General features: G+C 67.4%; 46 protein-coding genes (2 of these 46 cut by a window edge). 26 read left to right on the top strand and 20 right to left on the bottom strand.

Going from position 1 to position 57,671, the window contains the following annotated elements; all coding sequences use genetic code 11:
* Nucleotides 1-775: the 3' portion of a type VII secretion protein EccB gene (eccB, locus tag LKD76_RS27415; RefSeq protein ID WP_227984290.1), read on the top strand. It extends 734 nt beyond the left edge of the window; the window shows 775 of its 1,509 coding nt (coding positions 735-1,509); the start codon falls outside the window, past its left edge; it ends in the stop codon at nt 773-775.
* 49 nt (nt 776-824) lie between these two features.
* On the opposite strand, the gene eccA is transcribed toward eccB (LKD76_RS27415), so the two are convergent.
* Nucleotides 825-2,642 carry a type VII secretion AAA-ATPase EccA gene (eccA, locus tag LKD76_RS27410; RefSeq protein WP_227984289.1) on the bottom strand — a complete coding sequence of 606 codons (1,818 nt, stop codon included), beginning with the start codon at nt 2,640-2,642 and terminating at the stop codon, nt 825-827.
* Nucleotides 2,643-2,771: 129 nt separating this feature from the next.
* On the opposite strand from eccA, the gene eccD (LKD76_RS27405) reads away from it, so the two are divergent.
* The 3 genes from eccD (LKD76_RS27405) to eccCa (LKD76_RS27395) all read left to right on the top strand — a co-directional run bounded on the left by eccD (LKD76_RS27405) (nt 2,772) and on the right by eccCa (LKD76_RS27395) (nt 9,862).
* Nucleotides 2,772-4,241, top strand: coding sequence for a type VII secretion integral membrane protein EccD (gene eccD / locus LKD76_RS27405; RefSeq protein ID WP_227984288.1), 1,470 nt, complete (start codon nt 2,772-2,774; stop codon nt 4,239-4,241).
* A gap of 106 nt (nt 4,242-4,347) precedes the next feature.
* Nucleotides 4,348-5,769, top strand: a complete 1,422-nt coding sequence (gene mycP, locus LKD76_RS27400) for a type VII secretion-associated serine protease mycosin (protein ID WP_227985422.1) — start codon at nt 4,348-4,350, stop codon at nt 5,767-5,769.
* Between the two features lie 4 nt (nt 5,770-5,773).
* On the top strand, nt 5,774-9,862 hold the full coding sequence (gene eccCa, locus LKD76_RS27395) for a type VII secretion protein EccCa (protein WP_227984287.1): 4,089 nt from the start codon (nt 5,774-5,776) through the stop codon (nt 9,860-9,862).
* On the opposite strand, the gene LKD76_RS27390 is transcribed toward eccCa (LKD76_RS27395), so the two are convergent.
* Entirely contained in the window at nt 9,844-10,413 is a 570-nt protein-coding gene (locus tag LKD76_RS27390) for a GNAT family N-acetyltransferase (protein ID WP_227984286.1), read from the bottom strand. The two genes, eccCa (LKD76_RS27395) and LKD76_RS27390, sit on opposite strands and share 19 nt — an antisense overlap.
* Nucleotides 10,410-11,249 (bottom strand): GntR family transcriptional regulator, encoded by an 840-nt coding sequence (locus LKD76_RS27385; protein ID WP_227984285.1) that lies wholly within the window; start codon nt 11,247-11,249, stop codon nt 10,410-10,412. Before LKD76_RS27385 ends, LKD76_RS27390 begins: the two co-directional genes overlap by 4 nt.
* 207 nt (nt 11,250-11,456) lie before the next feature.
* On the opposite strand from LKD76_RS27385, the gene LKD76_RS27380 reads away from it, so the two are divergent.
* Complete coding sequence (locus LKD76_RS27380) at nt 11,457-11,924, top strand: DUF4254 domain-containing protein (protein WP_227984284.1); 468 nt, start codon at nt 11,457-11,459, stop codon at nt 11,922-11,924.
* Nucleotides 11,925-11,931: 7 nt separating this feature from the next.
* Here LKD76_RS27380 and LKD76_RS27375 read toward each other — a convergent pair whose 3' ends face one another.
* Nucleotides 11,932-12,453 carry a hypothetical protein gene (locus LKD76_RS27375; protein ID WP_227984283.1) on the bottom strand — a complete coding sequence of 174 codons (522 nt, stop codon included), beginning with the start codon at nt 12,451-12,453 and terminating at the stop codon, nt 11,932-11,934.
* Nucleotides 12,454-12,466: 13 nt separating this feature from the next.
* The gene (locus LKD76_RS27370; protein WP_372465936.1) at nt 12,467-12,973 is read right to left on the bottom strand and encodes a VOC family protein; all 507 of its coding nucleotides are present in this window, start codon (nt 12,971-12,973) and stop codon (nt 12,467-12,469) included.
* Between LKD76_RS27370 and LKD76_RS27365 the strand changes: the two genes are divergently transcribed.
* A complete protein-coding gene (locus LKD76_RS27365) occupies nt 12,972-13,997 on the top strand; it encodes a helix-turn-helix domain-containing protein (RefSeq protein ID WP_227984282.1) in 1,026 nt (341 codons plus the stop codon). The two genes, LKD76_RS27370 and LKD76_RS27365, sit on opposite strands and share 2 nt — an antisense overlap.
* A gap of 4 nt (nt 13,998-14,001) precedes the next feature.
* Here the strand turns inward: LKD76_RS27365 and LKD76_RS32230 are convergent, their stop codons facing one another.
* Nucleotides 14,002-16,578 (bottom strand): MinD/ParA family ATP-binding protein, encoded by a 2,577-nt coding sequence (locus tag LKD76_RS32230; protein WP_227984281.1) that lies wholly within the window; start codon nt 16,576-16,578, stop codon nt 14,002-14,004.
* Nucleotides 16,579-16,840: 262 nt separating this feature from the next.
* Here LKD76_RS32230 and LKD76_RS27355 point away from each other — a divergent pair, with 262 nt between their 5' ends.
* The 10 genes from LKD76_RS27355 to LKD76_RS27310 all read left to right on the top strand — a co-directional run bounded on the left by LKD76_RS27355 (nt 16,841) and on the right by LKD76_RS27310 (nt 24,260).
* Nucleotides 16,841-18,121 carry an MFS transporter gene (locus LKD76_RS27355; RefSeq protein ID WP_227984280.1) on the top strand — a complete coding sequence of 427 codons (1,281 nt, stop codon included), beginning with the start codon at nt 16,841-16,843 and terminating at the stop codon, nt 18,119-18,121.
* Between the two features lie 288 nt (nt 18,122-18,409).
* Nucleotides 18,410-18,631, top strand: a complete 222-nt coding sequence (gene infA, locus LKD76_RS27350) for a translation initiation factor IF-1 (protein WP_003886926.1) — start codon at nt 18,410-18,412, stop codon at nt 18,629-18,631.
* A gap of 171 nt (nt 18,632-18,802) precedes the next feature.
* A complete protein-coding gene (rpmJ, locus tag LKD76_RS27345) occupies nt 18,803-18,916 on the top strand; it encodes a 50S ribosomal protein L36 (RefSeq protein ID WP_025347279.1) in 114 nt (37 codons plus the stop codon).
* Between the two features lie 226 nt (nt 18,917-19,142).
* On the top strand, nt 19,143-19,514 hold the full coding sequence (gene rpsM / locus LKD76_RS27340) for a 30S ribosomal protein S13 (RefSeq protein WP_025347280.1): 372 nt from the start codon (nt 19,143-19,145) through the stop codon (nt 19,512-19,514).
* A gap of 10 nt (nt 19,515-19,524) precedes the next feature.
* Nucleotides 19,525-19,938 carry a 30S ribosomal protein S11 gene (gene rpsK / locus LKD76_RS27335; protein WP_025347281.1) on the top strand — a complete coding sequence of 138 codons (414 nt, stop codon included), beginning with the start codon at nt 19,525-19,527 and terminating at the stop codon, nt 19,936-19,938.
* 21 nt (nt 19,939-19,959) lie between these two features.
* Nucleotides 19,960-20,565 (top strand): 30S ribosomal protein S4, encoded by a 606-nt coding sequence (gene rpsD / locus LKD76_RS27330; protein ID WP_227984279.1) that lies wholly within the window; start codon nt 19,960-19,962, stop codon nt 20,563-20,565.
* Between the two features lie 97 nt (nt 20,566-20,662).
* Nucleotides 20,663-21,721 carry a DNA-directed RNA polymerase subunit alpha gene (locus LKD76_RS27325; RefSeq protein WP_227984278.1) on the top strand — a complete coding sequence of 353 codons (1,059 nt, stop codon included), beginning with the start codon at nt 20,663-20,665 and terminating at the stop codon, nt 21,719-21,721.
* Between the two features lie 59 nt (nt 21,722-21,780).
* On the top strand, nt 21,781-22,323 hold the full coding sequence (gene rplQ, locus LKD76_RS27320) for a 50S ribosomal protein L17 (protein WP_227984277.1): 543 nt from the start codon (nt 21,781-21,783) through the stop codon (nt 22,321-22,323).
* A 111-nt stretch (nt 22,324-22,434) separates the two neighbouring features.
* Nucleotides 22,435-23,328 (top strand): tRNA pseudouridine(38-40) synthase TruA, encoded by an 894-nt coding sequence (gene truA / locus LKD76_RS27315; RefSeq protein ID WP_227984276.1) that lies wholly within the window; start codon nt 22,435-22,437, stop codon nt 23,326-23,328.
* Nucleotides 23,329-23,426: 98 nt separating this feature from the next.
* Nucleotides 23,427-24,260 carry an LLM class F420-dependent oxidoreductase gene (locus LKD76_RS27310; protein WP_227984275.1) on the top strand — a complete coding sequence of 278 codons (834 nt, stop codon included), beginning with the start codon at nt 23,427-23,429 and terminating at the stop codon, nt 24,258-24,260.
* A 61-nt stretch (nt 24,261-24,321) separates the two neighbouring features.
* On the opposite strand, the gene LKD76_RS27305 is transcribed toward LKD76_RS27310, so the two are convergent.
* Nucleotides 24,322-24,669 (bottom strand): metal-sensitive transcriptional regulator, encoded by a 348-nt coding sequence (locus LKD76_RS27305; protein WP_372465935.1) that lies wholly within the window; start codon nt 24,667-24,669, stop codon nt 24,322-24,324.
* 133 nt (nt 24,670-24,802) lie between these two features.
* Between LKD76_RS27305 and LKD76_RS27300 the strand changes: the two genes are divergently transcribed.
* Nucleotides 24,803-25,612: an S-methyl-5'-thioadenosine phosphorylase gene (locus LKD76_RS27300; RefSeq protein ID WP_227984274.1), complete on the top strand. Its 810-nt coding sequence runs from the start codon at nt 24,803-24,805 to the stop codon at nt 25,610-25,612.
* A gap of 4 nt (nt 25,613-25,616) precedes the next feature.
* Here LKD76_RS27300 and LKD76_RS27295 read toward each other — a convergent pair whose 3' ends face one another.
* Entirely contained in the window at nt 25,617-26,600 is a 984-nt protein-coding gene (locus tag LKD76_RS27295) for a GAF domain-containing protein (RefSeq protein ID WP_227984273.1), read from the bottom strand.
* Between the two features lie 131 nt (nt 26,601-26,731).
* On the opposite strand from LKD76_RS27295, the gene LKD76_RS27290 reads away from it, so the two are divergent.
* Complete coding sequence (locus LKD76_RS27290; RefSeq protein WP_227984272.1) at nt 26,732-27,292, top strand: NADPH-dependent FMN reductase; 561 nt, start codon at nt 26,732-26,734, stop codon at nt 27,290-27,292.
* Between the two features lie 16 nt (nt 27,293-27,308).
* On the opposite strand, the gene eccE is transcribed toward LKD76_RS27290, so the two are convergent.
* The gene (eccE, locus tag LKD76_RS27285; RefSeq protein WP_227984271.1) at nt 27,309-28,979 is read right to left on the bottom strand and encodes a type VII secretion protein EccE; all 1,671 of its coding nucleotides are present in this window, start codon (nt 28,977-28,979) and stop codon (nt 27,309-27,311) included.
* A gap of 113 nt (nt 28,980-29,092) precedes the next feature.
* On the opposite strand from eccE, the gene eccB (LKD76_RS27280) reads away from it, so the two are divergent.
* The gene (eccB, locus tag LKD76_RS27280; protein WP_227984270.1) at nt 29,093-30,601 is read left to right on the top strand and encodes a type VII secretion protein EccB; all 1,509 of its coding nucleotides are present in this window, start codon (nt 29,093-29,095) and stop codon (nt 30,599-30,601) included.
* Between the two features lie 9 nt (nt 30,602-30,610).
* Here the strand turns inward: eccB (LKD76_RS27280) and LKD76_RS27275 are convergent, their stop codons facing one another.
* Nucleotides 30,611-31,885 (bottom strand): MFS transporter, encoded by a 1,275-nt coding sequence (locus LKD76_RS27275; protein WP_227984269.1) that lies wholly within the window; start codon nt 31,883-31,885, stop codon nt 30,611-30,613.
* A gap of 210 nt (nt 31,886-32,095) precedes the next feature.
* Here LKD76_RS27275 and LKD76_RS27270 point away from each other — a divergent pair, with 210 nt between their 5' ends.
* On the top strand, nt 32,096-32,638 hold the full coding sequence (locus tag LKD76_RS27270; protein WP_227984268.1) for a pyridoxamine 5'-phosphate oxidase family protein: 543 nt from the start codon (nt 32,096-32,098) through the stop codon (nt 32,636-32,638).
* A gap of 10 nt (nt 32,639-32,648) precedes the next feature.
* Here LKD76_RS27270 and mycP (LKD76_RS27265) read toward each other — a convergent pair whose 3' ends face one another.
* Nucleotides 32,649-34,067 carry a type VII secretion-associated serine protease mycosin gene (gene mycP / locus LKD76_RS27265; protein ID WP_227984267.1) on the bottom strand — a complete coding sequence of 473 codons (1,419 nt, stop codon included), beginning with the start codon at nt 34,065-34,067 and terminating at the stop codon, nt 32,649-32,651.
* A 7-nt stretch (nt 34,068-34,074) separates the two neighbouring features.
* Nucleotides 34,075-35,541, bottom strand: coding sequence for a type VII secretion integral membrane protein EccD (gene eccD / locus LKD76_RS27260; protein WP_227984266.1), 1,467 nt, complete (start codon nt 35,539-35,541; stop codon nt 34,075-34,077).
* Nucleotides 35,542-35,700: 159 nt separating this feature from the next.
* Between eccD (LKD76_RS27260) and eccCa (LKD76_RS27255) the strand changes: the two genes are divergently transcribed.
* The 3 genes from eccCa (LKD76_RS27255) to LKD76_RS27245 all read left to right on the top strand — a co-directional run bounded on the left by eccCa (LKD76_RS27255) (nt 35,701) and on the right by LKD76_RS27245 (nt 40,862).
* Nucleotides 35,701-39,750 (top strand): type VII secretion protein EccCa, encoded by a 4,050-nt coding sequence (eccCa, locus tag LKD76_RS27255; protein ID WP_227984265.1) that lies wholly within the window; start codon nt 35,701-35,703, stop codon nt 39,748-39,750.
* Nucleotides 39,751-40,186: 436 nt separating this feature from the next.
* Nucleotides 40,187-40,501 (top strand): WXG100 family type VII secretion target, encoded by a 315-nt coding sequence (locus LKD76_RS27250; protein ID WP_227984264.1) that lies wholly within the window; start codon nt 40,187-40,189, stop codon nt 40,499-40,501.
* A gap of 55 nt (nt 40,502-40,556) precedes the next feature.
* The gene (locus LKD76_RS27245) at nt 40,557-40,862 is read left to right on the top strand and encodes a WXG100 family type VII secretion target (RefSeq protein ID WP_227984263.1); all 306 of its coding nucleotides are present in this window, start codon (nt 40,557-40,559) and stop codon (nt 40,860-40,862) included.
* A gap of 107 nt (nt 40,863-40,969) precedes the next feature.
* Here LKD76_RS27245 and LKD76_RS27240 read toward each other — a convergent pair whose 3' ends face one another.
* From LKD76_RS27240 to LKD76_RS27210, 7 genes are all read right to left on the bottom strand, one after another.
* On the bottom strand, nt 40,970-42,163 hold the full coding sequence (locus LKD76_RS27240) for a DUF7373 family lipoprotein (protein ID WP_227984262.1): 1,194 nt from the start codon (nt 42,161-42,163) through the stop codon (nt 40,970-40,972).
* 8 nt (nt 42,164-42,171) lie between these two features.
* Nucleotides 42,172-43,392, bottom strand: coding sequence for a DUF7373 family lipoprotein (locus LKD76_RS27235; protein WP_227984261.1), 1,221 nt, complete (start codon nt 43,390-43,392; stop codon nt 42,172-42,174).
* A gap of 80 nt (nt 43,393-43,472) precedes the next feature.
* Nucleotides 43,473-45,071: a serine/threonine-protein kinase gene (locus LKD76_RS27230; protein WP_227984260.1), complete on the bottom strand. Its 1,599-nt coding sequence runs from the start codon at nt 45,069-45,071 to the stop codon at nt 43,473-43,475.
* Nucleotides 45,072-45,147: 76 nt separating this feature from the next.
* On the bottom strand, nt 45,148-46,395 hold the full coding sequence (locus LKD76_RS27225; RefSeq protein WP_227984259.1) for a DUF7373 family lipoprotein: 1,248 nt from the start codon (nt 46,393-46,395) through the stop codon (nt 45,148-45,150).
* Nucleotides 46,392-47,600 carry a DUF7373 family lipoprotein gene (locus tag LKD76_RS27220; protein ID WP_227984258.1) on the bottom strand — a complete coding sequence of 403 codons (1,209 nt, stop codon included), beginning with the start codon at nt 47,598-47,600 and terminating at the stop codon, nt 46,392-46,394. The genes LKD76_RS27225 and LKD76_RS27220 overlap by 4 nt, the downstream gene beginning before the upstream one ends.
* A 138-nt stretch (nt 47,601-47,738) precedes the next feature.
* A complete protein-coding gene (locus LKD76_RS27215; protein ID WP_227984257.1) occupies nt 47,739-49,157 on the bottom strand; it encodes a type VII secretion-associated protein in 1,419 nt (472 codons plus the stop codon).
* A 110-nt stretch (nt 49,158-49,267) separates the two neighbouring features.
* Nucleotides 49,268-50,395 (bottom strand): DUF7373 family lipoprotein, encoded by a 1,128-nt coding sequence (locus LKD76_RS27210; RefSeq protein WP_227984256.1) that lies wholly within the window; start codon nt 50,393-50,395, stop codon nt 49,268-49,270.
* A 223-nt stretch (nt 50,396-50,618) separates the two neighbouring features.
* Here LKD76_RS27210 and LKD76_RS27205 point away from each other — a divergent pair, with 223 nt between their 5' ends.
* Entirely contained in the window at nt 50,619-51,929 is a 1,311-nt protein-coding gene (locus LKD76_RS27205) for an FHA domain-containing protein (protein WP_227984255.1), read from the top strand.
* A gap of 258 nt (nt 51,930-52,187) precedes the next feature.
* Here LKD76_RS27205 and LKD76_RS27200 read toward each other — a convergent pair whose 3' ends face one another.
* A complete protein-coding gene (locus LKD76_RS27200; protein ID WP_227984254.1) occupies nt 52,188-53,633 on the bottom strand; it encodes a neutral zinc metallopeptidase in 1,446 nt (481 codons plus the stop codon).
* A 110-nt stretch (nt 53,634-53,743) separates the two neighbouring features.
* Here LKD76_RS27200 and LKD76_RS27195 point away from each other — a divergent pair, with 110 nt between their 5' ends.
* Together LKD76_RS27195 and LKD76_RS27190 are read left to right on the top strand one after the other, a co-directional pair.
* Nucleotides 53,744-56,332 (top strand): FHA domain-containing protein, encoded by a 2,589-nt coding sequence (locus LKD76_RS27195; RefSeq protein ID WP_227984253.1) that lies wholly within the window; start codon nt 53,744-53,746, stop codon nt 56,330-56,332.
* A gap of 85 nt (nt 56,333-56,417) precedes the next feature.
* Nucleotides 56,418-57,671: the 5' portion of a hypothetical protein gene (locus LKD76_RS27190; protein WP_227984252.1), read on the top strand. Its footprint extends 336 nt past the window's final position; the window shows 1,254 of its 1,590 coding nt (coding positions 1-1,254); the start codon lies at nt 56,418-56,420; its stop codon lies off the right edge, out of view.

Genomic DNA, 57,671 nt, shown 5'->3' with positions numbered 1-57,671 from the left:
GCCGCTGACGGTTCCGGAGATAGACCGGCACGGCGCCCCCGGTCCCGGCAGGCTGGCCGATATCCCCGTCGGCGGTGTGATCCGCGTACACGGGGTGGATGCCGACGAGCTGTATGTCGTACTCGCCGACGGTGTGCAGCGGGTGACACCGTTCGCCGCCGGGCTCATCCGAGACGCCAATTCGCAAGGGATGAACGAGATCACGACCGTGCCGCCGGATCGCATCGCCGGTATGCCGGTGCTGCACCGGTTGCCGATCGACGATTTCCCGCAACAGGTCCCGGCCGTCCTGACCCCCGATGTCGATCCGGTGGTCTGCCTGTCGTGGACTCGCGCCCGCGACGACGCCCGCGCGACGGTGAGTGTGCTCGCCGGCCGCGCGCTCCCGCTGCCCTCGGATGCGGAGCCGGTCGTACCGGCGACCGCGGACGGTAACGGTGACCGGATCGACGGTGTCTATCTGCGCCCGGGGACCGGTGAATTCGTGCGGTCGGTCGGCGCCGAACCCGGTGCCGTGAGCAATGGCCCTCTGTTCTTCGTCAGCGACAACGGGATTCGATACGGCATCCCGGATACCGACACCGCCAAGGTACTGGGCCTGCCGAAGCTCGCGAAGCCGGCGCCGAAACCGATCGTGGAGGCGCTGTCGGCGGGACCGGCGCTGTCCCGGCAGGATGCGCTGATGAGCCACGACAGTCTGCCGCAGTGCCCGGACTCCGGTGCCGGAGCCACCGCCTGTGCCCGGCCGATCCCGCCGCCGGGGAAGAACAACTGAGCCGCGAACCGGCCGCCGCCGCGCGGCCGGTGCCGTGTCGTGGTGCGGTTCAGCGCAATCCGCCGAGCACACCCTCCAGCGCCTTGGCCATGTCGGCGCCCTCGATCCGCATCAGCACGCTCTCGTCGATCGCCGTCAGATCGATGGAATCATCTGTGGCCAGCCGGAATTCGCGTTCCTCCTCGGCGGCCTCGATGACGTTGCGGATGAAACGACCGTTTCCGGCCAGATCGACCCCACGCCGTTGCTCACCGCTCTGGTCCACCACGTCGCGCGCGTAGAGCTCACCGCAGGCGGCCTGCAGGAGGACCAGCGCGTCCTCGGCGACCTCCGAATCTCGTTTGCTCGCAATGAACTGGCCGATCCGGCCGAGCTCCTCGGGAGTGTAGGACTCGAACTTGACCCGCTTGGCGAAGCGGGATGCGAGACCGTCGTTGGAGGCCAGGAAGCGGTCGATCTCCCCGTCGTACCCGGCGATGATCACGATCAGCCGATCGCGGTCGTTCTCCATCCGCGCCAGCAGTGTGTCCACCGCCTCGCGCCCGAACGCGTCACCGCCGGACAGGCCGGTCTGGATGAGGGTGTACGCCTCGTCGACGAACAGCACGCCGTCCATCGCGGAATCGATCAATTTATTTGTTTTTATCGCGGTGCTTCCCAAATGTTCACCGACGAAATCCGAACGCTTTACCTCGACCAGCCGATCGGTTTTCAACAAACCCAACCCGCAGTAAATTTTTGCCACCACGCGGGCAATCGTCGTCTTACCGGTTCCTGGCGGGCCGGTGAACGCAAGGTGTTGTCCGCGCGGCGCGCTGGACATTCCTTTCTCGGCGCGGATTTTCGCCAATTGCGCGGTGGCCTGGAGTTTCGCGACCTGAGTTTTCACCGCGGCGAGGCCGATCTGCTCGTCCAGTTCCGCGCGCGCCACCTCGAGCAGGCGCTTGGCCCGATCGCCACGTTCCTCGTCCTCGACCTGCTCGGCGGTCGGTGCCGAGGACGGGTCCCAGCGGTCGGCGCGGGCGTCGATGAGCTCCTTGCCGGTGACCGTCAGACGGTACTTGCGATCCCGCATGGCCTGCGTATTCGCCTCGAAGGTGGGTGCCTCGGAGAACACCTTCTCGAACAGCGCCTGGGCCTCGTCCTCGCGGCCCATCTCGCGCAGGCACAGTCCGCGGCAGAACCGGGCGGTGGTCGCCGCGGCCGGGATCGGACCGCTCTCCGCGGCCTCCATCCGGCGGATCGCCTCACCGAACAACCCGAGCTGGGCGCAGGCGGTACCCACCATCACGTGCGCGCCCGCGGCCAGATACGGGTCCTGCCACTCCGCCGAACCCGCCAGCACCGTCATCACATCCGGCCAGCGCTGCGTGGTGTAGTGCAGCAGACCGCGAACGTACTGGCAGATGCGGTCGTCGAGGTCCTGATCCGGCTGCGACAGCAGACCCGCGCGGTGCCGGGCCAGATCGTCGAGAACCTGTTCGGCCTCGTCGTAATCTCCCGCGGAGATCAGCTGCGCGGCCTGGGCCAGCCAGATCTCGGTATAGCCCGCCAGCGGATAGTCGATGTACTGCCCCACCACGAAGCGTCCGGCCAGCTGCCGCGGCGCCAGGCCGAGCCGGCGCTGTTCGCGGAACAGCGTGGAGCCGCTGGTCTTGTACAGATTGAATACCACCTCGGGGGTGATCTCCCCGGCGGCGGCCCGGCCCAGCCAGGCGTCACACATGCCCGGATCCCATTCGGTGGCGCGCTGGAAAGCGAGCTTCGCGTATTCGAGATCGGGCGTGGATTCCTGGCCGTCGATAGCGATACCCAATGACAATACGCCGGCATCGAAGGCGCGTTGTGCTTGGCGGTTGCCGGTCATACGGACAGTCCCCTAAACGCGTAAATGTGCTAATTCTCGCTCAGCATACCGGCTGCCGTGACAGCCGATCTCGGTTAAGTTTGGAACGTCGCAATACAGCGACGAAAATCGTAGGGAGTTCTGTAATCCGTGACCGAGTCGTCGAGCAGCGGCGTGGGGGCCGTTGACCCGGAATTGTGCCGAGTGTCGGTGATCGGCGGAAATACTCAACTCGATGTGGGCCTGCCCGCGACCGTCCCGGTCGCGGCGTACATCACCGATCTGGTCGAGTTGATCGATTCGCGCAATCCCGACCTGACCGAACACGACGAGGGCGCACCCGTGCGCGCTCAGCACTGGACGTTGGCGCGCATCGGCCGCGACCCGATCCCGCCGCACCAATCGCTCACCGACGCCGAGGTTTTCGACGGTGAGTTGCTGGTGTTGCGCTCGGTGACCGCCAAGGAGGCGCCGGCGCTGTTCGACGATGTGATCGACGCGGTCTCGCGGCTCACCGCCGAGTCGGCGAATGCCTGGTCGCCGGTGGCGGCGCGGCGAATGGGCCTGGGCGCCGGGCTGATCGCGGTGATCATCGCGGTGGCGGTACTGGTAGCCGGCAAGGAAACCGGCATCCTGAACGGATTCATCGCCCTGGGTGCGGGCCTGCTCGCCGCGGGCGCCGCGGTGATCGTCGCACGGCGCTTCCCGGCCGAACGGGTGACCGCGATCGTGTTGTCGCTGTACGCGATCGCGCTCCTGGGGTCGAGTGCCGGGCTGCTCACACCGGGCTGGGTGGGTTCGCCGCATCTGCTGTTCTCCGCGGTGGCCGCGCTGGTGGTCGCGCTGGCGCTGTACTCGGCGACCCGGGCGGGATCACTCGTGGTCGCGGCGGTAGTCACCACCGCCGCGATCCTCGCGGTGGCCGCTGCGGTACGGATGCTGTGGGACTTCGACATTCCGAAGATCGCGGTGGGCGCGTTGATCGGCGGCCTGGTGCTGATCACGATGGCCCCGCGGGCCGCCGTCGCCGCGGCGCGGCTGCCGGTGCCACCGGTGCCGACCGCGGGCGCCGCCATCGATCCGACCGATCACGAACCCCGGCCCACCATCGCCGATATCGGTGTCATCGGCGCGACCGCGCTGCCCTCGGCGGCCGGACTGGAACGCCGGGCCCGTGCGGCCAACCACTACCAATCCGGAGTTCTCATCGGCTCCGCGCTCGCCGCCGGGGGCGGCGCGATCCTGGGCGCCGACCCGCTGGGAGACGCGACCTGGCAGGGACTGCTACTGGCCGCCATCACCGCGGTGGTGCTGTGCCTGCGGGGCCGGGCCTACGCCGACCGCACCCAGGCCGCGACGATGATCGCGGGCGGCACTGCGGTGGCACTGGTGGTGGCGGCCGGAGCCGCTGTCTCCCATGAGAATTGGCGGGCCGCGGGCGCGGGTCTGCTCCTGATCGTGGCCGCCGCGGTCCCGGCCTTCGGCGTGCTCGGTCCCCGCGCGGACGTCTCCCCGGTGGTGCGACGGGCCATCGAGATCTTCGAATATCTGCTGATCGTCGCCATCGTCCCGCTGTCGCTGTGGCTGATGGACGTGTATTCGGCCGCGCGGAACATCTGATCGGGCGGTGAGGGTGTTGCGCTACGGAAGGGCGGCGCGCTGGCTGCGCGTGAGCGCCGCCGGGACGGTCCTCGGGGTGACGGTGTTCGGCGCCGGGCCCGCGGTGATGTGCGGCGCCGGGCCCGCCGCGGCGGTCGCCCCACCGGCGATCGACAACGGCGCCCTCGGGCAGGCGCTGGCCGTCAACGCGAAGAACGGGCCGCCGGACGAGACCGAGAAGCGCGCGCTCTGCGCCGAGCCGTATCTCACCGGCGCGATACCGCGGGATCCGCCACTGCCGCAACGGATTCTCGATCTGGATCGGGCGTGGAAATTCAGTCGCGGCGCCGGTCAGAAGGTCGCTGTCATCGACACCGGGGTGAACCGCCACCCTCGGTTGCCGGATCTGCTGCCCGGCGGCGATTTCGTCACCGCCGGCGACGGCACCGAGGACTGTGACGGCCACGGCACCCTGGTGGCCGGATTGATCGCCGCCCGCCCCGGTCCCGCGGACGCGTTCTCCGGGGTGGCCCCGGAGGCGCAGATCCTGGCCATCCGGCAGTTGAGCCTGCAGTACGAGGCCAAGAATCGCCGCGGCGACGATACCGGCAAAGTCGCCGCCGGCGGTTACGGTGACGTGCTGACCATGGCCGCCGCCGTGGTGCGCGCCGTCGATATGGGCGCCACGGTCATCAATATCTCCGAAGTATCGTGCAGCCCAGCGGGTTCCGGCACCGCGGACGGGGCGTTGGGCGCCGCGGTCGAATACGCGGCCGATCGCAATGTGGTCGTGGTCGCCGCGGCCGGCAATCTCGACCAGGCGGCCTGTTCGACCCAGAACGAGACCAGCGGCTGGAACGGGGTGTCCACCGTCATCAGCCCGGCGTGGTTCTCGCCGTACGTCCTGTCGGTCGCCTCCACCGATCCGGACGGTGGCACCTCACCGTTCTCGATCCACGGCCCGTGGGTGGGAGTCGCCGCACCCGGGCGCGGCATCATCTCGCTGGACAGCAAACCGGGCGGCGCGGGTCTGGTCGATACCGAACACGGTGACGAGGGACCGCTGACCATCGACGGCACCAGCTTCTCGGCCGCTTTCGTCTCAGGACTGGCGGCGCTGGTGCGCAGTAGATTTCCCGATCTGACCGCGGCGCAGGTGATCGACCGGATCGAGCGGACCGCGCACAATCCCGGCGCCGGGCGCGACGACCGGGTCGGCTTCGGCCTGATCGATCCGCTGGCCGCGCTCACCGCGCAACTGCCGCCGGCGGCCGGCGGGAGTGCCGCGCTCCCACGGGCCATCGCACCGCCAGCGCCCGATCGGGTCCCCGATCCGGTGCCGCGCCGGGTGGCGATGATCGGTTCGGTCACGCTGCTCGCGTTGCTCGTCATCGGCTGGGCCGCCGCTCTGCCGTACCGGCGCAGGCGGGCCGACGGCGGGGCGGACGATCCGGTCGCCGGATTCGTCGGGGCGTCCGAAACCGCCGCGCCGGACAAGGTTTCCACATCTTCGGGCCCCGCCGGGACCGACTCGCCTGGAGGAGAGTAGGGCTATGTCCACCGACGGCTTCGTACGCCGACCGCGTATCGCCCCGCCTCGCGCACCGGGCGGCGAGGTGGCCCTCACCGCCCCGCCGGAGATCCCGCGCCCGGTGCCGCCCGCTCTGTTGATGCGGCTGATGCCCGTGGTCATGGTCGTCGCGGTGGTGGGCATGATCGCGATGATGGTGATGATGGGGCGCAACCTGCTCGCCAACCCCTTCATGTTGATGTTCCCGATGATGATGCTGATGTCGATGGTCGGCATGATGGCGGGCATGCGTGGTGGCGGCGGCCCCAAACGCGCCGCCGAGCTGAACGAGGAACGCAAGGACTACTTCCGCTACCTCGACCAGGTCCGCCGCGAGGTCCGCAGAACCGGCGGAGCGCAGCTGCAGTCGCTGATCTGGAGTCATCCCGAACCCGCCGATCTGCGCGCGGTGGCCGGTACCCGGCGGATGTGGGAGCGCCGCCCCAACGATCCCGATTTCGGGCATGTGCGCGTCGGCATCGGCAGCCACCGGCTCGCCACCAAACTGGCCCGTCCGGAAACCGGTCCGCTCGAGGATCTGGAGCCGGTGTCGACGGTGGCGCTGCGCCGCTTCGTCCGCACCCATTCGGTGGTGCACGGCCTGCCCACGGCGCTGTCGCTGCGAGCGTTTCCGGCGATCAACATCGAGGGCAAGCCGGCCGCGACCCGCATGCTGGTGCGCGCGATGCTGATGGAGTACGTGACCTTCCACGGTCCCGACCACACCGCTGTCGCGATCATCTGCGCCGATCCGGACACCGAGGCCTGGTCGTGGGCGAAATGGCTGCCGCACCTGCAACATCCGGTCGATCGGGACGGGATGGGCGCGGCCCGCATGATGTATCGGTCGCTGGCCGAACTGGAGACCTCGATGTCGGCCGAACTGCTCGAGCGCGGCCGGTTCATGCGCAACGCGCAGCCCACCGCCGGCCGGATCCACCTGCTGGTGATCATCGACGACGGATTCGTCAGCGGCACCGAGCGGATCGTCAGCGACGCCGGCCTGGATTCGGTGACCGTCCTCGACCTGACCGCACCCCAGACCGGTCTGGCGGTGCGCCGCGGTCTGCAGCTGGTGGTCGCCGACGGTACCGTCGCCGCGAAATCGGCTGCGGGCGTCGAGCAGTTCGCGACCTCCGACCAGGTGACGATCGCGGAGGCGCAGACCCTGTCGCGGGCCCTGGCGCGCTATCGCGTGGCCACGGCCGCCCAGATCGTGAGCCTCGGTGACGAATCGCGCGCGGTACCCGGTCTGATGGAACTGCTGAAGATTCCCGACGCCGCGCAGATCGACGCGGGTACGGTGTGGCGCCACCGCAACGACCGGGAGCGGCTGCGGGTGCCCATCGGCATCACCCCGGACGGCACGCCGGTCGAGATCGATATCAAGGAGTCCGCCGAGAACGGCATGGGTCCGCACGGACTGTGCATCGGCGCCACGGGTTCGGGTAAGTCGGAGTTCCTGCGCACTCTGGTGCTGTCGATGGTGACAACCCATTCCCCCGATCAGCTGAACATGGTGCTGGTCGACTTCAAGGGTGGCGCCACCTTCCTCGGACTCGAGTCGCTGGCGCATGTGGCCGCGGTGATCACCAACCTCGAGGAGGAGATCGCCCTCGTCGACCGCATGAAGGACGCGCTGTCGGGCGAGATGACCCGGCGCCAGGAGCTGCTGCGCTCGGCCGGCAACTTCGCCAATGTCACCGAATACGAGCGGGCACGCGCCGCGGGCGCGGCCCTCGATCCGCTGCCGGCGCTGTTCATCATCGTCGACGAGTTCTCCGAACTGCTCTCGCAGAAACCGGATTTCGCGGATCTGTTCGTCATGATCGGCCGGCTGGGCCGATCGCTGCGCGTCCATCTGTTGCTGGCTTCGCAGCGGCTCGAGGAGAACAAGCTGCGCGGTCTGGACTCGCATCTGTCCTACCGCATCGGCCTGCGTACCTTCTCCGCCAACGAATCTCGGGCGGTGCTCGGCATCACCGACGCCTACCACCTGCCCAGCGTGCCGGGTTCGGGCTATCTCAAAAGCGATGCCGACGATCCGCTCCGGTTCAACGCCTGCTACGTCTCCGGCGCCTACGAATCACCCGGCGTGACCGTGCCGGGCAGCGGCGGCGGCACCCAGCGCCGGATCGGACAGGACCCGGTGGTGTTCACCGCCGCACCGGTCGAGGCCCGCGCACCCGGCAACGCCACCGACGCGGCGCCGGCACGCGGACCCCTGGCTCGCCCCGAACTTCCGCCACCGCCCGGTTCGCCCGAGGCGGAGCTGGAGCGCTCGCCCGGCGCCGCCGAGGCAGTGCCCAAGACACTGCTCAATGTGGTCGTGGATCGGCTGCGCGGGCACGGCCGTCCCGCCCACGAGGTGTGGCTGCCGCCGCTGGACGAATCGCCGTCGGTGGATATGCTGCTGCCCGACCCGGACTGGCGTTCGCCGGCGAATCGGCACGGCCGGCTGTGGTGGCCGGTCGGCGTGATCGACAAGCCCTACGAGCAGCGGCGTGATGTGCTGATCGTGGATCTGTCCGCGGGACAGGGCAATCTGGCCGTGGTCGGCGGCCCGCAGTCGGGTAAGTCCACCACCTTGCGCTCGATCATCATGGCCGCCGCGGCCACTCACACCCCGGAGCAGGTGCAGTTCTACTGCCTGGACTTCGGTGGCGGCACCCTGGCCGGTCTGTCCGACATCCCGCATGTGGGTTCGGTCGCGGGGCGCATGGATATCGACCGGGTGCGCCGCACCCTCGCCGAGATGCTGACCCTGTTGCATCAGCGCGAGGAGCGCTTCCGCGAACTCGGTATCGAATCCATCCACGAGTTCCGCCGCCGCAAGGCCGACCTGGCGACACTGAGCCCCGCCGAGCGGGCGGCGAATCCGCTGTCCGAGGACCTGTTCGGCGATGTCTTCCTCGTCGTCGACGGTTGGGCGACGATCCGCTCCGAATTCGATGTACTGGAACCGGCATTCAACGCCCTCGCCGCCCAGGGCCTGTCCTACGGCATCCACCTGATGATCGCCGCCACCCGCTGGGGCGAGATCCGCGCGGGGATCAAGGATCTCGTCGGCACCAGGCTGGAGCTTCGCCTCGGTGACCCCAGCGATTCCGAAATGGACCGGCGCACCGCGGTACTGGTGCCGGTGGGCCGCCCCGGTCGCGGTCTGACCCCGGAGAAGCTGCACATGCTGGTCGCACTGCCGCGGCTGGATTCCGACTCCGATCCGGCGACGCTGTCCGACGGTATCGCCCTGGCCCGCGCCCAGTTCGCGGAACTCTACGGCGATCGCCGCGCTCCGGCCGTGCGCATGTTGCCGCTGCGGGTGCCCCGCGAACAGGTGCTCGCCGAGGCCGCCCGACAGGGGATCGAGAGCAGCGCCACTCGCGTGGTCGTGGGTCTCGGTGAGAACGAATTGGCCCCCCTGGTACTGGATTTCGACGCCCAGCCGCATCTGATGGCCTTCGCCGACGTCGAGTGCGGCAAGACGACGCTGCTGCGCAATATCGTGCTGGGCGTCACCGAGAACTCGGACGCCGACCGGGCGCGGATCATCCTGATCGACTATCGGCGCACCATGCTCGGCGTGCTGGAGGGTAAGCAACTGGCCGGTTATTCGACCTCGGGCCAGACCTCGTTCGACATGATCCGGGAGGTCGCGGCCTATCTCCGGCAACGGATTCCGGGTTCGGACATCACTCCGCAGCAGCTGCGCGACCGCAGCTGGTGGACCGGACCGGAGATCTACATCGTGGTCGACGACTACGACATGGTCGTCACCGGTGCGGGCAATCCGCTGGAACCGCTGCTGGAGTTCATTCCGCAGGCCCGCGATATCGGTCTGCACCTGGTGATCGCGCGCCGCTCCGGCGGTGCCTCGCGAGCGCTCTACGACAAGGTGCTGGGCATGATGAAGGATCTGTCGGTGGACGCGCTGCTGATGTCGGCGCCCAAGGACGAAGGCAAGATCATCGGCGATGTCCGTTCGGCCAAACTGGCGCCCGGCCGCGGCACCCTGGTCTCGCGCGCGCGAGAGAACGAGATGGTGCAGATCGGCTACCTGCCGCCGGTGTGACCGGCGCGGGGTGCGGCCAGCGCGGGTAGCCAGCTGTCACTGCGCCGTTCGAACAGCGCGCCCGACGGTCCGCTCGCCTGCGGGCCCGCGAACCGCACCAGCCGGAAACCGTTGGCGCGGTAGTACTCGTGCAGGCCGGTGTTGGCAGTCCACGCGTCCAGTCGTACCCAGTCGCGGGAGCGGGCGCGGGCCAGCGCGGCCGCGTGGGCGAGCAGCGCCGCGCCGACGCGGCAACCCGCGAACCGCAGGTCGACGATCATGTAGTGCACGATGACCGCATCGGCGATCTCACCCGGTGACCACAGCCCGGGGTCCGCGCGATCGTTGACGGTGACGGTTCCCGCGGGTTCGCCGTCGACCTCGGCGATCCAGGTCTCGCCGGCCGCGACCGACCGGCAGACCGCGCGAGCAAACCGTTCGATCGGCAGCCCACGACCCTGCCGTGTCCATTGATCCGAGCCTTGTGCCGCAAGCCAGGCCGTGCGTTGGAGCCGTAGTCGGCAGATGGTGCCGATATCGGCCGTGCGGGCCTGGCGGATGCGGATGGTCATGGTGAGCCGGGTACCAGTGAGTTACCGAAGGAGTGGAAGTTGCCCGGGGGCTGCGGTGCGTTCAGGGTCTTGCGGATGAGTTCGGTGCCCTCGTCGTCACCGAGTTCGTAGGCCAGCCGGTTACGCGAGGCCAGCGACCGCTGCCGGCTCACCCGCATGATCCGGCTGCTGCTCGCGCCGATGCGCAGATGATCCAGCAGGAGGGTTCCGGCGCCCACTCCCAGCACCGCGGCCTCGTCGGCGCCGGCCGGGCGGGCCACGACGGTATCGCGATGGGCCGTCTCCGGATAGCCGCGCGCGGCCAGTCGGCGCGTGGTGCCCTCCGGAATATCGTGCGGTGAATCGATGCCGGTGAGTTCGGCCAGGTCGCGCGGGTAGTAGCTGACCTCCCACGACCACGGTTCGTGGTCCAGGTACTGCACCACGGTGCGCGAGACCACCCAGGAATCTTTCGGCACCCCGAGCCAGTGCGCCACATCCGTATCGGCCGGTTCCATCCGCGCACTGAACTGCTTGGACGGTTCGCGTCCGGCCGCCCGCCCGATCTCGGAGAAGATGTCGTGCGCGGACTGTGGGCGATCCCGGCGAATATGGTGGGTCACCACCGATTCCAGCACCTCCTGGCTGCGCACGATGGTGCCGCGCGAAGTTGCTGTGTACAGCAGGTTTTCGGTGACGAGGACCTGAATGGCGTTGCGGGCGGTCGTGATCGAGACCTGCATCTGGTCGGCGAGCTCGGCGTGGCTGGGCAGCCGATCGCCCGGGGCGTACGTGCCGTTGCGGATCGCCTCCCGAAGGAGGTCGGCGATGCGTTGGTACCTCGGACCGGCGGCCATCTCGCTCCTCGGTTGTACCTTCAAGAGGAAGAAATTTTACCCCGCCGCCTGAGGGGCGAGTGTGACCCTTGACACACACATTCAGAGGTTTATTGTAATGAACGTCCTGACCATGTGGTTGTACAGCGACGACGGCGAGGCAACGTGGCTGGTGTGGAGACGTCCCCGATGGTGGTCGTGGCTTTGCCCGACACGCCGGAAAGTGCAATGGCCGTCGAGTTCCTGACGACCGATCTGCTGCCGAGTTCGGATCTGTTGTTACGCGCGTGCCGGGGGCACCGCGTGATCGGCGGTCCGATCCTGTGGTTCGCGCGTGACCTGGCCGTGCTGTTCGAACGCCAGTTGGGCCGCGGCGGCTCCGCACCGGACCCGGATTCCGCGTTGATCGTCGAAATCGGCAGGCGCCGAATGGAACTGGTGATGGCGATCGACGACTGGATCGTCGGCACGGTGCCGCAGCGCCGCTCCGGTGCCACCCTCCACACCGAGACGATCGGCGCGGTCATCGACCGGCTGGCCGAGGCGTCGGTGCGCGCCCATCACGCCCTCGTGACGCTCGATGCGAACGATGAAGTCCTGCACGGCGCTTGGCATCATCTGGCCGAATTGGCCGACGGCTACGACGATCTCGTCCGCGATGTCCTCGCTGGGCGACGCCGCCTTCCCAGCTGGTGAGCCGTGCTCAGTGCGTGATCGTGCGGCATGATCCCGTGATCCGGGGTGACCGGGCCTGCTGCTGCCGGGCTCGCATCGGCAGGCCCGGCGACAGATGGGTCACTCGCACGGGCCAGCGCTCGCCGCGTATATCGGTATGCCGAATCGTGTTCCAGCCGAACGGCATCAGGTGGACGAGCTCGCCCCGCTCCTCGAGGCGCTCGGTCACCTCGGAAAGCACATCGAGAGCGTCGGCCAGGCCGGTCAGTACGTCAAGGCGGGCCCCGTCGGAATCGCCGGTTCGCGTCCACCGGGCGATGCCATCGACCACGATGTAACCCGCATCGGTACGGTTGGCGATCGTCTTGATGATCTCCACCGCGGTCGACGCCACCGCGGCATCGCCCGGTTCCACTGCGATCTTCAGAACCAGGCTGTCCATGAACAGATTCCGGTTGCCGACGGCCAGTGGATCGAGCGCGACGGCACACGGTCCTGCTGTGGTGACCTCGTACTCGAAGACGAGACAGCGACTGCTGATGATTCGCATGGCTACTCCGATCTCAGTGCAATGGCGCGGTCAGCTCGAGATGGATGCCATCGGGATCGACGAACGACAGAATAGCGATGCCGAGGTCGGTCAGTTCGGTGACCCGGCCGTGCTCGACCCCGGCTTCGGTCAGACGTGTCGCGGCGGACTCCAACTCGTCGACCGAGGCGACCGTGAAGCTCAGGTGGTCCAGTCCGACCCGCTCGGAGTCGAAGCGATCCGCCGGGGCCGCGACAGGGCGCAGGCCGAACAGCATACCGTTGGTCTGAAAGACGACCCCGCCGTACAAGCGCGCCGGATCGGTGCGCACCTCGGGATCATCCGGGCTGCCGGGAGATTCGACGGCGATGGTGAAGCCGAGAATGTCGCGGTAGAAGGTGCGCGAGCGGTCCAGGTCGGTCACGGTGAGCCGGATGTGATGGATGCCGGCGGTGTCGAGAACGGTCATGCCGGAACCATATGGCCGAGTTCTGCCGATGTTGAGTGTCGTATCCGACGACTTTAGTACTGTTTGCGACATGGATGTAACGGTCGTCGTCGTCGACGGTGTCGGGGATCTCGGTCTGGCTTCGGTACTCGAGGTGTTCAACACCGCGAACGGGCTGGTCGATGACCTGGAGGTGGATCCCGAGCCGTGGCATGTGCACACGGTCGGCGTCGGCACCAGCGTCCGGTCCGGACACGGTCATCTCGTCCCGACAGTGCCGTTGTCGCGGGCGCCCACCGATATCGGTGCGATCATTCTGCCCGCCGTACTGGCCGCCGATGCCGATGCCGTGCTCGATCTGGTCGACACGCCCGCCAACCAACCTGTGCTGGAGAGCATTTCGCGGGCCGCTGCGAACGGTAGCCAGCTGTCGGCCGCATGCACCGGCACCTTCTTCCTGGCGGAGGCGGGTGCGCTGGACGGAATCTGCGCAACCACCAGCTGGTGGCTGGCTCCGGCTTTTCGCCGTCGCTATCCGAAGGTCGATCTCGACGAAGGACGCATTCTGTGCCGGTCGGGTCACATCGTCACGGCCGGCGCGGCCTTGGCACACCTGGACCTCGCGTTGTCGATTGTGGCCACACGTAGCCCGGCGCAGGCCGAACGAACCGCGCGAATGCTACTGGCAGGAAGCGGCGGGACTCAGCGTGAGTTCATCGTCCCGCAGGTGGTCGCGCGCGGGAATCCCCTGGTGGCCGCCTTCGAACGGTGGGTGCGAGACCACATCGCCCAGCAGTTTCACATCGCGGACGTCGCGCGGGAACTCGGCGTCACCGTGCGCAGTCTGCAGCGTGCGACGCATGCCGAAATCGGAATGTCGCCGCGGGATTTCGTCAACGAGATCCGCCTGGAACGAGCCACTCGGTTGCTGCGCACGACGACCTTGACGATCGACACCGTGGCCGCGCGGGTCGGCTACTTGAATGCGGGTACGCTGCGTGGGCTCTACCGTCGCCGCCGCGGTCGCACCATCGCGGAGGTACGGTCCTCGCCGTTGTCCTGGGAGGATTCCGCGACCCGTACCCGGTCGCCCGCCACGACGACGGCCGCACGCTGATCCGCTAAGCGCCGAATCGGCGATGATCGGTCGCGAAATCGTCGGCGACCGTGGCCGCCAGTTCCACCAGGGCCCGCTTGGTGTTCTTGTGCAGGCGGGCGAGGTCGATCTCGGCGCCCTCGGCCAGGTGTGGATCGTAGGGAATGACGTGCACGGCGCGGCAGCGCGCCAGGAAGTACTCGCGCAGATGCTGGATCGCCACATTCGGCGATCCCTCCCGCGGCAGGTTGATCACCACGACGGCATTGCGCACCAGGTGATCATGGCCGTGCAGGGACAGCCAATCCAGGGTCGCCGCCGCGCTCCGCGCGCCGTCGATGGCCGATGAGGAGATCAGCACCAGTGAATGGGCCAGATCCAGGACGCCCGCCATCGCCGAATGCATCAGTCCGGTACCGCAGTCGGTCAGGATGATGTTGTAGAAGCGCTGCAGCACCCGCAGCACCTGCCGGTACTCGTCCTCGCTGAAGGATTCCGACGCGGCCGGATCCCGTTCACTGGCAAGTACTTCCAACCTGCTGGTGGCCTGCGAGGTGTGCCGGCGCACGTCACCGTAACTGGTGATCTGCTGGTCCAGCAGCAGATCCCGCACGGTCGAACGGGTCTGCAGCGGAACCCGCTGCGACAGCGTGCCGAAGTCGGGGTTGGCGTCCACCGCGATCACCCGGTCGCCGCGGATGGACGCGAAGATCGAGCCGATCCCCATGGTGGTCGTCGTCTTGCCGACACCGCCCTTGAGCGACAGCGTCGCGATCCGGTAATCGCCGCGCACCGGTTGCCGAATCCGTGCCACCAGTTCCTGCAGGCGCAGTTCCTCCGCCGACATCCCCGGATTGATGGCGCCACCGGACATGTGGTGTACCGCGCGCCGCCAGCCCGAACCGGGCGCCTTCTTCGCCCGCCGCATCGGCACATCCGCGAGTGAGGGGGTCTGGCCGGTCGGCGGATGCTGCTGCTGATACTGCTGTGCCTGCGGATTCTGATACCGCGCCTGCTGGTACTGCTCGGCCGGACCGTACTGCTGCCCCTGGGCATAAGGATTGGGCTGCGCGTACTGCTGCGGCTGGGAGTACTGATCCGGCCGGGGCTGCGGCGCGTGCCACTGCTGCTGATCGGCACCGGGCGCGCGCGGTGGTTGCGCCGGCCCCTGCCACTGCGCATCGGGTTGCGGCGGTGCCGCATACGGTGCGGGAGCCGGACGTGGATCCGCCGGGCGGCCGCCCGCGTGCGGCATCGGCGTCTGCTCGGGGGCGATCGGCAGCTCGCCGGTCCGCGGCTGTGGGACGCGCGGCTGTGAAACACCCTGGGGAGCCGCGGTCCGGGGCAGGGACCCGGAATGCGGTGCGTGCGGATCGAATTCGGCGGTGGGAGGCCGGGACACCGACTCCGGTGCCGGACCGGGCCGCGCGGCCTCGACCGACGGCGCCGGTCGCTCCGGCGGAGCCGAGGCCGGGCGCGTCGCATCCGGCCGCACCGGCGCGGGCCCGTGCGGTGGCGGCGTCGCGGCGGTCTCCGGGACCTCGGCAGTGGGGAAACCGGCGCCGCCGACCGATGCCGGGCCGAAATCACTGTCCGGCATAGGTGAGGCGGCGACCGGGGCGGCAGTCGACTGCTGCGGCCCGGCAGCGGATTCGACCGGTGCGGGGGTGGGGCCGGATTCGCCGCGGGTCAGCCAATCCGGCGCGTTCTCCGACGCCCCGGACGTGTCGGCAGGTCCGTGGGACTCGACCGGCAGGGCCCGCGGCTGCCCGCTGTCGGGCGCCGCGGCAGGGCTGTCGGCCGGTGCGGCCCCGGACGATCCGGTGCCGTAGCCGTCCGGAACCCCCAAACGCGGTGGCGGTCCGGACCTTTCGGCCGAGGACGCCGCCGCCTGCGACCAATCGGGAAGCGGCGGCGGGGTGGGCGCGGGCTGCTGGGGCGGGGTGGGCTGGTGCGGTGACGGCGGCAGGTCGGTCCGGCGGGTCACCCGCACGGTCATCTCCGCATCCGCGTTGTCCGCGACCGGTGCCGACGGCGGCTGCGGGGCGGGCGGAATCGGTGGCCGCGCCGCGGACTGCGGCGGCTGGGCCGGTGGTGGCTGGGGCGCCGGATGACCCGAGTTCGGCGGCGGCGCGGGGTGGTACGGCTGCTCCACCACCGGAGGCGGGGAGTACGGCTGCGGTGGCGCGGGCCGGTACTCGGCGGGCGCGCCGGCCTGCCACGCCATCGGGCCGGATGCGGCGGCACCGTTGTCCGGGAAGCCACTGCCCCCGACGTCGTGGTGCCGAGCGGGCTCCGGTGCCGGCGCGGGCCGATCATCGTGCGGTACGGCCGATTCGGGCGGACCCCACGCCGAGTGTTCGGCCGGCGCGGGCGCGGACGTCTCCTCGGCCTTGTCCTTGCGCCGGGACTTGCGCTTCTTCTTGTCGGACTCCGCCCGATCCTCGGATTTGCGGGAGAACAGCCGTCGCGGGCCGTTGTCCTCCGGGATCAGCTCCTGATGCGGCAGATTCTGGACCGGTGCCTCGTATCCGGTCTGCGTGACATCGCTCTCCGACAGCCACGGCGGCAGCATGGGGAGATCGTTGTTGTTACGACTCACGGCTGTGCCTCATCGAGGTTCGCGAGGATCGTGGTGATCGGATTCGAGGGCGCTGCGTCCACAATTCGCTCGCTGCGCACACTCACGGGCGTCCCCCTGGGATCTGCTGTACCGACTTCCTGGACAGCCGGTAGTTTACGCGAGGGCGATCGGCCACGACGGGCGTCCTTACCCCCAGCCCGGAAAACGGTCGGCCCCGCCGCCGCGGGTCCCGCCGGTGGCTGTGGTTGCCCCTGAGTTGCGAGGTCGGGAGCGTATCGAAATGGCAATTACCGCGGACGACGGTCCGGACGCCGCCCGGTTGGACGAACTGCCGATCCGGCCCGTGCATCGCACACTCGTCGCCCTGGTCGGCATGGGCCTGTTCTTCGATCTGTACGAGCTGTTCCTGGCCGGAACCATCACCGGCGTCCTGAAGCAGCAGCTGGATCTGTCTACCTACCAGTTGAGCGGGATCCTCGCCTCGGCGTTCGTGGGCCAGTTCCTCGGCGCTCTGGTCATCGGCCGGCTGTCGGATGTCTTCGGGCGCCGCCGGATGTTCATGATCAATATCGGGATGTACGCGGGGTTCACGCTGCTCGGCGCGTTCAGTCCCGATGTCTGGTTCCTGATGGCGACCCGTGTCCTCGCCGGACTCGGTATCGGCGCGGAGATGACGGTCTCCGACACCTATCTGTCGGAGGTGATGCCGCCGCAGGTCCGCGGCCGGATGATCTCCATCGCCTACACCATCGGCTTCTGCGCGGTACCGGCCGTCGGATTCCTGGCCCGGTGGCTGGTGCCGCTGGAACCGTTCGGCACCGACGGCTGGCGTTGGCTGTTCGTGATCGGCGGACTCGGGGCGGCGCTGGTCTTCGTCGCCCGCCGCCACATGCCCGAATCGCCGCAGTGGCGGGCTCAGCACGAGGAAGCCGCCGGGCCGCGTCCGGAACCACCGGCGAAGGCGCCGTTCGGCGATATCCTGCGCGGCGCGAACCGGGGCCGCACCCTGCTGTTCTCCGCGGTGATGATCCTGCAGGTCTTCGGTTACTACGGGTTCGGCACGCTGGCGGTGCTGGTGCTGCAGCACAAGGGGTTCACGGTGGTGAACTCGCTGGGCTATCTGACCGTCACGTATCTGGGTTATCCGCTCGGATCGCTACTGGCGATCCCGCTGATCGAACGGATCGAGCGCAAATATCTGGTGCTGGCCTCGGCCGGCCTGATGGCAATCTTCGGCCTGATCTTCGGATTCGCGACCACCGTGCCGCTGATCCTGGCCTCCGGTGGACTGTTCACCCTGACCAGTAATGTCTTCTCGAATGCGCTGCACACCTATCTCCCCGAGTCGTTCCCCACGACGGTGCGCGGCACCGCCTCCGGAACCACCTACTCGCTGTCGAAACTGAGCACCGCGATCCAGCCGTTCCTGCTGCTACCGCTGCTGGACCGGCACGGACCGGGTGCGGTGTTCACGGTGATCACGGTGGCACTGGTACTGATGGTCGGACTCATCGCCGCCTGGGGGCCGTTGACCGGACGCGGGCCGCTCGCGGCTCGATGAACCGCCGCCGACCGCGCGAAAACCGGCCTCACGACAGACGTCGTATCGGGGGGAGGGCGGCATGGTAGGTCCGCCGGAACTGTGCGGCAAGGGGCCCATTTGGCCGGATCGTGGGCGCACGGGTAAGCTTGGTCGGCGGTGCATCTACCCGATGTCTGCGCATGTCCGCATGTGACCTACGTCGAGTATGGCACCAGGTCGACTGGAGTGCACCGGTAACTTCATTGACAAGCTAGCCGAAGAGTTGAGGCCATTCAGGGTTTCAGCGTAAGCGGGATCGCGGAGGATATGGCGAAGAAAGACGGGGCCATCGAGGTCGAGGGTCGAGTTATCGAGCCGCTGCCCAATGCGATGTTCCGCATCGAGCTGGAGAACGGTCACAAGGTTCTCGCGCACATCAGCGGCAAGATGCGTCAGCACTACATTCGCATCCTGCCCGAGGACCGTGTGGTCGTGGAGCTGTCGCCCTACGACCTGTCGCGCGGTCGCATCGTCTACCGCTACAAGTGAGTTTTCCGGGGCACGTCCCCGGGAAGGAGTTCGGAGGCCTCGGCGTCCGGACTCCGGTGAGGTTTCGGGGTTGCGACCTCGGGATCTGCGACAAAAGACTTCCCCGGTCATACGACTGGGGAACACCTGTGTTCGCGCCCTGTGTGTGAACCACAACCAGATTGGACGGACGTGAAGGTTCAGCCCAGCGTCAAGAAGATCTGCGAGAAGTGCAAGGTGATCCGCCGTAACGGCCGGGTCATGGTGATCTGCGACAACCTGCGTCACAAGCAGCGCCAGGGCTGATCCTGGGCTGTGCCCCGACGCAGGGGCTCACCAGCCAAGCACCGAACGCAGTTCGGATTGGCACATCGAGAGAAGACCTCCCAGCGCCAGTCGCCCGTCGGCGAGCCCGCGGTTCGGAAACGAACTCCCGGGCGGACGAGTGACCTACCCCCGGAACGGAGGCCGGGGCCCCATTCGAGGGGACGGACAGGGAGCAGACCTCCGCAACAGTTAAGGAAGCTGCCACATGGCACGTCTGATGGGCGTCGACCTCCCGCGCGAGAAGCGCATGGAGATCGCACTGACCTACATTTTCGGGATCGGGCGCACCCGCGCTCACGAGATCCTCGCCGCCACCGGTGTGAACCCCGACCTGCGGTCGAAGGATCTCACCGACGACGACGTCACCCGGTTGCGCGATTACATCGAGGCGTCGGAGTTCAAGGTCGAAGGTGACCTCCGCCGTGAGGTTCAGGCCGACATCCGCCGCAAGATCGAGATCGGCTGCTACCAGGGCATCCGCCATCGCCGCCACCTGCCGGTGCGCGGACAGCGGACCAAGACCAATGCGCGCACGCGCAAGGGTCCGAAGAAGACCGTCGCCGGCAAGAAGAAGTAGGGATAGCTGAATGCCTCCTAAGAGTCGGGCCTCCGGCCCCAAGAAGTCCCAGAAGGCGCGTCGCCGGGATAAGAAGAACGTCCCCCACGGCCACGCGCACATCAAGTCCACGTTCAACAACACGATCGTCTCGATCACCGACCCCGAGGGCAACGTGATCTCGTGGGCGTCGTCGGGCCACGTCGGCTTCAAGGGTTCGCGTAAGTCGACCCCGTTCGCCGCGCAGCTCGCCGCCGAGAACGCCGCCCGCAAGGCGCAGGAGAACGGCGTCAAGAAGGTCGACGTGTTCGTCAAGGGTCCGGGTTCGGGCCGTGAGACCGCGATCCGCTCGCTGCAGGCCGCCGGCCTCGAGGTGGGCACGATCTCCGACGTCACCCCGCAGCCGCACAACGGCTGCCGTCCGCCCAAGCGGCGTCGCGTCTAGCGGGAAAGGATTTAGCGAAAAATGGCTCGTTATACAGGCCCCATCACCCGCAAGTCGCGTCGTCTGCGTGTCGACCTCGTCGGAGGCGACCAGGCGTTCGAGCGTCGTCCCTATCCGCCCGGCCAGCACGGCCGCGCGCGGATCAAGGAGAGCGAGTACCTGCTCCAGCTGCAGGAGAAGCAGAAGGCCCGCTTCACCTACGGCGTCATGGAGAAGCAGTTCCGCCGCTACTACGAAGAGGCGAACCGTCGCAAGGGTAAGACCGGCGACAACATGCTGCAGCTGCTCGAGTCGCGTCTGGACAACGTCGTGTACCGCGCCGGTCTGGCCCGTACCCGCCGCCAGGCCCGCCAGCTGGTCTCGCACGGTCACTTCACCGTGAACAACCGCAAGGTGAACGTCCCCAGCTTCCAGGTTTCTCAGTACGACATCATCGATGTCAAGGAGAAGTCGCTGCCGACGCTGCCGTTCCAGGTCGCCCGTGAGACCCAGGGCGATCGCCCGATCCCGGGCTGGCTGCAGGTCGTTCCGAACCGGCTGCGGATCCTGGTCCACCAGCTTCCGGAACGCGCGCAGATCGATGTGCCGCTGAACGAACAGCTCATCGTCGAGTACTACTCGAAGTAAGCCGTTCGTGCTGCTGGTGGATGAGCGCCCGACGTGCTCATCCACACCCCAGTTCGTGGGCGTCAAATAGCGGGCGCCCCTGAAGGAGGAGATCCTCATGCTGATTTCACAGCGACCCACACTGGCCGAAGAGGTACTGGCCGAGAACCGCTCGAAGTTCACCATCGAACCCCTCGAGCCGGGCTTCGGTTACACCCTCGGCAATTCGCTGCGCCGTACCCTGCTGTCCTCGATTCCGGGGGCCGCGGTGACCAGCATCCGCATCGACGGCGTGCTGCACGAGTTCACCACCGTCCCGGGTGTGAAGGAAGACGTCACCGACATCATCCTGAACCTCAAGGGCCTGGTCGTGTCGTCCGAAGAGGACGAGCCGGTCACCATGTACGTGCGCAAGCAGGGCCCGGGCACCGTCACCGCCGGTGACATCGTTCCCCCGGCCGGTGTGACCGTGCACAACCCGGATATGCACATCGCCACCCTGAACGACAAGGGCAAGCTGGAGATCGAGCTCGTCGTCGAGCGCGGTCGCGGTTACGTCCCGGCCGTGCAGAACAAGGCCTCGGGTGCGGAAATCGGCCGGATCCCGGTGGATTCGATCTACTCGCCGGTGCTGAAGGTGACCTACAAGGTCGAGGCCACCCGTGTCGAGCAGCGCACCGACTTCGACCGGCTCATCCTGGACGTCGAGACCAAGAACTCGATCTCCCCGCGGGATGCGCTGGCGTCGGCCGGTAAGACCCTGGTCGAGCTGTTCGGCCTGGCGCGTGAGCTCAACGTGGAGGCCGAGGGTATCGAGATCGGGCCCAGCCCGGCCGAGGCGGATCACATCGCTTCGTTCGCGCTGCCGATCGAGGACCTGGACCTCACCGTGCGTTCGTACAACTGCCTCAAGCGCGAGGGTGTGCACACCGTCGGCGAGCTGGTTGCGCGTACCGAATCGGATCTGCTGGATATCCGTAACTTCGGCCAGAAGTCCATCGACGAGGTGAAGGTCAAGCTGCATTCGCTCGGCCTGTCGTTGAAGGACAGCCCGGCCTCCTTCGATCCGTCCAGCGTCGTCGGTTACGACGCCGCCACCGGAACCTGGAGTGACAGCGGCTCCTTCAGCGATGCAGACAACGGCGAGCAGGACTACGCCGAGACCGAACAGCTCTAGGCCTTCAAAGGACGCAGCGCTGTGTCCTAACCGAGGGCCTTCCCTAAGGAGAACAACCAATGCCCAAGCCCAAGAAGGGTGCTCGCTTCGGCGGGTCGGCGTCGCACCAGAAGGCGATCTTCGCCAATCTGGCCACGGCGCTCTTCGAGCACGGTCGGATCACGACCACCGAGGCCAAGGCCAAGGCGCTGCGCCCCTACGCCGAGAAGCTGGTCACCAAGGCCAAGGCCGGTACGCTGGCCGACCGTCGCGAGGTGCTCAAGGTCATCCGCAACAAAGATGTCCTGCACGAGCTCTTCGCGAACATCGGACCGTCGTTCGAGGGTCGCGAGGGTGGCTACACCCGCATCATCAAGACCGTCCCCCGCAAGGGTGACAACGCGCCGATGGCGATCATCGAGCTGGTCCGGGAGAAGACCGTGACCAACGAGGCCGATCGTGCTCGCCGGGTTGCCGCTCAGCAGGCCAAGACCGAGGCTGCCGAGGAGAAGGCCACCGAGGCCGCCGAGTCCGCCGAGTCCGCCGAGTCCGGGGCCGACGAGGCTGTCGAGGCGAAGGCCGAGGAGTCCGCCGAGGCTCCGGCCGAAGACAAGGCGGAATGAGTTGGTCCCCGCCCCGTGCGGGGACCTCTTCATCTGCTTCGGGAGTTCACGAGAGAGCCCGCCGTCCCCTCCGGGTCGGCGGGCTTCGCTCATGGTAGCCAGGAGATCGCTGTGACCGTGGAGGATCCGGGAGCAACCTCGGTTGCGGTTCGGGTACGGCTCGATATCGCCTACGACGGCACGGACTTCACCGGCTGGGCGCGCCAGCCCGGTCTGCGCACGGTGCAGGGAGTGCTCGAGGAGTCGCTGAGCAAGGTCCTGCGGGAGCCGATTCAACTGACGGTGGCGGGCCGCACCGATGCCGGAGTCCACGCCGAGGGCCAGGTCGCTCACTTCGATACCGTCGCCGAACTCGATTACCCGACATTGCTGCACCGCCTGGCGCGGTTCCTGCCGAAGGATGTACGGGTCACCGGCATCCGTCCGGTGCCGCCGGAGTTCGACGCGCGGTTCTCCGCGATCCGCCGCCACTACGCCTACCGTCTCACCACCGCCCCCTACGGCGCACTGCCGCTGCAGGCCCGCGGCGTGGTCGCCTGCCGCCCCGGCGTCGATATCGACGCCATGCGCGCGGCCTCGGGAAAACTGTTGGGGCTCCACGATTTCGCCGCGTTCTGCCGCCGCCGTGAGGGCGCGACGACGGTGCGTGAACTGCAGCGCTTCGATTGGGTCGTGACCCCGCTCGACACCTCCGCCACCGCAGCGGTATCCGAGGATTCGGGCCGGCTGCTCACCGCCTACGTCAGCGCGGACGCCTTCTGCTGGTCCATGGTCCGGAGCCTGGTCGGCGCGGTACTGGCCGTGGGGGAGGGGCGCCGCACGCCCGAGTGGGTGGAAACCCTTCTCGCGCAACGATCCCGCGCCAGTTCGGTGACCGTGGCTCCCGCCCACGGACTGAGCCTGATCGCCGTCGACTACCCCGCCGACGCGGGCCTCGCCGCCCGCAACGCCGAAACCCGCGAGATGCGTACCATCCCGAACGCGGAAGGCTGCTGCGGAGGCTGACGACGCCGGCCGATGCGATCGGGCCGCTCGGAAGATCGTCGCGTGCCGCCGGAATACTCGTCCGGGGCGAGCCGTTCGGATCGAATATGACTCAGGGTGTGCGAAGCACGGGAATCGGGAAGTTCGGTGTCTGGCGGTACTACGCCGGGTTCGAGCCGGGGCAGGCGCGGGAACTGGAGGGGCTGGGATACAGCACCTTGTGGCTGGGAGGGTCGCCACCGGCGGAACTTCCGGCGGTGGAGTCGCTGCTGGAGGAGACCGAGAATCTGACCGTCGGCACCAGCATCGTCAATATCTGGTCGGCGCCGGCCGACCGGGTGGCGGAATCGTTTCACCGCATCGACCGGCGTTTTCCAGGGCGATTCATCCTCGGCTTCGGTGCCGGACATCCGGAACAGGACTCGGATTTCCGCAAACCCTACGACGCGCTCGTCGAGTACGTCGACGTCCTCGACGCCAACGGCGTTCCGAAGCGGCAACTCGCGCTCGCCGCCCTCGGACCGCGGGTGTTGAAGTTGTCGGCCGACCGCACCGCCGGCGCGCTGCCGTATCTGGTGACCGCCGAGCACACTCGGCAGGCCCGCGAAATCCTCGGCCCGGATGCGCTGCTCGTCCCCGAACACAAGATCTCGTTCAACACCGATCCGGTCCAGGCGCGGCTGACCGCCCGCCCGCGCACCGAGTTCTATCTGAACCTGCAGAACTACGTCGCGAATCTGCGCCGCCTGGGCTTCTCCGACGCGGATCTGACGCCGCCCGGCAGCGATCGGCTGATCGACGCGCTGGCCCTGCACGGTAGCGCCGACCAGATCGCGGACGCACTGGTCGAACATCTGAAGGCCGGTGCGGATCAGGTCGCGATCCAGGTGACCGACGAGGATCACATCGGGGTGCTGCGCGCCCTGGCTCCGGCGCTGGCCGCACGCGTCTGACGCCTCGCCCGGCGCGGGATCGAACGCTCGCGCCGGGCCGCCTCCGGGGCTGCCCCGAGGCTCAGGAGCGGACCAGCCGCGCGATGGCGTCGGTGGCCTCTTTGATCTTGGCGTCGGCCTCGGGGCCGCCCTGAACGGCGGCGTCGACCACGCAGTGGCTGATGTGGTCCTCGAGCAGCCCCATCGCGACCGCCTGCAACGCTTTGGTCATGGCCGAGACCTGGGTGAGGATGTCGATGCAGTACTTTTCCTCTTCGACCATGCGCTGCAGGCCGCGGGCCTGGCCCTCGATGCGGCGCAGCCGCTTGAGGTAGTCGTCCTTGGCGGTGATGTAGCCGTGGGTGGCGTGATCGTGCCCGTGGTCGGCCGCTTCGACGGTTCCGGCCGTGCTGATCTGATCCTCGGTCACCGGCTGTTCCTCACTCCCACCCAATGTACTTCAATACCCCCCTAGGGTACAGTATCGGGTTCCCGTTGTCAGGGGAGGTGCGCCCGCGCCGGGCGACTGCGCCCGATGGGACGCGGTACGCCAGAATCAGCATATGAGTTCGGTTCCCCGCCCCGCACTCGCCATCATCGGCGGCAGCGGTTTCTACGATTTCTTCGGCGACGACGCGACCACGCTCGAGGTCGAGACGCCCTACGGTGCCCCGAGCGCCCCGATCACGGTCGGCGAGGTCGAAGGACGTCAGGTGGCGTTCCTGCCGCGCCACGGGCGCAAACACGAGTACTCGCCGCACACCGTGCCGTACCAGGCCAATATGTGGGCGCTCCGTTCGATCGGAGTCCGGCGGATCTTCGCGCCCTGTGCGGTGGGCAGCCTGCGCGCCGACTGGGGACCGGGAACCGTGGCAGTCCCCGATCAGCTGGTGGACCGGACCTCGGGCCGTGCGCAGACCTATTTCGACAACGGCGGCGTCCACGTCTCGTTCGCCGACCCCTACTGCGACGAATTGCGCGCGGCCGCGACCGCCGCGGCGGTGCCCGAACTGGATATGCGGTCCTCGGGCACCATGGTCGTGGTGCAGGGCCCCCGCTTCTCCACGCGCGCCGAGAGCCGCTGGTTCGCCGGGCAGGGGTGGGAACTGGTGAACATGACCGGCTATCCGGAAGCGGTCCTCGCCCGCGAACTCGAGATGTGCTACGCGGCCATCGCCCTGGTCACCGACCTGGACGCCGGACTGGAAGCCGGAGAGGGGGTCAGCGCCGCCGCCGTCTTCGCGGAGTTCGAGCGAAATCTGGTGCCGTTCAAGAAATTGGTGCGTCACGCGGTGGCCACCGTGGACGGTGCCCAGACCTGTGAGCGTTGCACCGTGCACACCGGCGTGGCGCTGCCGTTCGAATTGCCCTGATGCGCTAGGGATCTCGTAGATCGATCCGGGCGAGGGCGAAATGCGGGACTCCGCTCCCGTCCGGGCCGTAGGGCAGCGGTGAGACCTCGACGTCGGCCGTCAGCCAGCTGCCGTCGGTAGCCGCCAGTCGCAGCCCCGGCAGCGATACCGATGTCCTACCCGCGCGGATCGCGTTGCGTGCCTCGATGATTCGTGTCCGTTCCGCCGGATGCGGCAGTTCGCGTTCATCGGTGCCGCCGGTCCAGTCGAGGCCGGGCACCGGCGCGCTGATCCAGCGGATCACCCGCACCCGCTGAGTGTCCAGCACGGCCAGGTACATCCCCGGGTTGCGGCTGACCAGGGTGTCGACCGTGACCGCCTCGAACGACTTCGGCCGGGGTGCCACACTGTCGGTGATATCGGCCAGAACGCCGCGCCACAGATGAGGGTCGGCGGTGGAGTTGCGAGTGGCCATCAACAGCGTGCGCAGTCCGTCCGGGGTGCGCACGCACAGCTCGCCGGACCAGCGTGAACCCGGCTCGGCACGGGCCACCGTCGCGGTGAGATCCAGCGAATCGTCGAAGCGTTCCACATGTTCGAAGGATTCGGCGCCCACCCAGACCGTGCGCTGACGGTCGAATGCCGGGCCCAGCCCGGCCGGGCGCACCTCGGTCCGCCGGGTCCGCGCGTCGAGCAGATGCGCGGCCACCGGCGGAGGTGCGGGTGCTCGCCCCGGGCCGACCCACATCTGCACCGCGTGGACCCGGTCGTCCGGCCCGGTCACGGCGATCGCGCAGGCGTGATGGCCGGACCAGGCGTACCGGGATTTCGGCAGCTGCCGTTCCACGGTCTCACCGCCGGCCGCGGCAGCGGTCAGGATCGGCATCAAACGAGCGGGTACGGTGCGCGCCAACGATTTCCACCGCCGCGGCACGGTATCGACGGCGATGACCGACCAGGTGGCGGGGACGTCCAGTGTCTCGATCAGCAACCAGTGCCCGAGAATCACGAGTGCGTCCCCTCCTGGTCGTTGCGCGGTACCGTCCGGTCGGTGATAGCCGTCGAATATGGTGCCGGATACCTGTTCGCCGGGGTGCACAGGGGTCGGGGCGGCGCCGCGGTGGCAACTAGGCTGACGGTATGAGCGATCCGCTGCGGCTCGAGGTCATCGTCGCCAGCGTGCGGCCCGAACGGTTCGCGCCGGTCGTGGCGGACTGGTTTCTGCGCACCGCGCGCGCCGACGCCGGTCTCGACGTCGGTGTCATCGACCTCGCGCACACCGGGCTGCCCGCCGATCTGACGGTCGATCCGCAGGTCGAGGCGTTCCGGACGCGGATCGGCGCGGCCGACGGATTCATCGCCGTCACCTCCGAGTACAACCATGGTTATCCGGCCTCGCTGAAAACCGCACTCGACAGTGTGAAGCGCGAATGGCGGGCCAAGCCCATCGGATTCGTCGGCTACGGGGGATTGTCCGGCGGCCTGCGAGCCGTCGAGCAGTTGCGGCAGGTGGTCGCGGAGCTCCATATGGTCTCGATTCGCGAATCGGTGAGTTTCCACGAGGCCAAGCGCGCGTTCGATGCCGAGGGCAATACCGCCGACGGCGCCGCGACCGATGCCGCCCAGCGCCTGTTACGGCAATGGGCCTGGTGGGCACGACATCTGCGCGCGGCCCGCGCGGCCGATCCCTATCCGGGCTGAGCCCGGGATCGGCGGGTCAGCGGCGGGCGTGCGTGGCCGGCTGCTCCTGCTGTGGCGCCGGCCGGCGGCCGCGCGGATTGCCGATATAGGTGGTTTCCCGCGGAATCGACACCAGCGTCAGATCGACCTGCGTGGTTCCGGTCCGCAGCACCACGTGATTACCGATCGCGCCGGGCTGGTGCACGGACAGATCCGGCTTGGTCGCCGGCCATCCCATCGGATCGCCGGTGACGTAGATGGTGGTGACACCGGCGTGCGGGGCGGGCGCGAGCACACCGTCGACCACCGCGGCGGTGAATCCGGCATCGCTCTGATGGGTTTCCACCGCGATGGTCAGCCGCTCGGGATTGCCGATGGTGGTCACCAGCTGTTCCCACGCGTGCGGACGATCGGTGCGGACGAGAATGCGCTCGCCGACGGCCAGCGCGCGGAACACCAGCTGCTGCGCCAGATACAGCTCGCCCGCCACGTACACGGTCGAAATACCTTGGCCGACAAGGCGAACCGCGACACCGTTTCCCTCTTCGTCGGATCCGATCAGCTGACCGCAGCCGGACGAGGGCAGATGCAGGACGCCGACCACATCGATCGGGTACTGGCTCATCGGGACGGTGTCGTCCACGCCGGGGATCGCGATCGGCAGATGTGCGAGCAGGCTCTGCCGATGGCGGCCGCTCAGTGACACCATGCCCTTGCGTGCCGTCTTCTCCGGCAGTTCGCGCGCGGTGAGGCGCCAGGCGGCGCCGATGTTCACCGTCTCGGCCGAACTGCCCGGCCGCAGCCGCACGGCCACGGTGGTCCCACGGGAGGGGGCCACCCACAGCTGGGCGAGCAGATCCGAACCCAACTGCGTGGGATCGACCGCGGCGCCGATGTTGACGCTGTTGCCCAGTTCGGCATAACGCCACCGATGCGTCAGTGCCCGCGGATCGACGCCGGCGCTGATCTGCCATACGGCTTTGCGGATCTCGGGGGCGGTCAGCACGCGCGAGGCGCAGTCGGCGTCCTCGAGTGCCCGGACGATGCGCTGGGTGGCGATGGTGACCGCCCGGCCCGCGCCCTCGGCGCCGCCGCCGCGCCGCGCCGCGGCATCCGGACAGGCCAAGGCATCGAAACTGATTGCGAGCCATACGGTTCGGTGAGCGGTCGCGGGCAGCGGTCCGAGCAGGGATTCGTAGATCGGGCCTGCGGGAGTGCCCGAGCGGCTGCGGTGACCGTGGCTGATGATGTCGATACCGGACAGCAGGATGTCGTGCTGACTCAGGCATTGCGCCAGCTCCGGCAGCGGCAGCAGATGCGAGGCGTGCACGGTGTTGCGGTCGATGCGGGTCAGACCGCCCCTGGGCGGCAGCACCTCGACCACGGCGACGACCCGGCTGCCCTCCCAGTACAGACCGAGCGAACGGCCGTCCGGTCCGCGGAAGTCGACGGTGTCACCGAGGTCGTAGTCCTGTCGGGTGGAATAACGCCACAGGGTGGCGACCCAGGAGGCGATGGTTCGCTTGCCGATCGGAATCAGCAGCAGTAACCCGGCCACGATCGCGGCACCCAGCGCGTACCACCCCGGCAGGCCCACCACGAGAACGACGACCCCCACGATCAGTCCCAATACCTGTGCGGCCAGCAGGTTCGGCAGTGAGATACGTCCGAGGAGTGGGCGGCTGTGGTTCCCGCTGGATTCGGCCATGGTCGTCCCCCAAGTACCCGGTGTCGGCCGATTCCTCGATGGCCGAGCTGAACTTCAGTCCTGCTGAACTGTACTGTGTTGGGCGAACGCGAGCACTGTTCGGGGGAGGACTCATGCCTTCAAAGCCCACTACGCGCTGGCAGGTCAGCGGTTATCGCTTCCTGGTCCGGCGAATGGAGCACGCCTTGGTGCGCCGGGACGTGCGGATGCTGCACGACCCGATGCGCTCGCAATCGCGAGCCTACGCGGCCGGGCTGGTACTGGGCATCGTCGCGCTGGCCGGATGTGGCGTGCTGGCGCTGCTGCGTCCACAGGGCTCCATCGGGGACAACAAGATCCTGCTCGGCAAGGATTCCGGCGCCGTCTACGCGGTGATCGACGGAGTCGTGCACCCGTCTCTGAATCTGGCGTCGGCGCGGCTGGCCGTCGGTGAACCCGCGAAAGCGGTGTCCATCAAGGAATCCGAGCTGTCGAAGAAGCCCCGCGGCGCGCTGATCGGTATTCCGGGCGCACCGTCCTCACTCAATTTCGACAGCAGCGGTCACGGCCGATCCTGGTCGATCTGCGACGAGCTGAAGAACGACGGCAGCCGGGATCTGACCACCACCGTGCTCGCCGGCGACCCGCAGCTGGGCAGCAAGGCCACCACGATGGCCGAGGGCCGGGCGCTGCTGGTGCAGGGGCGCGACGCGGCCTACCTGATCTACGAGAATCAGCGGGCCCGGGTCGATATGAACGATCCGAAAGTCACCGAGGCGCTGGGTATTCGAGGTATGACGCCGCGCCCGATCAGCGCCGGTCTGCTCAATGCCATTCCCGAGGTGCTGCCGATCGTGCCGCCGAAGATCACCGATCCGGGCGGTACCCCGAACTACTCGCTGAGCAACCACCGGATCGGCGATGTGGTGCATGTCGATACCAAGGACCAGTCCTATGTGGTGTTGCGCGAAGGCCTGCAGGCGATTTCGCCGCTGACCGCTGATATCGTCCGCAACTCCAACCCGACCGCCTCGGAGAATCCCGAGATCAGCCAGTTCGAGAGCACTCAGGCCCCGGTCTCGAACGAGCTTCCGGTGCAGAAGTATCCGGCGAAGCCGCCGACCATCGTGGATCCGAAGGATCAGCCGATCGATTGCATGTCGTGGAAGCCGGTCTCCGGCGCCGCGGACAAGGCGGACGGCAGTAAGCGGGCGGAATTGGCGGTGCTGACCGGACATTCGCTGCCTATTCCGGGCGATGCGCAGACCACCCCGCTGGCGCAGGCCGATGCCTCGGGCCCGAACGTGGACGCCTTCTACTCCACCCCGGGTTCCGGATTCTTCGTGCAGACCACCGGAATCGAGGCCGACAGTCAGCGTCGCGACAGCATGTTCTTCGTCGCCGACACCGGTGTGCGCTATGGCATCAAGGATGCCGCCGCGCAGAAGGCGCTGGGTATGGACGCGGAGAAGGCCAAGCCCGAACTCGCTCCGTACCAGATCGTAGGTCTGCTGGCCGCGGGTCCGACGCTGGGCCGCCAGGAGGCGATGGTCGCCCACGACGGTGTCGCGCCGGACCCGAACCCGGCCAAGCAGCTGGTGCAGTCGAAACAGGATCAGTCCGCCCAGCAGTCGCAGAACTGATCCCGCCGGTCATCCGGTGGTGCTCGTCTCCGGTATGACGCTCGCGCCGGTGCCGAAGCGAATTCCCTTGGCCTCCTTACCGATCAGGGTCAGAAAGGCGACGACGATCAGCACCGGCACGATCGTGACGGCCAGCGCGAACGGATAGCCGTGGCTTTCGGCCAGCCGCTCCTGGATGGGCAGATTGAGTGAGGCCAGCAGATTGCCGAGCTGATAGGTGACACCCGGATAGAAGCCACGGATCGAGTCCGGCGACAGTTCCGTCAGGTGCGCCGGGATCACGCCCCAGGCGCCCTGGACCATCAACTGCATCAGGAACGAGCCCAGGCACAGCATTGCGGCGGTCGTCGAATACGCGAACAGCGGGACGATCGGCAGGCCGAGCAGGGCGCAGAACACGATGGTGTAGCGCCGTCCGTACTTCTGCGACAGGCTGCCGAACACCAGGCCGCCGATGATGGCGCCGATGTTGTACACCACCGCAATCCATTTCGCGGTCGCCGAGGACAGTCCCGCGCCACCGTTCTCGACCGCGGACAGGAACGTCGGGTAGACGTCCTGCGTACCGTGGCTCATCCAGTTGAACGCGGTCATCAGCAGTACCAGATACGCGAAGCGGCGGATGACGACCGGATTCATGATCACATCGCGGAACGAGGTCTGGGTGAGCCGCATATGTTCCCGGCTGCTCTCCCACGCCTCCGATTCCCCGACCCGGGTGCGGATGACCAGGATGATCAACGCCGGGATCACCGACAGCGCGAACAACCAGCGCCAGGACAGCCCGAGCCAGTTCATCACCAGCAGGGAGGCCAGCGAGGCGAGCAGATAGCCGAAGGAGTAGCCCTCCTGCAGGAGCCCGGAGAAGAAGCCCCGCCGTTCGGCCGGAATCTTCTCCATCGCCAGGGCCGCGCCGAGTCCCCATTCGCCACCCATGCCGATGCCGTACAGCAGCCGAAGTATCAGCAGCACAGTGAAATTCGGCGCGAAGGCGCACAGGAATCCGACCACCGAGTAGAAGGCGACATCCACCATCAGCGGTATGCGCCGACCGACCCGATCGGCCCAGATCCCGAACAGTAGGGCGCCCACCGGTCGCATGATGAGGGTCGCCGTCGTGATGAAGGCGACGTCGGACTTCGGCATATCGAAGGTGACGGCGATATCGGCGTAGACGAAGACGACCAGAAAGAAATCGAAGGCATCCATCGTCCAGCCCAGCTGAGCGGCGATGAACGAATTTCTTTGGTCCGGCGTGAGACGTTGCCTGCCGGCGACTGTCATAGCTGTTCCTGCCCCTCGTGTGACTCACGGCGGAGGTTCGATCACATGTCCTCCGCTGTCAGAAATACTGAGTCATTCCCAGGAGCTGCGTGTCGATCTTGGATGGATTGCCCCGCCGAGACCAGGGCATTTATCGCATATAGGACGAAACGGCCGGGCCTGCGCGCGATGAATCCGGGGTCCGAGTCTCGTCGCAAGAGTATGGACACCATGCAGACGATCAATCTCGCGGAACTGTACGACCTCGACCCGCTGAACTGGTCCGCGGTTGTGGACGGACTGAACGCCGGATTCCCGCAGGCGCCCGGCAGCGGAGGACCCGACCGGCACACCTGTTGGTTGGCGACCGTCGATCCCGACGGCAGCCCGCATCTGACCGCAGTGGGCGCGCTCTGGGTCGACGGAGCCTTCTGGTTCGAGACGGGCCCGCGAACTCGCAAGGCGCGCAACCTGTCTCGTGATCCGCGCTGCACGCTCGCCGTGGCGTTGGATACCTTCGATCTGAGCGTCGCCGGCACCGCCGAACGGGTCGCCGATCCGGCCACGGTCGCCGAACGGGCGGCCGACTGGGCCGCCGGGGGCTGGCCCTGCCGCGTCGACGATTCCGGTGCCGCGCTGACCGCCGCCTTCAGCGCGCCGTCGGCGGGCCCGCCGCCGTGGCACGTCTATCGCATCGCGGTGAAGGCCGCGACGGCCCTGGCCACCGTCGAACCCGGCGGTGCCACCCGCTGGACGTTCGACGGTAGCCGGTGAGGGCTTCGCGTCACTGATCCCCGCGGTCACCGAAGCGGCGCCGCAACGGATACGAGGCCAGAAATCCGAGCACGACCAGCACTCCGATCGCGCCCGAACCGATCAATGCCACGTTCCGGGAGGTGTGATCGGGCGCCGGAGGCGTGGTCGGCACCGGCAGCTGCCAGCTCCGGGCGGCGCCGGGACGTTTGGGCGGCAAGGCGTTCGGCACCTGAGCCGTGAGCGCGGCGACCGGGTCGACCGCGCCGTAACCGACATACGGATTCCAGCCCTCGGCCGGTGCGTGGGCGGTCGCCTCGATGCGCTTGACGACCTCGAGCGCGCTGAGTTCCGGGTACCGGGCGCGGACGAGAGCGGCCACTCCCGCCACATACGGTGCGGCGAAACTGGTTCCGGAGACCGGCTCGGCCTTGCCCTGCTGATCCAGTTTGGCGACGGCCGTGCCCTTACTGCGCGGATCGTCCCAGTGCGGATCGAGCGAGGTCAGATTCTCGCCCGGCGCCGCCACCCCGAGCCAGGGCCCGGGAACGGTGAACTTCGAGGGCTGGCCGTTGTCGTCGATGGAACCCACCGACAGCACGTAGTCGTCCCAGCGCGCGGGCGAGACGTTCAGATTGACCTTGCTCCACGGATCCGCCGACGGATCCAGCGGATCGATGACCGGGTTGGTGCCCTTGCACTTGTCGTTGTTGGCGGCCGCGGTCACCACCACCACGTTCTTCTCGACGGCGGCGTAGTGGACCGCGGCGCCGAGATCGTCGTCGGGAATGGGCCCGGATTGGCATGCCACCTCGGACATGTTGATCACCGTGGCGCCCATGTCCGCGGCCCGCCGTACCGCCTGCGCCAGGGTGTGGGTGGTGCCGTAGCCGTCGGGCATGGCATCGGGTCCCTTGTCGCGGCCGGCGCCCTTCTTCTGGAAGTAACCCGAGGTCTGGCGGATGCTCATCACCTGCGCATCGGGGGCGACACCCGAAAAACCTTGTCCCGGTACCTGTGTCGCCGCGATGATGCCGGCGACGAAAGTGCCGTGGGCATCGCAGTCGTCGGTGCCGTCGGTGGTGGAGACGTAGTCGCCGGCCGCGATCAGTCCGGGCAGCCGGGGATGGCGCATCACACCGGTATCGATAACCGCGACCAATTGGCCACCGCCACGAGAGAACTGCCAGGCCTTGTCCAGTTCCAGACTGCGCTGTGCGGTCGGAACGGTCGGCCCGTCACCACCGGTGCTGGTGCTGGCGCACGGTGAATTCGCCGGCTGCTCGGTGGGATCGGGAGGTGCGGGGTTGCCGCCCGCCGGTAGTGCGCCGGGATTGACCACGGGCTTGTCCGCGACCGCGGCGCCGGTGCCGACGGAGGCGCTCAAACCCACCACCGCGACCACCGTCGTGACTCGAAGTATCTTGCGCCCGAACGATTTCGGCTTCATGTGCGGCTCAGAGCGATCGCACGAGCGTGTACAACTCGGCCACCCAGAACACCAGCGGCAGCACGGCCGCCACGAACCCGTATTCCAGCAGCTCCACCGCGCGGCGCATCGGCGGTGTCGCCGACTGGTTCGGCACGATCGTGCCCAGCACCAGGGCGGCGATCAGCATCACCATGGCCGCGCCGAACACCGCGAGCGGCTGCTCGACGACGAAGGCCGCGCCGACCGTCATGATCAGCAGAATGGCCGCACCGCCGGACAACAGTGCCACCGCCAGTTCGGCGCTGACGTAGGTGCGACTGCGGAACATCAGCACCGCCGCGCAGACCAGAGCCAGGGCGATACCCGGCCAGTACGGACTGTCCGCCGTCGGGTCGGTGGATACGAGCGCGCCGATCGCGGTCACGAGCGTGGTCGCGCCGACGAGACCGGCCAGATACATCCGGGCCCGTTCGGATTTCGTGCGCAGGACGTCCATGGTCGGCAGCGCGCGGTGGTCGTCGGGGTCGTCCTCGGTCGGGTCGATCGGCGTTCCGGGCGAAGGCACCGGCGGCAGCGGCAGTTTCGCGAGCAGCATCGACACCCGCGGGGCGAGCGAGAGCGCGCCCAGGGCCAACGCGGCGGCGACCGCGCCGATGGCCTTGACCGGCTGCGACGTGAGCAGGCCGACGAGCGCGGCGGGAATCGCGAACACGGAAAGCGTTGTGGCGCCGATGAACAGCGCCAGGCCGACCCCGCTGACCCGCCAGGCCAGCACCGCGGTCGCGCCGAGGAGTACCGAACCGAGCAGCAGGTTCGCCCAGCCGTAGTGGTCCGGCACGATCAACATGCCCGCGGCGAACGCGCTCGGCAACGCGCAACCGCCGAGCACTATCGCCGAGGCGGTGTCGCCGTACATCCGACTCATCACGGTGCCGGCCACCACCAGCAGGATGGTGAGCGCCGCGGCGATCGCCCCGGTGATCCAGCCCGCCATCGCATCCGGCGCGGCGAGCAGACCGGTGCAGCCGGCGAGCATGGTCAGCACCGCGATGATCGATCCGGTGATCCGCGCGACCCGCGGGGACCAGCTGCGGAAGTGGTCGGCGTCGGCGATCGCGACGTTGTACATGATGTCGTCGAACAGTGGGCTCGGCGCCACGTGGTCGGCGCTTTCGAGCATGAGCAGTTCGCCGTCGCGCACGCCCTGTTCACCGAGACTCAAGGAGTTGGAGAACGGCGGCTGTCCGATGCGCGCGAGCACCCATTCGGCCGGCTGGAACTGCTCGCCGCTGTTGTCGAAATCGTTGGTGCGACTGTGCTGCGCGACCATGTCGACCACACTGGGAATCACCAGCGCGACCGGTACATCGGCCGGGATGGCCATGTCGACCTGCGTGTGCTTCGCCAGAATTGTCACTCGCGCCAGATCGGGCGCCCGTACGATTCCGCGGCTCGAATCCTCTTCGATATGGTCCAGTCGCGCGTGCGTCACGCTTCCCCCAACTCCGTCTCTACCTGGTGTTTCAGCATGCGCTCCGGTTTGCGGTCGCGCGGCCGGTCCGTGCAGAATGCTGGTCGAACTGTACGACATGTCGGCCGCTGCCTCTACACTGAGTCCGCAGCACAGCCGCCGAAGGGGGATCTTCCGTCGATGAGCACAGTCAGGTTTCAGAGGCGTGCGCGCCGGGAGGTTCCACGGTCGCCGGGCGGGGAGGTAACCCTGCAGCCGCCGCCGGAAATCCCCCGCGCCATACCTGGCAGTCTGCTCGGGAAACTGATGCCGGTTGTGATGGTCGTCGGCATGGTCGGGATGATGGCGATCATGTTCACCCGCGGTGGGGGCATCGCCTCCAACCCGATGAGCATGATGTTCCCGATGATGATGGTCTTCTCCATGGTCGGCATGTTCGCCGGGCAGGGAGGTAAGGGCCAGAAGTCCGCCGAGGCCAACGAGGATCGCAAGGATTATCTGCGCTATCTCGATCAGGTCCGAAAGGATGTCGACGACACCGCTTCTCAGCAGCGCGCGGCGGTGGAGTGGAGCCATCCGGAACCCGGTCTGGTCTGGATGCTCGCCGGTACCAGCCGGATGTGGGAGCGCCGTCCGGGTGACAAGGACTTCTGCCACGCCCGCATCGGCCTGGGCGGTCAGCGCCTGGCCACCCGTTTGGTGTCACCGGAGACGGGCCCGGTCGAGGAACTGGAGCCGATCGCGGCCGTCTCGCTGCGCCGCTTCGTCCGTACCCACTCCACGGTGCCGGATCTGCCGACCGCGATCGCGGTGAAGGGCTTCGCGACCATTCAGCTCAACGGCGATCGCGCCGAAGCTCGCGATATGACGCGCGCGATGTTGTTGCAGCTGTGCATGTTCCAGGCCCCCGACCAGGTTCTGGTCGCGATGGTCTGCGGGGCCGATACGGCCCGCGACTGGGAATGGACCAAATGGCTGCCGCACACCCAGCATCCCGACTCTCAGGACGGCGTGGGTACCGAGCGGATGGTCTACGGCTCGATCCGCGAATTGACCGAGGGACTGAACCCGTTGTTGCACAACCGGGTTCGCTATTCACGTAACCAGCCGGCCAACCAGAATCTGGTTCATATCGTCATCATCGTCGACGGCGGCCTGCTCGAGGCCGAAGAGGATTCGCTGCGGGAATCCGGCTACGAGGGGGTGACCATCATCGATCTGTGCGGTTACGCTCCGCGCCTGGCGGTTTCGCGTGGCATCCAGATGGTGGTGGAGAACGGTGAATGCGTCGGCCGCGGCGCCACCGGCAATATGGAGCGCTTCGCCCTGATCGATCGGATCAGCGCGCGCCAAGCCGAGCAGGTCGCCCGCCGGATCGCCCCGTTCCGGGTGGCGGCGGTGCAGCGCGGCGGCGAAGCGGTCGTCGAGGAGAGTGCCGAGGTCATCAGCTCGTGGGCCCAGCTCATGGGCCTGGGCGATATCGGTACCTTCAATCCGGAGAACGGCTGGAAGCCGCGTTACGGCCGCGACCGGCTGCGGGTTCCGTTCGGCCTCGGCGCCGACGGCCTGCCCGTCTACCTCGATATCAAGGAGGCCGCCGAGAGCGGTATGGGTCCGCACGGCCTGTGCATCGGCGCCACCGGCTCCGGTAAGTCGGAATTCCTTCGCACCCTGGTGCTTTCGCTGCTGGCCACGCATTCGCCCGATCAGCTGAATCTGGTGCTGGTCGACTTCAAGGGTGGTGCGACCTTCCTGGGTCTGGACGGGGTGCCGCATGTCGCGGCGGTCATCACCAACCTGGAGGAGGAAGCCGACCTCGTCGACCGCATGAAGGACGCCCTGGCCGGTGAGATGAATCGGCGCCAGGAAGTGCTGCGGCAAGCCGGTAACTTCGCCAACGTCTCCGAATACGAGAAGGCGCGGGCCGCCGGTGCCGATCTCGACCCCCTGCCCGCGCTGTTCGTGGTGCTGGACGAATTCTCCGAATTGCTCAGTCAGCACCCCGATTTCGCGGAACTGTTCGTCATGATCGGCCGACTGGGCCGCTCGCTGCATGTCCACCTGCTGCTCGCCTCGCAGCGCCTGGAGGAGGGCAAGCTCAAGGGCCTGGAATCCCATCTGTCCTACCGCATCGGCCTGAAGACCTTCTCCGCCAACGAGTCCCGGCAGGTCCTCGGTGTGCCCGATGCCTACAATCTGCCGAACAGCCCCGGTGGCGGTTATCTGAAGTCGGACTCCGGCGAGATCCAGCGTTTCCAGGCGTCCTACGTCTCGGGCCCCTATGTCGGTGGCGGCGCGCAGCGTGAGGTCACCCAGGCCGGCATCGTCGGCGGTGAGATCGATATCAACGCCCGGCCGTTCATGGCCGGTCATGTCGCGTTCCGCCGCAGCGACCATGTTCCGCTGGCGCCGGAGCCGAGTGCGGCCGAGGACGTGCAGCAGGAGGAAGGCGCGGAGAAGATCTCCAACGTCGGCATGCTGGTCTCCCGTATCCAGGGTCACGGCCGCACCGCGCACGAGATCTGGCTGCCGCCGCTGGATGACGCGCCCACGCTCGACCAGCTCATCCCGCGGTCGATCCTCACCGGTGAGTACGGCGCGGTGGCGAGCCTGCGCACCGCGATCGGCATCGTCGACCGGCCCTACGACCAGCGCCGCGATCCGTTGATCGTCGACTTGTCCGGCGCCCGCGGCAATGTCGCCATCGTCGGCGGTCCGCAGTCCGGTAAGTCCACCGCACTGCGCTCGCTGATCATGGGGATGGCACTGACCCACACCGCGGAGCAGGTCCAGTTCTACTGCCTCGACTTCGGTGGCGGCACGCTGACCGGTCTCGAGGGTCTGCCGCACGTCGGCTCGGTCGCGGGCCGGTTGGATGTCGACAAGGTCCGTCGCACCATCTCCGAGATCACCACCATCGTCCGGCAGCGCGAAATGCGTTTCCGCCAGCTGGGAATCGAGTCGATGGCCGACTTCCGGCGGCTGCGCGGCACCGATCCGTCGAGCAGTCCCGCGGCGGCCGGCGCGCACGAGGACGCCTTCGGTGACGTCTTCGTGGTGGTGGACGGCTTCGGCTCCATCCGCCAGGATTTCGACACCCTGGAGCAGCCGATCATGAACCTTGCGACACAGGGTCTTTCGTACGGTGTGCACATCGTCATCGCGCTGAACCGCTGGGCGGAGGCCCGCCCCGCCCTCAAGGATCAGATCGGTACCCGGATCGAGCTGCGCCTCGGTGACCCGATGGATTCCGACCTGGGCCGCAAGGTCGCCGCGATGGTGCCGCAGGGCCGTCCGGGGCGCGGTATGACACCGGATGCCAAGCACATGCTGACGGCATTGCCGCGCGTGGACGGGGATTCGAATCCGGAGACGCTGGGTGGCGGCGTGGTCGACGCCGTACAGCGCGTGGCCGCCTCGACACCGGGCCGCCCGGCGCCGCGCGTGCGCATGCTGCCCGAGGTGCTCAACCGCGAGGAGCTGCTGCACAACTTTCTCGGTGGCTGGCCGGGCCCGGTGGACCCGTACACGCGCAATGTGCAGATTCCGATCGGCCTCAACGAGGCCGAGCTCGCTCCGGTCTTCCTGAACATGGCCGAACAGCCGCACGTGTTGATCTTCGGTGATACCGAATGCGGTAAAACCAATGTGCTGCGCAACATCATTCACAACATCGTCGCCTCCAATACCCCGGAGAACGCGAAGCTGATCATCGGCGACTACCGGCGGACACTGCTGGGCGTGGTGGAGGGCCGGCATGTGGCCGGTTACGCGCCGTCGGCAGAGATGCTCGATACGATGATGCGCGATCTGGTCGGCGTCCTGCGAGCGCGGATGCCCGGCCCCGATATCACCCAGCAGCAGCTGCGGGACCGCTCCTGGTGGTCGGGCCCGGAAGTCTACGTGATCGTCGACGACTACGACCTGGTGTCGACCCCGTCGGGTAACCCGCTGTCGATCCTGACCGAATATCTGGCGCAGGCCAAGGACATCGGCTTCCATCTGATCATCGCTCGCCGCTCGGGTGGCGCCTCGCGGGCGCTGTACGAGCCGCTGATCGGGCGGATGAAGGATATCGGCACCATCGGCCTGATGATGAGTGGTAACCGCGACGAGGGTGCGTTGCTCGGCAATGTCCGGCTCAGCGAGATGCCGCCCGGCCGTGGCACGTTGGTCGCCCGCTCGGGAAACACTCTGATCCAGACCGCTTGGACCCCGGCCCCGTCATGACCGGTTCCGGCGCCTGTGTCGAATCCGCTGTGGCCGAGGTCATCACCCCCGGCTACAGCGGAAGTCCGGAAGGCGCTGGCAATTCCGCCCGGAAGATGGCACGCTCAGAATCCGGACAGCGTGCAAGTCTGATGCGTGACATCCAGCCGGATCGTCGCCCCAGGTACCACCGGCCGGTCAGTGCGCGAATGCTCGGGGGCGCGATGCTCATCGCTGAGCAGCACCGACTACCGGCGCCCGGACTGTTCAACACGAGAGGGGGAGGTGCGAGACATCCATACCGCAGGCAGTACAGCCATGCGATTCGACTGTCGAACTGCGCCGATGCGCGGGATATGACGATGGAACCGAGGACGCGCCAGGCGCGTCCAAACCCAGTAGTAGGAACAAGACCTTTCCTCGCCGCATCCTGCGGTGACCGATAGAAGGAGCCCAGATGCCCTTTCACGCCGATCATGAGCAACTGGCCAGCTTTGTCCGCGAGATGCAGGAAAAGCACGACGCCATCGGCAAGATGATCACCAACTCGCACAATCACGCGACCACACTGCAGGGTCCTGCGTTCCAGGGTGGCGCCGGTAAGGCCTTCCAGGCCACCTTCGAGCAGTTCTTGACCTCGGCCAACAAGATGAACGAGGCGCTGATGCAGAACTCGCAGAACCTCAAGTCCGCCGGCGAGAAGTACGCGGAGATGGAAGAGAGCAACTTGGGCACGCTGTCGAAGTCCTCCGACAGCCTGAACTGGGCCTGATCATCCCTTCGCTCAGTCCGTCAATTCATTCGTAAGAGACCCCAAGGAGAGAACAATGGGTGACTTCGGTCAGATTTCCTACGACTTCGGAACCATCGACGATGCCGGTACCGGTATCAAGTCGGAGGCGATGAACATCACCGCCGCGCTCGAGGAGATGGAGAAGAAGTTCCAGGACTTCATCACCTCGCACTGGACCGGCAGTGATGCCGCCCATGCGTTCCAGAGCGTGCAGCAGAACTGGCGTCAGCAGTCCGACGAGCTCAGCGCCTCACTGGCTCAGCTCGGTACCCACACCGTCAGCGCCGGTGAGCAGATGCAGGGCGCCGATGTCCTTGCCGCCAAGCTGATCTCGGGCTGAACGAGGCGTGACACAGTCGGCTTCGGCCGATACGCCGACGGCCGCACACCACGATCGAGTGTGCGGCCGTTGGCATTTCGTCGGAAACGGTGCTGCCATACGCTGATCTACCAGCTGTTCGCGAGGACGGCGTACTGCGCGGCTCCCCGTTGCTGCGCATCCTTGATCTGGGAGCTGGATAATCGTGCGACGTACCGGCCGTATCGCACGAAGCATCGGAATCGATCATCGGTCACGAAGGAGAACTCCTTCGGATTCTGGTCGCAGAAGGCATCAGGGACATCCCGGGGCGGGTCGACCGGAGCTTTCGCGCGCCGCCGCATTTCCTCGAACATGACCTGTGCGCCGGCGGCGTCACGAGAGCGCCACAGCATCGTCGTGTTGGAAACGACCGCCGCCGCGTCGATCCTTCCGATATCCATCAGGGATCTGCCCTCAGGATTGGTGAAGTTGTGCGCCGAATGAGCCGTGAAGAATCCCGCGACCGACAGGTTCGGCCCGAAGACTCCCTTGGGCGCAAAAGCCCGGCGCAGCATGCCGTCCGGGTCGTAGGGCAGATGCAGGATCTCCTTCTTCGACAACGGCGGCAGACTTCGCAACATCGGTACCTGGACGTCGTAGACGTGCTGGAGAAACGATGTCAGATCGGCCAATTCCGGCTGCGGTACGCGGACGAAGAGTTCCAGCATGTAGTTGCCCACGGCCAACCTCGAGCCGATTGTCCTGATTCCCGGGCGCCAATGTGACAGGGCGTTCGGGTATCTGTCCAGCTGAACCGGCTGATTCTGATCCTTGGCTATCGCGAAGTCGGCATCCTCGAACGACCGGGTGGCGGCGGTCGCCGCCTTCTCGTCGGGGAACTGGTAGACGGTGATATTGACGGCTTTGTCTCCGTCCGCCGGCCGATCGTCTTCGACCTGGCGCTTGTTCATCTGGATTCCGTAGAGCATGCCGTTCTGTTCGAGCGCAGAAATGAACGGTCCGGCGATTTCGGCGCTGAGCTTGTCCTTCGGCTCGTTGATCGAAGCGCCCACGTTGTAGGTGAGGCTGGGATCTATTTCATCGCCGTTGGCAATCTTGTCGGCCAGGCGCATGATCGCCAATTCCCGCCCGAAGTAGAGCGACGGGATGTATTTGTACAGAATATCGCCGGGGTCCGGTGAATAGTTTCCGATATCCAGCGTCCGGACATCGATCTCGGCGGCCGTGGGGGTGCCGCTGACGCTCGAACCGCAGGAAGAGGCCGACAGTGCTACCGCGGCGGTGACGGATACGCAGGCGATTACTCGGAGAATTCTCATCGGTCCGCCTACTTGCTGTTCGCCAAGATCGAATACTGGGCGGATATGCGCTGCTGCGCATCGCGCAACTGTTGTGACCACACGATCGCCGTGTATCGGTCGTGGCGGACATGACAGTAGAATCGAACGTTGGTTTCCGGGCCCTTGTACTTCAGGCACACGGCATTCGGCAGATTCTTGGGCGAGTCCACCGGGTGCATGAATTTCGTCGGGTGGGTGCGATTCTCCAGAATTCTCTGGGCGGCCGCTCTGTCCTTCGCTCGGGCCAGTTCGCCGGCCCCGAAAGCGACACGGTCCACACCGTTCTCGCGGTACAGGGCTTCGATCTCTTTGGGCTGATCGGCCAACTGCATGGCACCGTGCAGGTCGAAGGTGCCGGGGACGTTCTCGAAGGAATCTCCCTCGGGCCGCGGAAGGGCCAGTCCGCGAACATTGTCCGGATCCACCGGGACCTTCATGAGCTGATCGACGGGGGTGGGGCTGAACTTTCGCATCCGGTCGATGGTGGCGCCGATGGACTTCTCGGCCAGGTCGGTCAAGGACGGCAGATCCGAGATGCCGAGCTGGGAGTTCTCGTAATTGTCGACGATCGTGACGATCACATACCTGTCGGTGGCCGTCCAGGTCGCCAGTCGTTGTTGCGCCGGCTGCCATCGGGCGACGGTATCCGGATATTTCGCCAAGGTGGTCGGATCGATCTGGCCGTCGTCGTAGAACTGTGTCTTCGACAGTTCGCCGGCCGCATTGCGAGCCGAGTCGGCATCGCCGAACAGGAGTACCGAACTCGCCAGTTCGTATGAGAGCGAATAGGACTCGTTCGAACTGCCCATGGTGGTGAAGCCACCCACGTAGTTCTTGACCGCGTCGTTGAAGTTCTCCTCGTGGAGCCATCGAAACATCGAGCTGAGGTGGAACTGTGGTCCCACATCGAGGAATGCGTGGGTGCCGGAGCTGCTTCCCACCGTGAGTTTCGGATCGACCTCGTAGGGCAGCGGCAATACGCTCGCCAGCCGGTTCGCCTCCATGAACCGTGCGACGTACATATTCTTCGGCAGACCCAGGTCCACCGGTTTGTCCTTGTACGCGCCGATATCGAGTTGTGTGAGATCGACGGCGGGATCGGTGACTTCGGCAGCGTCGGAATCACTTCCGCAGGCGACCGACGTGGCCACAGCCGCGGTCAGACCGATCGCGGCGATGATTCTGGCCGCAGCAGCCAATGGTTTCAATGCTCCCCCTCTGCGAATCTAGCGGACCACCGGCGTCGATCGGCCGCGAGACGAGCGCTATCGCTGGATCGTGAAAAGTCCTACCTCACCTGGTTGTGGAGGACCGGTGCCAGCTTCTCGAGCAAGGTGTGCTCCGAGCTGGGCGACCAGTTCCGCATTGCCGAGACGGCAACCGGGTCGTCGAGGGGGATCACCGTCGCTCGCGCGCTGTTGATGCTGTAAGGCAGTCCCAGGAGTCCGCCGCCGCCGGCGTTCGGGTCACTGCGGACCGCGAGAATGTAGCTGTCGGCGGGAGTGTGCAGATCCTGATAGGCATCGGTGATCGGCCGGGGTGAGGGCTCGTCGCCGTTGCGCGGATACTGCAGGTTGTAGACGAATCCCAAGTTCTCCAGGAACTTCGTCTGATCGGTGCCGCCCAGATACACGCCGAACGTCTTCTCCGCGGTGACGTCCAGCATGGTGATCGTCTTACCCGCGAAGGCCGGATTCGCTTCCCGCGCTTGCTGTACCGAGGTATAGGACGCCGGCGCGGTGGCAGTGGTGCTCGCCGCCTTGGAGGCCGTGGTCGTCGGGTGGGTTCCGCCCGAGTGTCCCTGGCTTGCCCAGACTCCGATGCCGACGGCCAGTGCCACCGCGACGACTGCCCCGATGCCGCCGAGCAGAATCGGCCTGCGGTTGCTGGGCTTCGGCTCGAGCAGCCGGGAGATGTCGTTGTCGCTGTGCCGGCCGGTGTGGGCCTGGTGCGGGATCTGGTTGCGCGGGTCGGTCGGGGGGCGCGGGTCGAAGACCTGGATGGGGTAGGTCGGTGAGGTAGCGGTGCGAACCGGGCTGTGGCCGGGGGTGAGCGCGTTGGCGGCGGCGTCGGTGAGCTCGCGGCAGCTGGTGAAGCGATCGGCCGGATTCTTGGCGAGTGCGCGAGCGAAGACGTGATCGATCGCCTGCGGCAGGCCGGGATTGACCGCCGTCGCCCGGGGTGGGGGCTCGTACAGGTGCCCCATCATGACCATCGCCGGTTGGGTTGCGGGGTAAGGGTTCTGACCGGTGATCAGCTTGTAGAGCGCGCAGCCCAGACTGTAGATATCGGCACGACTGTCGACCGCCATACCCTGCAGTTGTTCCGGTGGCGCGTAGGCGATGGTCGCCACGAAGCTACCGGTCTGAGTGAGTTCACTGGCGTCGTCGGTGGATTTGGCCACGCCGAAGTCGGTGAGCAGTACGCGTTCCTCGTCGTCGCCCTCCTGGGCCGACAGCAGGAAGTTCGCGGGCTTCACATCACGGTGCAGCAGTCCGCGCCGATGCGCGTAGTCCAGACCTTTACCGACCTCGGTGACGATGCGCAGTGCGCGCAGCGGTGTCATCGAGTGGGGATCGCGGGCCAGTTCCGCCGAGGCATCGGTGCCGTCGACGTACTGCATGGCGATCCACAACTGGCCGTGTTCTTCGCCGCGGTTGTAGACCGAGACGATATTCGGATGATCCAGGCCGGCCGCGAGATTGGCCTCCCGCTCGAAGCGGCCGCGGAACTCGGCATTGGACGACAGCTCACCGCTGAGCACCTTGATGGCGTCCATCCGCGGGAGGCTGGGGTGTTTGGCGAGATAGACCGTGCCCATTCCGCCGGCGCCCAGCACCCGGACGACCCGATACCCACCGATGATGGTGCCGGGACTCATCACCATCAGTAACAAACTCCTGGTCGTTCGGTGGGTCGCGTACTGTCGCGGAGCTTACTGGACTGCGCCGTGGCGGGTCGAGTCACGGCTGCCACTGGCTGTTGGCGAACAACGCGTACTGCGCGGCCGCTCGTTGATGGACGTCGACCAGCTGATTCGAGGTCACGTAACCGACGTAATTGCGGTAGACGACGAGGCAGCTGTACCGCTTCGGACCGTTGAGGCTACTGCCCTTCGTGCTGTTCTCCACGCAGGTCGAATCCGGGATCTTCGGCACCGCATCGACGGCCGGGCCACCGCCCTCGAAGGTGATCCGGTCGGTGAGAGCCTTCTTCGCGGAGGTGGCATCGGCGGTGCGGACGACCAGCGCATCGGAGGTCTTGGCGAATTCCTCCGCCTCGAGCGCGGCCGCGCTCTGCGCCGCGATCTTGCGGTCGGACATGTAGTGCAGAATGCCGTTCGGGCCGAAGACGCCGTTGTCGTCATCGAACTGTGGTCGCCCGGTCTGCGAGGTGTTCAGCGCGCGGCTGAGCAGATAGTGGGGATCCCACGGCAGGGTGAGCGTCTCCTCGGGCGACAGCGGCGGCAACTGATCGAGGACGGGGAACTCGGTATCGAGAGTCCGCTCGGTCAGGCCGGTGAGGCTGCCCAATTCGGCGCTCGGCGTGAGGGCCAGGACCGAGACGACCCAGGGGCCGTGGGCGAGGAACGATCGCAGCGATGCCGTGCCGGGTTGCCAATGCGCGTGCGCCTCGGGGTATTTCGATACCTTGACCGGCTGATTCTTATCCTTGTAGGTATCGAAGTCGGTGTTGTAGAGGTCGGTAGCGGCCTTGGCCGCCGCGGCCGGATCCTCGAACTGCATCACCGACAGAGCCACGATCGTGGCATTGGGTTTACTCGGCTTCGGCCAGCCGAGGAAGCCCCAGTTCGCGTCCTTGTCACTACCGGCGGTCGAGAAGCCGTACACCATCTTGTTGCGTTTGGCCGCATCCGACATCCGGTCGTTGTCGCCGAGCGCGTCGGGAACGAATCCGGCGGCGAATGTGGACGACTTTCCCTGAACCGTCAGATGCGGGTCGATCCGGTCGGGCGTGACCACATTGTCGGCCAGGCGCATACCCGCGGCCGCGGGCGCGTTCACGAAACCCGGCCGGAAATCGACGTGGATATCGAGCGGGACGACGTCGTAGTTGCCGACATCGACGGTCCGGACATCGACCTCCGACGGGCCGGCCCAGCCGCCCACCGTCGAACCGCATCCGGTGGTGGCCACGAGTCCGGTGAGGCAGGACGCGGCCGCGGCGAAACGGAGAAGTCGCTTGTTCATTTCCGGTCCGCCTTCACGAAAACGGCATACTGGGCCGAAATCCGCTGCTGCGCGTCGAGTAGCTGTTCGCCCCAAGCCATCGCGGCGTAGCGGTCGTGATACACCGAGCAGTAGAAGCGGACGGCCAGCTTCTGATTGCCCTTGTACTCGCGGCATTTCGCGAGCGGCAGATTCCTCGGCGCGGCGGCTGTCTTGAAGTGTTTGGACGGGTCCCCCAGCTGATCCCGGACATCTTGGGCGGCGGCGGTATCCCTGGCGCGATACACATGTGTGCCGTATTCGGCATACCGGTCGACACCGTCGGATTCGAACCACGTGTGGGTGTCACCGGGATCGGAATCGAAGGCGAGGCCGGAGTATCCGGAATAGACGCCGGGCGGATTGAGCCACTCGCCTTCGGCCTCCTGTGGGCGGATCATGGTGCGGCCCAGCATCCCGTCGGTATCCATCGGCTGGTCCATCAGCTGATCCGGCGGGGTGAGGTGATACTTCGCGACCGATGGCACCACCTTGTCGAGGCTGCGCGTCGCCCGGCTCACCAGATCCGGGAGATCGACCTTGCCGAACCAGCTCTTGGCCTGGTCGTAGACCGATATGTACACGACCAGCCGCCCGGTCGGGACCCAGACGTTGATGGCCTGTTTGGTCGGAACCCAATGCGCGTGCGCCTGGGGATAATTGGGGATCGCGACCGCTTGGGTCTGCGGATCGCGGCCGAAGTCGCGTCGTTCCAGGGCGGTGGCGACCTCGGTGGCCCGCTGTTCGGTGGGGAGGATCATCGCCGAGTTCACCAGCTCGATCCCCAGATTATCCGGGTCGTTGCGGCCGTAGTTCACGAAGCCGCTGATCAGGTCCGGTGCGTCTTCGGGGAAGTGGCTGACGTCGGTGAAATCCTTGAGCACCGACGACTTGGGTTCGATGAAGACCAGGGTGTCGAGCATGCCGGTATGGACGAAGGCCGGATCGATATCCATCGGCAACGGCATGAAGCTGCCCAGCCGCCCGGCCTCCATGAGCGCCGCCTGACCCGGATTCCGGGGTTTGCCCATATCGCGCGGGTTCGCATCGTAACGGCCGACATCGAGCGCGCCGAGATCCACCGACGGCTCGGGAGCGGGCGGGGGACTCGGATCCGAACCGCATCCCGTCGCGCTGAGCGCGACAGCGGCCACGGCAGCCGCCAGCAAACGCACGGATCCTCGCATTGTTCCCCTCCCACTGGCTCCGCGCCGGTGAGCACGCATAGGCGCTCCGTCGACGCTGCGAAGAAGATAGCACCCACCTCCGACGGGTGGTTCCCAATAGCGGCGTCGGCCGCTCGGTGGGCTATCCCGGCCGGCGCGTCACGCGCCGGTGCGCAGGTCTCCGACGAACTTCTCGCACACCGGCGCCAGCGGCGGCCAGTTACCGGTGGGGTACTGGCAGCCGACACTGATCTGCAGACCCGAGTCCACCAGCACCTGCCAGCGCACCGTCGTGCCGTCGCTCGGATATTCCTCGTACGACAGCCCCGGCCGTCCGCCGAAGATGACGTCGCGCTGCAGCGGTCCGACGGTGCCGGGCGGCCGCTTGCCGATCTGCGTTTCCAGCGTGGCGGCGACCCCATCGATACCCGAGCCCGCGGCCAGCGGTTTCTGCACCAGCGAAATGCGTGCGCGCACACCGTCGTCCGGCGACAGATCGACTCGGGCGTCGGTGCGGTTGGTGATGTGCCACCCGGCCGGGACCTGCGCCTGCACCCGGCCGAACATCTCGGCCGGCGGCGCGGGACGGGCGACCGGTGAACTCGCCGCGGCACGGGTGGTGGAACCGGACGCGGTGGTCGTGTCTTCTCCGGATCGGGTGAACACCACCGCGACCGCCACTCCGATGACGATGACCGCGATGACCGCGGCCGCGGCGAGGTAGATCGGATTGCGCCGCTGCGGTGGTGGCGCGATCGCGGCGGCATGGTCGTGCAGCGACCCCACCCACGGTGTCTGCGGTGCGATCTGCCCGGGATGCGGTCCCGGCGGTGTCGCGGAACCGCCGCGGATCAGATCCACACCCGACATCGCCCGCAGGTCGACACCGAATCCGTAACGGCGGGTGAGTTCGTCACGCATCGCGCCCAGCAGTGCGGTGTCCGAAATCCCCACGACCACGAAGTAGGTGGGTTTGCGGCCGCCGAGCAGGCGGTCGATGACATCGATCACCGGTTCCACACCGCGTCCCTCGCCGATATCGGCGGATCCGACGGTCGGTTCGTGCTCGCAGGCCTCGATCCAGCTTTCGGTTCCCGAACGGCCGGCCAGCGTCACCGTCGTGGTGAGCGGGCTCAGTTCGACGACCGCGATCCGTTGCTGCTGTGAGGTGCTCGCCGACGCACCGGCCACGCGCAGCGCCAATGGTTCGACGGCGATCTCGCCGACCGAGCGGCGGGCCCCGGCTTCCAGGGCGGCCCGGCGGCGCGTCCCCCACTCCGACGGGCCCACCACCGTCAGCCGATCACACGGGGTGGGCAGGTGCAGGTTCGTCAGGACCGTGCCGAAGACCGCGGCGAAGGCATCGGCGAGGGTCGGCAGCATCGGCACGAAGGCGAGGCGATCGGCCTCGGCCAGCCGGACCACCGACACCGCCGGGTAGGGCGGCTGAAGTGGCTCTCCCACAACGAGACTCGCGCCGTCGCTGGCCGGCACCACCGAGGGGGCGCCGTCCCAGTGGGTGGATTCGCTGCGGGCCCACAGCCGACTGTCGGTGAGGATCAGATCGACCGTGGACATCAGTCGGGAATCCGATTTCTCATGGTGGACGGCACGGCCTCCCCTTCCAGGCTGGGTCTCGCGGCATAGTACTCCAGCACGGTTACTCCCTCACCTCGCGCCGGGGATGTTCAGAAACTGTTGGCCAGCAACGCATACGCCGCGCCGACGCGCTGGTCGATATCGTCGCGGCTGTTGGCGTTGACCACCTCGACGTACCGGCGGTAGGGCACGTAGCAGCGGAATGTGCTGTCCTTCTGCGTATCGCCCATACTGTTCAACGCCAGGCATTTCGCACCCGGCACGCCGCGGGGCGCATCCGCCGGATCGTATTGCCGGCCCGAACTCGCGATCATCCCGTTGATCAGGCGGACCCCGGCGTCCGCGTCGCGGACGCGCAGCACCGAACTGTTGTCCGCGACGGCGATCGCGTCCATGCCGGTGTCGTCGATCAGGCGTTCGCGGGTCGTCTCGTCGGAGGAGATGTGGACGAAGGCCGGCGCGGAGTACACCGCGAATCGATCAGGATCGGGAGTCCGGTCCGAGCGGTCCCGCACGATCGCGCGCGCCAGCAGGCCGTCGGCGTCGATCGGGAGCGAATCGAGTCCGCTCTGCGGCGTCGGCTGGAAGTGGTCCAGGGCCGGCACCTGCGCATCGAGCGTCTTCTGCACCCAGGCCAGCAGATCCGCCTCCTCGGGGCGGGGGCGCTCCACGAACAGCGAGATCACGAATTGCTTGTAGGCCATGAAGGTTCCGACGGTCGGCACACCGGGCCGGTAGTGGATATAGGCATCCGGATACTTCGGTAGGGCCAGCTTGCGATTGAGATCCGGTGCGACCGCGAAGTCGACATCCTCGAGTTCTCGCGCCGCCTGCCGGGCCCCGGCCTCGTCGGGAAAACGCATCACCAGATCGGTAACCGAGGTGGTATCCGCAGCACTGTCCATGGAGCTGGGTTTGTCGGAGCCCGCGGCGACATACGCGACGACCATCTTGTTGCGGTCGAGGACCGGTTTGGACACCGCGGCCAGCAGGTGGCGGGTGGCATCGGAGCTGTCGGCGACGACCCGCCCACCCGCGCCGATCACCAGTGCGGGATCGATGCGAACGCTCGGCACCACGGCCTCCGACATCCGCATCCCCTCGAGTAGCGGTCCCTTGCCGTTCGCGGTGCTGTCGTAGCTGTGCCGATCCACCGCGTAGGGGCCGACATCGAGTGCGCGAACGTCGATCTCGGCGGCGGTCGGAGTCCCCTGCACCCCGCATCCGGTGAGCACGCCCAGGAGGGCGGCACAACCGAAAATCAGAGATCCGCGAAATGTTCGGCCCATGGCCTGCCCCCGTTCTGCCGGTGTTCGCGCCCGGCACTCGGGTATCGAAATTACCGGAAGGGACCCGTGCGCGGGGACTCATGCACGACGATTGCCTTAACCTGGTCCCTGTGGTGACCGCTGGGCTGATACTCCTCGGAGGCCGATTCCGTTGATCGATCGGCAGGTCGAGGTCGTCGCCGGTAACCATGTCGTGGTGCGTGTCGCCGCGGCGGTGGTCGTGGTCGCGCATCGAGGGCGCGGACCCGTCCGGCCGGAGGCACCCGCCATGCGGGCCGCCGAGGCGCTGGCACAACTGGTCGCCGAGGCCACCGACCACGCTCCGAACGGCCCCGGCCGGCTGATCGCGCGGGAGGCGACCCGCTGGCTGATGCAGGAAGCCGAACAGGTCGACGGCAGCCCGATCGATCTGGGCATCCTGTCGAGTTCCGATACCGGCGGAGTGGCGATCTTCCTGCACGGCGCGGTCACCGCGGTCGTGGCGGGCGGGCGGGGCGTGGAGTTCTACCGCGGTGTGGACGCGGCCTTCACCGTCGATCGCTTCACCGAACCGCCGGCGCGCGCCGTGGCCATCTTCATCGACGACGAGCGGGGCCGGATTCCGGAACTGCCCGAACGCGGAATCGGCTCTCTGGTGGAGGGTGTGGCTCCGGCGGCCGGAGCGGTGGTCTGGTTCGAGCGGGAGCAGACCCGCGCGCGCGATCGCCAGGACAGCCGCCCGCCCGGCGCCCGGCATCGAGCCGAGCCGCCGTCCACCTCTCGCGCGGACGCGCAGCACACGGAGCCGCCGCGACCACCGTCGACCCGCCCGGATCGAATGCCGGAAACCGGTGAGCGGCAACCGGTATCGCGGCCCGAACCGGCTCCCGAACCCGTCGAGGATCCCCGGCTGGCACAGACGCAATTGCGCGGCACCAACCCGGCCCCCGAGCCCGATCCCGCTCTGGAACGCCGGATGGAGGCGACAGCCCGCGCCACCTCGCTCACCGTGCGGGTCACCGGATTCAAATGCGCCCGTGCGCATCCCAGTGATCCGCGCTCGGCGTTCTGCACGGTCTGCGGTATGCCGGTCGATCAGACCCAGCACGCGGCGGAGGTGGTCCGGCCTCCGCTGGGCATGTTGGTCCTCGACGACGGTATGACCTATCTGCTCGCCGCCGATGTGGTGATCGGCCGCGACCCGGAGAATTCCGAGGCCGCCGCGCGGGGCCTGGCTCCGGTCAAGATCGAGGACTCCTCGGGTGGAATGTCGCGCGCGCATGCCGAGATCCGGTTGGTGAACTGGGATATCACGGTCGTCGATCGTGGGTCCACCAACGGCACTCGCGCCCGGTTGCCCGGCTATCGCGATTGGATCCGGTTGCAGCCCAATCAGCCGATGGTGCTGGTCCAAGGGGCGGAGATCATGCTGGGCAATCGGGTGCTCCGGGTGGAACCGGCCGCACCGCCGCCGTTCGGCTGAGCGACCGTAGCGACGCGGCCGGAGGTGGCAGCCCGCGTAACCACGGAGGCCGCCGCGGAGGTCGCCATGGGCAGAGCGACCGTAGCGACGCGGCCGGAGGTGGCAGCCCGCGTAACCACGGAGGCCGCCGCGGAGGTCGCCATGGGCAGAGCGACCGTAGCGACGCGGCCGGAGGCGGCAGCCCGCGTAACCACGGAGGCCGCCGCGGAGGTCGCCATGGGCAGAGCGACCGTAGCGACGCGGCCGGAGGTGGCAGCCTCAGGCGTACCGCGCCTCGCAGACCTGTTGGGTGCCGAGCACACCCGCCCGGAACGCGTCGACCCGCGAGAATCCGCTGGGCACCGTCTTACCCTCGACATCGCTCGCGGCCAGACCGTCGCTGAGCAACCCGGAGACCGCCTTGTCGAGATCTCCGGGCGACAGCGCGATATCGCCCTGACCCGCGTCGCGATGCGGATCGGCGAGTTTCGCCGTGATCACCCCCGACAGGCATGCCGCCCGCAGACCGGTCTTGGCGCCCGTCAACTGCTGGCGCGCGTTGCGCTGCACCGCGAGCGCGTAACGGGAGACGAACACCACGTAGGCGTTGTAGTCCCCGCCGACATGGGTCGGAAAGCCTTCCTGCTCGTCGGTATTCGCCGCCCCGCGCCGGACGAGTGCGGGAATGTCGGTGCCGATGGTGTTGGTGGCGGGGCAGTAGGTGACGGGCACGGTGTCGGCCCCGTTACTGCAGTGCATGAGGGCGCCGTGATAGTCGTAGGTCGGCTCCGACGGGACCGGCATGATCGCCGCCATCGCCTTGCTCAACTCCTTGAGGCTGTCCTTGGTGATGGCCAGTTCCCCACGATTGGCGTCGTCGCCGAACGACTGTGGCAGATTCTTGCGGCGCCGGTCGATGTCCTTCATATCGATCGCCTTGCAGCCCTTGGGGCCGTCGGTGAACCCGATCTGCACCGCGGTGACGCGTTCGAAGGCCGAGCCGTGCACCGATTCGGGATCCTCCGGATTGGCATCGCGGATGGCGACGGTCGCGGCCAGGACATTGTTGAGCCCGTCGGAGGTGTTGATCGTGAAATGCTTCGCCTTGTCCTCGGCGACGTGCCGCATGAAGGCCCCGGCGAAACAGTCGGCCTGCTGCTCCTTCACGATCACCGGATCCTTACCGGACACCATGTGCGACATCGTCTGGATGGCATGGCCGTACTCGTGGGCCAGCACCATCACCACCGCCATCTTGCCGAAACTGTCCTGCATCATCGGCAACAGCACCTCACGATCCCAACCGACCGAATTGTCCAGGCGGCAGTAGGCGGCGTTGACCAGGTGATAGGTGGTGTCTTTACAGAACTGACTCTCCTGTGAGCGGGGCGCCTTCGCGCTCCAGGAATAGAACTTGGTGACCGGGGTGAACTGTCCGTCGAATTCGTTGTGATACTCGCCCTGCCAGTAGGTCTGGATATCGTCGATCGCGTTGAGCGCCAACGTGTCCATCGCCCCCTTGTCGCCGCCGGTGGCGGTGAGCGCGGAGTCGGCGGCGCCGGCGCGGGGACCGCTGGGCCCGCTGGTGGTGGGCAACCCCGCCACCTGGAAGGGGTCGTCGTAGATGGATACGGCGTGACCGCCGGTGGTCATGGTGCAACCGGTGAGCAGACCCACCGCCAGCACCAGTGTGGCGAGTGCAGCCGCCACCGGGCGTTTCGCCATGTCCCCTCCCTCCCCGGGCCGATACTCGATCAGGTGCCTGTGCCGCACGGGCTCTCGGGGGCACGTTCGACCCCCGCCGATGTCGCGGCCATCGCATAGTATCCGGCACTATGTCATTACCGGGGGCGCAGAAGATCACCGTGCGCCATGAGGGAACCGATCGGATCTTCGAGAACACTCAGCAGGTGACGCTGGGCCGCGCGCCCGAAGTTACCGTGTTCGTCGACAGTCCGCTGGTCTCTCGTGTGCACGCGAAACTTGTTTGGCAGGGGGGCGCCTGGGTGCTCTCCGACAACGGCAGTACCAACGGGGTGTTCGTGGACGCGCAGCGGATCACCCGTCCCGTATCGGTGGACCGGCCCATGCTGGTCCGGCTCGGTGACGCGATCACCGGACCGCTCGTGCACCTGGTGCCCGAGGCGCAGTTCCGGCCGCCGGCGCCGCCCACCCGGGCGCAGCCATCGGGCCGGGGCTCGAATCCGCCGGGGCGGGACAATCCGGGGCGTGGGGGCGCCCCGGAGCAGCGCCGTCAGCCCCCGAGGCCGTCCGGCCAGCAGCGCAGGCCGGCGCCGCCCCAACCGCCGTCGCGACCTGATCACCGGCCGAATCAACGCCCTTCGCAACCGATTCCGAATGCCGGTCCGGGATCGGGTGGTGCCCCGAACGTGAATATGACCACCAAGGCGGACACCTCGGCGTTGCCACCGGTGCGCGCCCGGGCCTCGACCGCGCCCATCGCGCGTGCCGACCGGATTCCGGCCGGTGGGCTCACCATCGGCCGCACCAGCGACAACCAGATCGTCGTCAACGATCCACTGGCCTCACGCCGGCACGCGCGGCTGGTCAAAAGCGGTGAGGGCCTGGTCCTCGAGGATGTCGGTTCGGCCAACGGCACCTTCGTCAACGGCCGTCGCGAGCAGCGGGTGGCGCTGCGCGAACGCGATATCGTCACCATCGGTAACGTCGACTTCGTCGTGCAGGAAGGTGCGCTCAAGCACCGTAAGAAGCCGGTCACCGAACAGGGGCTGAGCGTGCACGGCGTCGGGTTCGTCGTCGAGGGCAACAAACAACTGCTCGTCGATGTCAACATGCAGGCCAATCGCGGCACCCTGACCGCACTCATCGGACCGTCCGGCGCGGGTAAGTCGACGCTGTCGAAACTCATTGCGGGAACGACGCATCCGTCGGCCGGCGTGGTCACCTTCGAAGGCCGCAATCTGCACGCCGAGTACGAGGCCATGCGCAGTCGTATCGGCATGGTTCCGCAGGACGATGTGCTGCACCGCCAGCTGACGGTGCGCCAGGCTTTGGGGTTCGCCGCCGAACTGCGACTGCCGCCGGACTCCTCCAAGGCCGATCGGCAGCAGGTGATCGACGGGGTCCTCAAAGAACTCTCGCTGACCGAACATGCCGATACCCGGGTCGATCGGCTGTCGGGTGGTCAGCGCAAACGCGCGTCGGTGGCATTGGAACTGCTCACCGGCCCCGCGCTGCTGCTGCTCGACGAACCGACCTCCGGCCTGGATCCCGCGCTCGACCGCCAGGTGATGACCATGCTGCGGGAACTGGCCGACGCCGGGCGCACGGTCATCGTGGTCACCCACTCGGTGGCCTGTCTGGACATGTGTGATCAGGTGCTGCTGCTGGCGCCGGGCGGTAAGACCGCGTTCTGCGGGCATCCGGCCGGTGTCGGCGACTTCCTCGGCACCAGCGACTGGGCGGAGATCTTCGCCCGGGTGGCCTCCGATCCGGACCGGGCGTTCGCGAACTATCGCTCCCGGCAGGCGGCGGTACCACCGGCGCCGCCACCGGTCGCGCCGCGCGGGGTCGTGGGGCAGCCCCCGAAGTCCAGTGCGTGGAAACAGCTCTCGACCCTGTCGCGCCGGCAGGTCCGCCTGATTCTGGCCGACCGTGGGTATCTTGCCTTCCTCGTGGTGCTGCCCTTCGTGCTGGGTGTGTTGTGCCTGGTCGTGCCCGGGAAGAACGGTTTCGCGGCAGCTCCGCCGATTCCGTTGCCCGACGGTAGTTTCGGCCCGCCACCGACCGGAGGCAGCGAATCACAGCAGTTGCTGGTGGTGCTGATTCTCGGCGCCTGCTTCATGGGCTCCACGCTGACCGTGCGTGACCTCGTCGGTGAGCGGCCCATCTTCTTCCGGGAGCGTGCCGTCGGATTGCTGCCGTCGGCTTATCTGCTGGCGAAGGTCATGGTTTTCGGTGTCGCGGCGCTGCTCCAGTCGGCGGTGCTGGTGGCGATCGTGCTGGCCGGTAAGAAGCCGCCGGGGTCGGGTGCGCTGGTTCCCGCCGGCAGTATCGAGCTCTATCTGGATATCGCGCTCACGGCGGTGACCTGTGTGGTCGTCGGACTGCTGTTGTCGACGGTGGCCAAATCCAACGAACAGGTCATGCCGCTGCTGGTGGTCATGATCATGTGTCAGCTGGTGATGGCAGGCGGCATGATCCCGGTCACGAATCGAGTGGTGCTGGAACAGCTTTCCTACGTGTTCCCCTCGCGCTGGGGATTCGCCAGCGGTGCGTCCACGATCGACCTGAGAACGCTGTTCGTCAACGCGCAACCCGATGCGATCTGGCAGCACAGCGCCGGATTCTGGTTGCTCGACGCGGGCATGCTGATCGTGCTCACCGCCCTGCTGTCGACCCTGACGTGGTGGCGTCTGAGACTGAAGAAGTCGGCCGCATGAGCGGGGCCGAACCCCCGTGTCGGGCGGGGCTGTTCGAACTAATGGGACCTGCCCCGAGCGTGCCGGCGCGACAGCAGGCACACTGATGCATGTGACGGCTCGAATTGGGGCGATACATCTCGGTTGGGATGTGGTGTCCGTGGCCGCCGGCGGCGGCGGGACACCGATCCGCCCGGTCCAGGTGGAAGGCACATACACGCCGCCCGCTTATCTGCTGGCGGACAAATCCGGGCGCTTGCACACCGCGGGCGCGGACCGGCAACGACCCGATCTGGGGATCGCTGTGTCCGATGTCCGCGACATCCTCGGTCACCAGCAGATCCGCATCGCGGGCGCGACCTGGCCCGCGGAACTGGTGTTCCGGGCCCGGCTCTACAACCCGCTGGCGGCCATCGGCAGCCGGCTGCGCGGCAAACCCGATGTGGTCGCGCTGCCCTTCCCGGACGACTGGGCCGACGAGAAGGTCGAGGAGTACTGCCGGCTGGTCGAGGAGATGGATGTCGTCACCGATCCGCTTCCGGAATCGGTAGCGCTGTCCGGCTACGTCCGCGCCCTGGGGCTGGTGCGGCCGCCCGAGCGTGGCCGGCGTGGCGTCGGCGCGACCGGCGTCTATTCCGATGGCCGGGTCTGCCTGGTGGTGGCGGTCGACGGTGACGACGAACAACCCACCGAATCCGTCGGTGTGCCGATCTCCCCGGATTCGATACGGGACGCGCACTCCGCGGACAATGTCGTGATCGAGGTCATGGCCGCCGCCCGGGCCATCGGTGCTGACACCTCGACGGTGCTGCTCACCGGCAATGTGTGCTTCAACGACGCGCTGCGGCTGGCGTTCCAGAACCATCTGGGTCATCGGCTGCGGGTCGCCGACCATCCGATGCACGCACTGGTGCTCGGTGCCGCGCATCTGCTGGTCACCGACAGTGAATACGCCGACGTGGAGCAGGCCCCCGAGCCCGTCCGCCCGCCGCAGCCACCACCCGCCCAGCCGCCGCTCGCGGCCCGTCCCGAGGACGCCGGCCGGCATGCCCGGCCCGGGGAGGGCGCACCTGCCGATCCTCGCCGGCAGCCCCGGCCCCCCGAGGGCCGCCATTCCGGCTCCGGTGCCGCCCCTCACTCGGGGCAGCAGCCGCGGGTTCCCGGCGCGGGGGATCCGCCGGCCGATCAGGGAAGCAGGTTCACCCGCCCCCCGGAACTGCCGGCCGATGAGCAGCGCACCACCGTGATGGGACGGCGACCGGATTCGACTCCGGCCGCACCCCGGCCCGGTGAGCCATCGGCCGGCGCGGACGGCGGGCACGACGAGGACGCCCACAAGGGCACGGTTTGGAACAAGGTC

The sequence above is a fragment of the Nocardia spumae genome (assembly GCF_020733635.1).
Classification (GTDB): domain Bacteria; phylum Actinomycetota; class Actinomycetes; order Mycobacteriales; family Mycobacteriaceae; genus Nocardia; species Nocardia spumae.
This window is presented reverse-complemented; position numbering and strand designations above follow the sequence as displayed.

What these genes read in the sequence shown, in the direction of transcription:
- eccA (WP_227984289.1), bottom strand. Translation starts at nt 2,642, where the DNA reads ATGACCGGCAACCGCCAAGCACAACGCGCCTTCGATGCCGGCGTATTG.
- mycP (WP_227985422.1), top strand. Translation starts at nt 4,348, where the DNA reads ATGTGCGGCGCCGGGCCCGCCGCGGCGGTCGCCCCACCGGCGATCGAC.
- eccCa (WP_227984287.1), top strand. Translation starts at nt 5,774, where the DNA reads ATGTCCACCGACGGCTTCGTACGCCGACCGCGTATCGCCCCGCCTCGC.
- LKD76_RS27390 (WP_227984286.1), bottom strand. Translation starts at nt 10,413, where the DNA reads ATGACCATCCGCATCCGCCAGGCCCGCACGGCCGATATCGGCACCATC.
- LKD76_RS27385 (WP_227984285.1), bottom strand. Translation starts at nt 11,249, where the DNA reads ATGGCCGCCGGTCCGAGGTACCAACGCATCGCCGACCTCCTTCGGGAG.
- LKD76_RS27380 (WP_227984284.1), top strand. Translation starts at nt 11,457, where the DNA reads ATGGCCGTCGAGTTCCTGACGACCGATCTGCTGCCGAGTTCGGATCTG.
- LKD76_RS27375 (WP_227984283.1), bottom strand. Translation starts at nt 12,453, where the DNA reads ATGCGAATCATCAGCAGTCGCTGTCTCGTCTTCGAGTACGAGGTCACC.
- LKD76_RS27365 (WP_227984282.1), top strand. Translation starts at nt 12,972, where the DNA reads ATGGATGTAACGGTCGTCGTCGTCGACGGTGTCGGGGATCTCGGTCTG.
- LKD76_RS27370 (WP_372465936.1), bottom strand. Translation starts at nt 12,973, where the DNA reads ATGTCGCAAACAGTACTAAAGTCGTCGGATACGACACTCAACATCGGC.
- LKD76_RS27355 (WP_227984280.1), top strand. Translation starts at nt 16,841, where the DNA reads ATGGCAATTACCGCGGACGACGGTCCGGACGCCGCCCGGTTGGACGAA.
- infA (WP_003886926.1), top strand. Translation starts at nt 18,410, where the DNA reads ATGGCGAAGAAAGACGGGGCCATCGAGGTCGAGGGTCGAGTTATCGAG.
- rpsM (WP_025347280.1), top strand. Translation starts at nt 19,143, where the DNA reads ATGGCACGTCTGATGGGCGTCGACCTCCCGCGCGAGAAGCGCATGGAG.
- rpsK (WP_025347281.1), top strand. Translation starts at nt 19,525, where the DNA reads ATGCCTCCTAAGAGTCGGGCCTCCGGCCCCAAGAAGTCCCAGAAGGCG.
- rpsD (WP_227984279.1), top strand. Translation starts at nt 19,960, where the DNA reads ATGGCTCGTTATACAGGCCCCATCACCCGCAAGTCGCGTCGTCTGCGT.
- LKD76_RS27325 (WP_227984278.1), top strand. Translation starts at nt 20,663, where the DNA reads ATGCTGATTTCACAGCGACCCACACTGGCCGAAGAGGTACTGGCCGAG.
- rplQ (WP_227984277.1), top strand. Translation starts at nt 21,781, where the DNA reads ATGCCCAAGCCCAAGAAGGGTGCTCGCTTCGGCGGGTCGGCGTCGCAC.
- LKD76_RS27300 (WP_227984274.1), top strand. Translation starts at nt 24,803, where the DNA reads ATGAGTTCGGTTCCCCGCCCCGCACTCGCCATCATCGGCGGCAGCGGT.
- LKD76_RS27290 (WP_227984272.1), top strand. Translation starts at nt 26,732, where the DNA reads ATGAGCGATCCGCTGCGGCTCGAGGTCATCGTCGCCAGCGTGCGGCCC.
- eccE (WP_227984271.1), bottom strand. Translation starts at nt 28,979, where the DNA reads ATGGCCGAATCCAGCGGGAACCACAGCCGCCCACTCCTCGGACGTATC.
- eccB (WP_227984270.1), top strand. Translation starts at nt 29,093, where the DNA reads ATGCCTTCAAAGCCCACTACGCGCTGGCAGGTCAGCGGTTATCGCTTC.
- LKD76_RS27275 (WP_227984269.1), bottom strand. Translation starts at nt 31,885, where the DNA reads ATGACAGTCGCCGGCAGGCAACGTCTCACGCCGGACCAAAGAAATTCG.
- LKD76_RS27270 (WP_227984268.1), top strand. Translation starts at nt 32,096, where the DNA reads ATGCAGACGATCAATCTCGCGGAACTGTACGACCTCGACCCGCTGAAC.
- mycP (WP_227984267.1), bottom strand. Translation starts at nt 34,067, where the DNA reads ATGAAGCCGAAATCGTTCGGGCGCAAGATACTTCGAGTCACGACGGTG.
- eccCa (WP_227984265.1), top strand. Translation starts at nt 35,701, where the DNA reads ATGAGCACAGTCAGGTTTCAGAGGCGTGCGCGCCGGGAGGTTCCACGG.
- LKD76_RS27250 (WP_227984264.1), top strand. Translation starts at nt 40,187, where the DNA reads ATGCCCTTTCACGCCGATCATGAGCAACTGGCCAGCTTTGTCCGCGAG.
- LKD76_RS27245 (WP_227984263.1), top strand. Translation starts at nt 40,557, where the DNA reads ATGGGTGACTTCGGTCAGATTTCCTACGACTTCGGAACCATCGACGAT.
- LKD76_RS27240 (WP_227984262.1), bottom strand. Translation starts at nt 42,163, where the DNA reads ATGAGAATTCTCCGAGTAATCGCCTGCGTATCCGTCACCGCCGCGGTA.
- LKD76_RS27230 (WP_227984260.1), bottom strand. Translation starts at nt 45,071, where the DNA reads ATGGTGATGAGTCCCGGCACCATCATCGGTGGGTATCGGGTCGTCCGG.
- LKD76_RS27225 (WP_227984259.1), bottom strand. Translation starts at nt 46,395, where the DNA reads ATGAACAAGCGACTTCTCCGTTTCGCCGCGGCCGCGTCCTGCCTCACC.
- LKD76_RS27220 (WP_227984258.1), bottom strand. Translation starts at nt 47,600, where the DNA reads ATGCGAGGATCCGTGCGTTTGCTGGCGGCTGCCGTGGCCGCTGTCGCG.
- LKD76_RS27215 (WP_227984257.1), bottom strand. Translation starts at nt 49,157, where the DNA reads ATGTCCACGGTCGATCTGATCCTCACCGACAGTCGGCTGTGGGCCCGC.
- LKD76_RS27200 (WP_227984254.1), bottom strand. Translation starts at nt 53,633, where the DNA reads ATGGCGAAACGCCCGGTGGCGGCTGCACTCGCCACACTGGTGCTGGCG.
- LKD76_RS27195 (WP_227984253.1), top strand. Translation starts at nt 53,744, where the DNA reads ATGTCATTACCGGGGGCGCAGAAGATCACCGTGCGCCATGAGGGAACC.